At 73.2% G+C, this 56,367-nt stretch carries 51 protein-coding genes (1 of these 51 only partly in view); 28 read left to right on the top strand and 23 right to left on the bottom strand.

The features are described from left to right. Positions 1-180 precede the first annotated feature (180 nt). Together sigE and K8Z49_RS31705 are read left to right on the top strand one after the other, a co-directional pair. Positions 181-708, top strand: a complete 528-nt coding sequence (gene sigE, locus K8Z49_RS31710) for an RNA polymerase sigma factor SigE (protein ID WP_021597380.1) — start codon at positions 181-183, stop codon at positions 706-708. A gap of 48 nt (positions 709-756) precedes the next feature. Continuing rightward, positions 757-1,572 carry an alpha/beta fold hydrolase gene (locus K8Z49_RS31705; RefSeq protein WP_021597381.1) on the top strand — a complete coding sequence of 272 codons (816 nt, stop codon included), beginning with the start codon at positions 757-759 and terminating at the stop codon, positions 1,570-1,572. On the opposite strand, the gene K8Z49_RS31700 is transcribed toward K8Z49_RS31705, so the two are convergent. Further along, positions 1,569-2,375, bottom strand: coding sequence for a dienelactone hydrolase family protein (locus K8Z49_RS31700; protein ID WP_412515924.1), 807 nt, complete (start codon positions 2,373-2,375; stop codon positions 1,569-1,571). The genes K8Z49_RS31705 and K8Z49_RS31700 overlap by 4 nt on opposite strands. 98 nt (positions 2,376-2,473) lie before the next feature. On the opposite strand from K8Z49_RS31700, the gene K8Z49_RS31695 reads away from it, so the two are divergent. Beyond that, positions 2,474-3,469, top strand: coding sequence for a GlxA family transcriptional regulator (locus K8Z49_RS31695; RefSeq protein WP_412515923.1), 996 nt, complete (start codon positions 2,474-2,476; stop codon positions 3,467-3,469). Positions 3,470-3,648: 179 nt separating this feature from the next. On the opposite strand, the gene K8Z49_RS31690 is transcribed toward K8Z49_RS31695, so the two are convergent. After that, entirely contained in the window at positions 3,649-4,359 is a 711-nt protein-coding gene (locus tag K8Z49_RS31690) for a choice-of-anchor P family protein (RefSeq protein ID WP_152564048.1), read from the bottom strand. A gap of 65 nt (positions 4,360-4,424) precedes the next feature. After that, a complete protein-coding gene (locus K8Z49_RS31685; protein ID WP_021597385.1) occupies positions 4,425-5,210 on the bottom strand; it encodes a L,D-transpeptidase in 786 nt (261 codons plus the stop codon). A gap of 224 nt (positions 5,211-5,434) precedes the next feature. On the opposite strand from K8Z49_RS31685, the gene K8Z49_RS31680 reads away from it, so the two are divergent. Next, the gene (locus K8Z49_RS31680; RefSeq protein WP_021597386.1) at positions 5,435-5,983 is read left to right on the top strand and encodes a YceI family protein; all 549 of its coding nucleotides are present in this window, start codon (positions 5,435-5,437) and stop codon (positions 5,981-5,983) included. Positions 5,984-6,029: 46 nt separating this feature from the next. Here K8Z49_RS31680 and K8Z49_RS31675 read toward each other — a convergent pair whose 3' ends face one another. After that, on the bottom strand, positions 6,030-7,373 hold the full coding sequence (locus K8Z49_RS31675) for a sensor histidine kinase (protein ID WP_412515922.1): 1,344 nt from the start codon (positions 7,371-7,373) through the stop codon (positions 6,030-6,032). Between the two features lie 158 nt (positions 7,374-7,531). Between K8Z49_RS31675 and K8Z49_RS31670 the strand changes: the two genes are divergently transcribed. The 4 genes from K8Z49_RS31670 (at position 7,532) to K8Z49_RS31655 (ending at position 12,644) form a co-directional block, all read left to right on the top strand. Beyond that, the gene (locus tag K8Z49_RS31670; RefSeq protein WP_021597388.1) at positions 7,532-9,007 is read left to right on the top strand and encodes a glutamate--cysteine ligase; all 1,476 of its coding nucleotides are present in this window, start codon (positions 7,532-7,534) and stop codon (positions 9,005-9,007) included. A 72-nt stretch (positions 9,008-9,079) separates the two neighbouring features. After that, entirely contained in the window at positions 9,080-9,766 is a 687-nt protein-coding gene (locus K8Z49_RS31665; protein ID WP_412515921.1) for a response regulator transcription factor, read from the top strand. Continuing rightward, positions 9,763-10,812: a HAMP domain-containing sensor histidine kinase gene (locus K8Z49_RS31660; RefSeq protein WP_021597390.1), complete on the top strand. Its 1,050-nt coding sequence runs from the start codon at positions 9,763-9,765 to the stop codon at positions 10,810-10,812. The genes K8Z49_RS31665 and K8Z49_RS31660 overlap by 4 nt, the downstream gene beginning before the upstream one ends. Then, a complete protein-coding gene (locus K8Z49_RS31655) occupies positions 10,809-12,644 on the top strand; it encodes a DUF4153 domain-containing protein (protein ID WP_412515920.1) in 1,836 nt (611 codons plus the stop codon). Before K8Z49_RS31660 ends, K8Z49_RS31655 begins: the two co-directional genes overlap by 4 nt. Here K8Z49_RS31655 and K8Z49_RS31650 read toward each other — a convergent pair. Then, entirely contained in the window at positions 12,622-13,176 is a 555-nt protein-coding gene (locus K8Z49_RS31650; RefSeq protein ID WP_021598639.1) for an NUDIX domain-containing protein, read from the bottom strand. The two genes, K8Z49_RS31655 and K8Z49_RS31650, sit on opposite strands and share 23 nt — an antisense overlap. 7 nt (positions 13,177-13,183) lie before the next feature. Beyond that, the gene (locus tag K8Z49_RS31645; RefSeq protein ID WP_021598640.1) at positions 13,184-13,933 is read right to left on the bottom strand and encodes a GntR family transcriptional regulator; all 750 of its coding nucleotides are present in this window, start codon (positions 13,931-13,933) and stop codon (positions 13,184-13,186) included. A 154-nt stretch (positions 13,934-14,087) separates the two neighbouring features. Between K8Z49_RS31645 and K8Z49_RS31640 the strand changes: the two genes are divergently transcribed. Continuing rightward, positions 14,088-14,348, top strand: a complete 261-nt coding sequence (locus K8Z49_RS31640; RefSeq protein ID WP_250359556.1) for a hypothetical protein — start codon at positions 14,088-14,090, stop codon at positions 14,346-14,348. Here K8Z49_RS31640 and K8Z49_RS31635 read toward each other — a convergent pair. After that, entirely contained in the window at positions 14,329-15,537 is a 1,209-nt protein-coding gene (locus K8Z49_RS31635) for a helix-turn-helix domain-containing protein (protein WP_235206472.1), read from the bottom strand. The two genes, K8Z49_RS31640 and K8Z49_RS31635, sit on opposite strands and share 20 nt — an antisense overlap. A gap of 310 nt (positions 15,538-15,847) precedes the next feature. Here K8Z49_RS31635 and K8Z49_RS31630 point away from each other — a divergent pair, with 310 nt between their 5' ends. Next, on the top strand, positions 15,848-17,470 hold the full coding sequence (locus K8Z49_RS31630) for a cytochrome b (protein ID WP_021598643.1): 1,623 nt from the start codon (positions 15,848-15,850) through the stop codon (positions 17,468-17,470). On the opposite strand, the gene K8Z49_RS31625 is transcribed toward K8Z49_RS31630, so the two are convergent. Genes K8Z49_RS31625 through K8Z49_RS31615 form a run of 3 tightly spaced genes read right to left on the bottom strand, consistent with a single transcriptional unit; the run spans position 17,391 to position 18,797 of the window. Continuing rightward, entirely contained in the window at positions 17,391-17,672 is a 282-nt protein-coding gene (locus K8Z49_RS31625; RefSeq protein WP_146877543.1) for a zf-HC2 domain-containing protein, read from the bottom strand. The two genes, K8Z49_RS31630 and K8Z49_RS31625, sit on opposite strands and share 80 nt — an antisense overlap. After that, entirely contained in the window at positions 17,669-18,367 is a 699-nt protein-coding gene (locus K8Z49_RS31620; protein ID WP_412515919.1) for a cytochrome b/b6 domain-containing protein, read from the bottom strand. The genes K8Z49_RS31625 and K8Z49_RS31620 overlap by 4 nt, the downstream gene beginning before the upstream one ends. Continuing rightward, positions 18,357-18,797, bottom strand: a complete 441-nt coding sequence (locus tag K8Z49_RS31615; protein ID WP_412515918.1) for a hypothetical protein — start codon at positions 18,795-18,797, stop codon at positions 18,357-18,359. The genes K8Z49_RS31620 and K8Z49_RS31615 overlap by 11 nt, the downstream gene beginning before the upstream one ends. A gap of 106 nt (positions 18,798-18,903) precedes the next feature. Between K8Z49_RS31615 and K8Z49_RS31610 the strand changes: the two genes are divergently transcribed. Continuing rightward, positions 18,904-19,449, top strand: coding sequence for an RNA polymerase sigma factor (locus K8Z49_RS31610; RefSeq protein WP_412515917.1), 546 nt, complete (start codon positions 18,904-18,906; stop codon positions 19,447-19,449). Beyond that, the gene (locus tag K8Z49_RS31605) at positions 19,442-20,125 is read left to right on the top strand and encodes an anti-sigma factor family protein (protein WP_250359550.1); all 684 of its coding nucleotides are present in this window, start codon (positions 19,442-19,444) and stop codon (positions 20,123-20,125) included. Before K8Z49_RS31610 ends, K8Z49_RS31605 begins: the two co-directional genes overlap by 8 nt. A 13-nt stretch (positions 20,126-20,138) precedes the next feature. Here the strand turns inward: K8Z49_RS31605 and K8Z49_RS31600 are convergent, their stop codons facing one another. Both K8Z49_RS31600 and K8Z49_RS31595 read right to left on the bottom strand, forming a co-directional pair. Further along, a complete protein-coding gene (locus K8Z49_RS31600; protein ID WP_412521208.1) occupies positions 20,139-20,558 on the bottom strand; it encodes an SAM-dependent methyltransferase in 420 nt (139 codons plus the stop codon). Then, entirely contained in the window at positions 20,536-20,721 is a 186-nt protein-coding gene (locus K8Z49_RS31595; protein ID WP_412515916.1) for an SAM-dependent methyltransferase, read from the bottom strand. Before K8Z49_RS31595 ends, K8Z49_RS31600 begins: the two co-directional genes overlap by 23 nt. Positions 20,722-20,787: 66 nt before the next feature. Here K8Z49_RS31595 and K8Z49_RS31590 point away from each other — a divergent pair, with 66 nt between their 5' ends. After that, positions 20,788-21,843, top strand: a complete 1,056-nt coding sequence (locus K8Z49_RS31590; protein WP_075021286.1) for an MBL fold metallo-hydrolase — start codon at positions 20,788-20,790, stop codon at positions 21,841-21,843. A gap of 29 nt (positions 21,844-21,872) precedes the next feature. After that, the gene (locus tag K8Z49_RS31585; protein ID WP_021598646.1) at positions 21,873-22,397 is read left to right on the top strand and encodes a DUF488 family protein; all 525 of its coding nucleotides are present in this window, start codon (positions 21,873-21,875) and stop codon (positions 22,395-22,397) included. On the opposite strand, the gene K8Z49_RS31580 is transcribed toward K8Z49_RS31585, so the two are convergent. Beyond that, the gene (locus K8Z49_RS31580; protein ID WP_412515915.1) at positions 22,382-22,933 is read right to left on the bottom strand and encodes a YdeI/OmpD-associated family protein; all 552 of its coding nucleotides are present in this window, start codon (positions 22,931-22,933) and stop codon (positions 22,382-22,384) included. The genes K8Z49_RS31585 and K8Z49_RS31580 overlap by 16 nt on opposite strands. Positions 22,934-23,016: 83 nt before the next feature. On the opposite strand from K8Z49_RS31580, the gene K8Z49_RS31575 reads away from it, so the two are divergent. Beyond that, positions 23,017-23,967, top strand: coding sequence for a helix-turn-helix transcriptional regulator (locus K8Z49_RS31575; protein ID WP_021599948.1), 951 nt, complete (start codon positions 23,017-23,019; stop codon positions 23,965-23,967). 52 nt (positions 23,968-24,019) lie between these two features. Beyond that, positions 24,020-25,243 carry an ROK family transcriptional regulator gene (locus K8Z49_RS31570; protein ID WP_021599947.1) on the top strand — a complete coding sequence of 408 codons (1,224 nt, stop codon included), beginning with the start codon at positions 24,020-24,022 and terminating at the stop codon, positions 25,241-25,243. On the opposite strand, the gene K8Z49_RS31565 is transcribed toward K8Z49_RS31570, so the two are convergent. From K8Z49_RS31565 to K8Z49_RS31555, 3 genes are all read right to left on the bottom strand, one after another. After that, positions 25,223-25,888, bottom strand: coding sequence for a GNAT family N-acetyltransferase (locus K8Z49_RS31565; RefSeq protein WP_412515914.1), 666 nt, complete (start codon positions 25,886-25,888; stop codon positions 25,223-25,225). The genes K8Z49_RS31570 and K8Z49_RS31565 overlap by 21 nt on opposite strands. Positions 25,889-25,905: 17 nt before the next feature. Then, on the bottom strand, positions 25,906-27,699 hold the full coding sequence (locus K8Z49_RS31560) for a protein kinase domain-containing protein (protein WP_412515913.1): 1,794 nt from the start codon (positions 27,697-27,699) through the stop codon (positions 25,906-25,908). A gap of 68 nt (positions 27,700-27,767) precedes the next feature. Further along, positions 27,768-29,075 (bottom strand): GH1 family beta-glucosidase, encoded by a 1,308-nt coding sequence (locus K8Z49_RS31555; protein ID WP_075021291.1) that lies wholly within the window; start codon positions 29,073-29,075, stop codon positions 27,768-27,770. A gap of 153 nt (positions 29,076-29,228) precedes the next feature. Here K8Z49_RS31555 and K8Z49_RS31550 point away from each other — a divergent pair, with 153 nt between their 5' ends. From K8Z49_RS31550 to K8Z49_RS31530, 5 genes are all read left to right on the top strand, one after another. After that, entirely contained in the window at positions 29,229-29,852 is a 624-nt protein-coding gene (locus tag K8Z49_RS31550) for a TetR/AcrR family transcriptional regulator (protein WP_021598906.1), read from the top strand. Between the two features lie 120 nt (positions 29,853-29,972). Further along, a complete protein-coding gene (locus tag K8Z49_RS31545; RefSeq protein ID WP_021598905.1) occupies positions 29,973-30,581 on the top strand; it encodes a hypothetical protein in 609 nt (202 codons plus the stop codon). Between the two features lie 198 nt (positions 30,582-30,779). Then, positions 30,780-31,886 (top strand): ferritin-like domain-containing protein, encoded by a 1,107-nt coding sequence (locus K8Z49_RS31540; RefSeq protein ID WP_075021292.1) that lies wholly within the window; start codon positions 30,780-30,782, stop codon positions 31,884-31,886. A gap of 280 nt (positions 31,887-32,166) precedes the next feature. Next, positions 32,167-32,778 carry a hypothetical protein gene (locus tag K8Z49_RS31535; protein ID WP_412515911.1) on the top strand — a complete coding sequence of 204 codons (612 nt, stop codon included), beginning with the start codon at positions 32,167-32,169 and terminating at the stop codon, positions 32,776-32,778. Positions 32,779-33,291: 513 nt separating this feature from the next. Next, on the top strand, positions 33,292-33,921 hold the full coding sequence (locus tag K8Z49_RS31530) for a septal ring lytic transglycosylase RlpA family protein (protein WP_412515910.1): 630 nt from the start codon (positions 33,292-33,294) through the stop codon (positions 33,919-33,921). Positions 33,922-33,975: 54 nt separating this feature from the next. Here the strand turns inward: K8Z49_RS31530 and K8Z49_RS31525 are convergent, their stop codons facing one another. After that, complete coding sequence (locus K8Z49_RS31525; protein WP_412515909.1) at positions 33,976-34,974, bottom strand: hypothetical protein; 999 nt, start codon at positions 34,972-34,974, stop codon at positions 33,976-33,978. 343 nt (positions 34,975-35,317) lie between these two features. Here K8Z49_RS31525 and K8Z49_RS31520 point away from each other — a divergent pair, with 343 nt between their 5' ends. Then, positions 35,318-35,680: a YkvA family protein gene (locus K8Z49_RS31520; RefSeq protein ID WP_412515908.1), complete on the top strand. Its 363-nt coding sequence runs from the start codon at positions 35,318-35,320 to the stop codon at positions 35,678-35,680. Positions 35,681-35,689: 9 nt separating this feature from the next. On the opposite strand, the gene K8Z49_RS31515 is transcribed toward K8Z49_RS31520, so the two are convergent. Continuing rightward, entirely contained in the window at positions 35,690-36,436 is a 747-nt protein-coding gene (locus tag K8Z49_RS31515) for an IclR family transcriptional regulator (protein WP_021596846.1), read from the bottom strand. Positions 36,437-36,684: 248 nt separating this feature from the next. Between K8Z49_RS31515 and K8Z49_RS31510 the strand changes: the two genes are divergently transcribed. The 3 genes from K8Z49_RS31510 (at position 36,685) to K8Z49_RS31500 (ending at position 42,888) form a co-directional block, all read left to right on the top strand. Beyond that, a complete protein-coding gene (locus K8Z49_RS31510) occupies positions 36,685-38,115 on the top strand; it encodes a hypothetical protein (protein ID WP_412515907.1) in 1,431 nt (476 codons plus the stop codon). A gap of 224 nt (positions 38,116-38,339) precedes the next feature. Beyond that, a complete protein-coding gene (locus K8Z49_RS31505) occupies positions 38,340-40,139 on the top strand; it encodes a fatty acyl-AMP ligase (RefSeq protein ID WP_412515906.1) in 1,800 nt (599 codons plus the stop codon). A gap of 64 nt (positions 40,140-40,203) precedes the next feature. Continuing rightward, positions 40,204-42,888: an MMPL family transporter gene (locus K8Z49_RS31500; RefSeq protein ID WP_111832634.1), complete on the top strand. Its 2,685-nt coding sequence runs from the start codon at positions 40,204-40,206 to the stop codon at positions 42,886-42,888. A 52-nt stretch (positions 42,889-42,940) separates the two neighbouring features. Here K8Z49_RS31500 and K8Z49_RS31495 read toward each other — a convergent pair whose 3' ends face one another. Both K8Z49_RS31495 and K8Z49_RS31490 read right to left on the bottom strand, forming a co-directional pair. Next, positions 42,941-44,173, bottom strand: coding sequence for a glycosyltransferase (locus K8Z49_RS31495; protein ID WP_412515905.1), 1,233 nt, complete (start codon positions 44,171-44,173; stop codon positions 42,941-42,943). An 8-nt stretch (positions 44,174-44,181) separates the two neighbouring features. Beyond that, entirely contained in the window at positions 44,182-46,224 is a 2,043-nt protein-coding gene (locus K8Z49_RS31490) for an MFS transporter (RefSeq protein WP_177287701.1), read from the bottom strand. A gap of 296 nt (positions 46,225-46,520) precedes the next feature. Between K8Z49_RS31490 and K8Z49_RS31485 the strand changes: the two genes are divergently transcribed. Beyond that, on the top strand, positions 46,521-53,018 hold the full coding sequence (locus tag K8Z49_RS31485) for an SDR family NAD(P)-dependent oxidoreductase (RefSeq protein WP_412515904.1): 6,498 nt from the start codon (positions 46,521-46,523) through the stop codon (positions 53,016-53,018). 38 nt (positions 53,019-53,056) lie between these two features. Next, the gene (ccrA, locus tag K8Z49_RS31480) at positions 53,057-54,391 is read left to right on the top strand and encodes a crotonyl-CoA carboxylase/reductase (RefSeq protein WP_021593348.1); all 1,335 of its coding nucleotides are present in this window, start codon (positions 53,057-53,059) and stop codon (positions 54,389-54,391) included. Positions 54,392-54,439: 48 nt separating this feature from the next. Here the strand turns inward: ccrA and K8Z49_RS31475 are convergent, their stop codons facing one another. Beyond that, positions 54,440-54,892 carry an Lrp/AsnC family transcriptional regulator gene (locus tag K8Z49_RS31475; RefSeq protein ID WP_021593347.1) on the bottom strand — a complete coding sequence of 151 codons (453 nt, stop codon included), beginning with the start codon at positions 54,890-54,892 and terminating at the stop codon, positions 54,440-54,442. Between the two features lie 108 nt (positions 54,893-55,000). Between K8Z49_RS31475 and K8Z49_RS31470 the strand changes: the two genes are divergently transcribed. Continuing rightward, positions 55,001-55,609, top strand: a complete 609-nt coding sequence (locus K8Z49_RS31470; protein ID WP_075021300.1) for a LysE family translocator — start codon at positions 55,001-55,003, stop codon at positions 55,607-55,609. A 55-nt stretch (positions 55,610-55,664) separates the two neighbouring features. On the opposite strand, the gene K8Z49_RS31465 is transcribed toward K8Z49_RS31470, so the two are convergent. Both K8Z49_RS31465 and K8Z49_RS31460 read right to left on the bottom strand, forming a co-directional pair. Continuing rightward, positions 55,665-56,309 (bottom strand): class F sortase, encoded by a 645-nt coding sequence (locus K8Z49_RS31465; RefSeq protein ID WP_111832637.1) that lies wholly within the window; start codon positions 56,307-56,309, stop codon positions 55,665-55,667. A 2-nt stretch (positions 56,310-56,311) separates the two neighbouring features. Further along, positions 56,312-56,367 carry the 3' end of a hypothetical protein gene (locus K8Z49_RS31460; protein WP_075021302.1) on the bottom strand. Its footprint extends 649 nt past the window's final position, so only the last 56 of its 705 coding nucleotides appear in the window; its start codon lies beyond the right edge, outside the window — the gene reads right to left on this strand; its stop codon occupies positions 56,312-56,314.

Genomic DNA, 56,367 nt, shown 5'->3' with positions numbered 1-56,367 from the left:
CTCTCCGCGGACGGCCGGCGAACTCAATCCTTGTTGGCGTTCCGTCCAATGAGATGAATCACACACCGGATGCCCTCATCCGGCCACCCCGGCGGTCCTTACACGGCTCTTATCCGGGTACCGGCATGCTTGGCCGTAACGATTCAGTATCAGACGGGGGTAGTGGTGAGCGCAGGCGCGATGGCGTGGACCCCGCCGACGTGGGAGGAGATCGTCAGCGAGCACTCGACCCGGGTGTTCCGGCTGGCGTACCGGCTGACCGGCAACCGGCACGACGCCGAGGACCTGACGCAGGACGTCTTCATCCGGGTCTTCCGTTCGCTGTCCTCCTACAGCCCCGGCACGTTCGAAGGCTGGCTGCACCGCATCACGACCAACCTCTTCCTCGACCGAGCCCGCCGCAAGCAGCGGATCCGGTTCGACGCCCTCGGCGACGACGCCGCCGAGCGCCTCCAGGGCCGCGAGCCGTCCCCGGCGCAGGCCTACGACGACCGGCACCTCGACCACGACATCCAGAAGGCGCTGGACGGGCTCGCCCCCGAGTACCGCGCCGCGGTCGTGCTGTGCGACATCGAGGGCCTCTCGTACGAGGAGATCGCCGCGTCCCTGAACGTCAAGCTCGGCACCGTCCGCTCCCGGATCCACCGCGGCCGCGCCCAGCTCCGGACCGCCCTGGAGCACCGCAGGCCCGCCGAATGCACGCAGTGACGAGCATCACTAGTGACCGCTGAGTAACTTCCGGCCTACCCTGCGGCCGTGGACATCGTCTTCGAGCGCCGCGGCGAGGGGCCGCCCCTCGTCCTGCTGCACGGCATCGGCCACCGCCGCCAGGGCTGGGCGCCCGTCATGGACCTGCTCGCCGCCGAACGCGAGGTCATCGCCGTCGACCTGCCCGGTTTCGGCGACTCCCCGCCCCTCCCGCCGGGCACCCCCTACACGCTGGACGCCGCCGTCTCCGCCCTCGCGGAGTCCTTCGCCGGCCTCGGCCTGGACCGGCCGCACATCGCGGGCAACTCCCTGGGCGGCCTGTTCGCCCTCGAAGCCGCCGACCGCGGCCTCGCCAGCTCCGCGACCACCCTGTCCCCGGCGGGCTTCTTCAACGCCCTCGAACTCCGCTACGGCATGTCGGTGCTGCGCGCCTCGCGCCTCGGCGCCCGCGTCCCGGAGACGTTCCTCACCCGGCTGGCCCGCTCGCCGCGCCGCCGCGCCCTGATGTTCGGCATGATCTACGGCCGTCCGGACCTGATGGACGTCGAGGCCCTCACCGGCGACGCCCGCGCCCTGCGGAACGCCCCCGGCTTCGAGCCCACCCTCCGCGCCGGCCGCACCACCCGGTTCCTCGGCTCCTGCGCGGACGTCCCGGTCACGATCGCCTGGGGCACCAAGGACCGCCTGCTCCTGCGCAGCCAGGCCATCCGCGCCCAGCGCCGCCTGCCCCACGCCCGCTTCGTCTGGCTGGAGGGCTGCGGCCACGTCCCCATGGCCGACGACCCGCAGCTTGTGGCGAAGGTCCTCCTCGAAGGCAGCGCCCACCCCCTGCTCACCGCCCGCCCCGAGGCCGCCGCGTCCTAGGGCTTCAGGCGTTCGGTCAGGAAGGCGAGGATCTCGTCCCTGGCCCGCACCGTGGGATGCCCGTCCTCGTCGACGAGATGGGCGGTGACGACGCTGTGCGGCGTCCCGACCACGTCGCGGAAGAACGGCGGCGGATCGGTGTTGGCGGCGCCGCCCGGCAGGACCCGCCCGTCGAAGGCATCACCGAGCAGCGCCTGGTAGGCGGCGAACCGCTGCCCTGTGCACCAGCGGTCGTTGTCGAAGCGGTAGGCGAGCACCTTCACCCCGTCGCGTGCGACCCGGTCCCTGACCGCGCGGGCGTCCTCGTCACTGAGCTCCAGCCCGGCGGGATCGTCCAGCGGCAGCGACGGATGGTTCACGACCGGCGCGATGACGGCCGGTTCGAGCGCCATGGTGAGGGCGAAGTTCCCCGTGAAACACAGCCCGATCGCGCCGACCCCCGGCCCGCCGCACTCGGCGTGCGCCCGCCGCGCGAGCCCCCGCAACCACGCCGTGACCGGACTGGTGCCACCCCCCGCGAACGCCCGGAACTCGGCGCTGACACACGCCCGCCGCACGATCTTCTCGCCGCTCCCGGCCGTCGGATAGGCACCGTCGACGCCGAACAGCGAGGGCACATGGACGGTGAACCCCGCGTCCCGCACCCACCGCGCCAGCCGGAGGACGTCCGGGCTGATCCCCGGCATCTCCGGCATCACCACCACGGCAGGCCCCGCCCCCGCGCTGTAGACCGTCTTCACCACCCCGTCGACGTCCACGCCCCGGCGGCCGAAGTCCCCGATCGCATCGCTCTTCTCACTCATGGCGACAAGCGTGGTCCTACGCAGCGCACACCGGTGATGGGCCAGATCGCCATTTACAGGGGTAATCTCGCCACCTGCGACCATGACAGGGAGGACGTGTGAGTGCGCTTCGCGTCGGTGTGCTGGCCTATCCGGGCTGCTTCGCGTCCGAGGTGTTCGGCGTACCCGACCTGCTCACCATGGCGGCGCACGTGGCCGGCCCGGACCGCGCCGGATACGAGGTGTCGATCGTCTCGCACCGCCGCCGGGTCGTCGCGTCCGGTGGCGTCGCGCTGGCCGTCTCTCCCCCGCGCGAGGTCGACGTCCTCGTCGTGCCCGGGTTCGAGCTCCACCCGGGTCTGGACGTGGACGCCGTGCTCGCGTCCCTGTCCACCGAGATCGCGGCGATCCGCTCGCACGCCGCCCGGGGCGACGCCGTCGTCTCGATCTGCGTCGGCGCGTTCCTGCTCGCCGAGGCCGGGCTTCTCGACCGGCGCCGGGCCACGACCGCGTGGCTCTTCGCGGACGAGCTGGCCCGCCGGTGCCCGGACGCCGACGTCAGCCCCGACCACCTCGTGGTCACCGACACGGGGGTGACGACGACCGCCGCCTTCAGCGCGATGTACGACTTCGCACTGGAACTGATCCGCCGCCACAGCGGCGCCGGCGTGGCGCGGACGACCGCGAGGATGGCGCTCGTGGACGACGCGCGTTCGTCGCAGTCCCCGTACGTCGACGCCCGAGTCCTCCCGCAGCCCGGAGACGAGTTCTCCCGCCGGGTCATGCGGTGGCTCGACCAGAACCTCGCCTCCCGCTACGACCTCGCGGCGTTGTCGGCCGCGTTCAACGTCAGCCCGCGGACGCTGCTGCGGCGCTTCGCCCGCGAGACCGGCCGGAGCCCCCTCGACTACCTGCAGTCGTCGCGCGTCCGCCGAGCCCGCCGCCTCCTGGAGACCACGGACCGGTCGGTCGCCCACATATCCGCCACGGTCGGCTACCGGGATGCCGGGACCTTCGCCGCCCTCTTCGCGAAGCACACCGGCAAGCGTCCCAGGGATTACCGCACGACGTTCCGGCGCAACGCACGTCCCCTGGATCAGGAATCAGACATCTGACGCTGGGCAGAGGCCAGATCCTCGATGCGCCGGCGCAGCCCACCGGCGCTCGGAATCTCACCCGAGGACCGCGCCTGCGATGCCGGTCGGCCGCTCCGCAGGGCCTGATCAACGATCCAGGAGGCGGGGGTGGCGGGCAAGGGCCCGCGCCGCCGGGATGCGCGGGCCCTTGCGGACGGTCAGCCGGTGACGGGGAGGTCGCCGGGGATCGGGGTCGGGGTCGGGGCCTCGCCCGGCGGGGTGGCCGGGGAGGACGGGGTGCCCGGGTCGGACGGCTGGCCCGGCTGTCCGGGCTGGCCCGGCTGTCCGGCCTTGCCGCAGGTGGCGGACGCGATGCTGATCGTCTGGGTCTTGCCGGCGATGGTCGCGCTCACCTCGATGGCCGTGACCGTGAGGGTGCCGTCCTTGTCGCGGACGTGCCTGTTCAGCGTGACCGTGGCGTTGCCGAGCTGGGGCACGGTGACGTTGACGGTCGTGTTGGGCGTCGCGGCGGCCTTCAGCGTCCGGCCGTTCAGCTTCGCCTTGACCAGGTGGGAGATGCCGTTGCCGTTCTCGCACTTGGCGGTGACGGCGCTCGCGGAGAGGCCGAGCCGCGCGACCTTCACGTCGGCGACGGACGCCCGCGCGTGCCCGGACCAGGCGGCGGCGTTCAGCAGCCGGGCCTCGACCAGCGGGTTGGCGGGCAGCTCGGCGACGCTCTTGCGCTCCGGCTGCTGGGCGGTGGACGTCACCGACGGGGTCGCCGGGATGGCGACCGCGCCGGTAGCGGAGATCGCGAAGGCCGAGCCGGCGCCGCCGCTGGTGGCGGACGCGGCGGGGGCGCCCAGCGTGAACGGCAGGGCCAGCGCGCCGGCGACGGCCGCGCACTTGGCGAATGACTGCAAACGCACGATATTTCTCCTTCGGGGTTCCGTGTTTCGAGGGGTCGAGCGGGACCGGCCGGGCGGCCGGACGTCTATTCCGTGATGTGGACGGGCGTGCCGAGCGGCACCTTCGCGAGCTGCTTCAGCGCGTCCGCGGGCACGCGCACGCAGCCGTGCGTGACGGCCTTGCCGAAGACGGATTTCGATGGCCAGCCGTGGAACGCGACCGTCCCGGGGCCGCCGCCGAAGGTGTCGAGGGTGGCGGAGTGGGCGCCGACCGGCAGGATCAGCGGGCTGTAGGTCGGCTTCTCGGGAGCCAGGGAGGCGAGCAGGAACGTCCGCCCGGTGGGGGTGGGGGTCTTCGGCGCGCCGACGGCCACGGACCAGGCACCGGCCTTGCGGCCGCCGCGGGACAGGGTCAGCCGCCGGTCGCTCAGGTCGACCTTGATGGCGCCGGAGCTGCGCGCGGCCTTGAGCCCGGAGTCGGGGATCCAGCCCGTCACGCCGTTCGGGCGGCTCGGGAGCAGGACCCGCCGCCAGCCGGGCCGCGACTCGAGGACGGGCACCCAGGTGGGACCCTTCAGCTGGGTGCTGGGCAGTTCCGCCACGGCGGGGGCGCCGGGCTTGGCGGACACCGGGACGGTCGCGTCCGGGTGCACCACCGTGCCGTCCGTCGTGCCGGACGGCGCCGAGTCGCGCGGCAGGTCGTTCAGCGTCGTGTAGGTGGTCGCCTGCGGCAGCTTGTCCGAGGCGCCCGCGGGCGACGCGCCGCCGCCCGGCCCGGGGTGGTCACCTCCTCCGCATCCGGTCACGAGCAGGGCCGTCACCAGCAGTGCCGGGGCCGCCGTCCGGGCGGCGCGCGGTGGTTCGTCGCTCACGAAGACTCCAAGTGATCCGCCGGAGGGGGCTCCGGCTCGCCTCTGTGCCCGCTGTCTACGCACGAGGCCCCGGCGGGGTTGCACGGTGTGCGGGCCAAGTTGCAGGGTGTGATTCGCCGGTTTCGGTGGACCACCCGGAACAATCCGGGATTGACATGTGTTTGAACCCTCAACTAACCTTCGACAGTCGTTGAAGTTTCAAGCACCTTCCCTGAGGAGCCAGCATGAGCATCGCCGCCGTCGCCCCCGAGCTGACCGCCGGTACCTGGAACATCGACCCCGTCCACTCCGAGGTCACCTTCGTGATCCGGCACCTGATGACCAAGGTGCGGGGCGTGTTCACCGACTTCACCGGAACCGTGCAGATCGCGGAGGAACTCTCCGAGTCCACCGCCACGGCGGAGATCAAGGTCGCCTCGATCGACACCCGCAACCCCGACCGGGACGCGCACATGCGGACGGCCGAGGTCCTGGACGCGGAGAAGTACCCCGTCATGACGTTCGCGACCAAGGGCGTCCGGGCCGAGGGCGGCGAGTACTTCCTGGACGGCGAGCTGACGATCAAGGACGTGACCCGCCCGGTCGCGCTGTCCGTCGAGTTCAACGGCGTCGCCGAGGACCCCTGGGGCGGGACGCGCGCCGGGTTCTCCGCCGCGGTCTCGATCAGCCGCAAGGACTGGGGCATCGAGTTCAATGTGCCGCTGAAGGGCGAGAAGGCGCTGCTCAGCGACAAGGTCGACATCCAGCTGGAGGTCCAGGCCGTCCGCGCCTGAGCCTCCGCGCCGCGAGGGGCCGTCCGTTCACGGGCGGCCCCTCGCGCTATTCGAGGGGCAGCCGGAGGGCGAAGCGGGCCCCGGACGGGTGGTCCTCGACCCGCAGCGTCCCGCCGTGCGCCTGCGCGATCTCGCGGGCGATCGCGAGGCCGAGGCCGGTGCCGCCGGCGTCGCGGCTGCGTGCGGTGTCCAGCCGGGTGAAGCGCTCGAAGACGCGCTCCCGGTCGGCGGGCGCGATGCCCGCGCCGTCGTCGGTGACGGTCAGCAGCGCCAGGCCGTCCGCCGCGGACAGCTCCACCGTGATCCGCGTGTCGGCGTAGCGCTCGGCGTTGTCCAGCAGGTTCCCGAGCAGGCGGACGAGCTGCATGCGCACGCCGCGGACCGTGACGCCGCCGGCGATCTCCGTGACGATCTTCAGCGTGAAGGCGCGGCGGCCGATCTCGGCCTCCGCCAGCTCGGACAGGTCGACCGGGCGCTGCACCGCCGTCCCGCCGGTGCCGATGCGGGCGAGCAGCAGCAGGTCGGTGACGATCGACTCCAGCCGGTCGGTGTCGCGCAGCGCCGAGCTGACGACTGCCCGCAGGTCGTTGTCCTCCGGGTGCATGGACGCGTCCTCCAGGTTGGCCCGGAGCCCGGCGATCGGGGTGCGCAGCTCGTGCGAGGCGTCGGACGCGAACTGCCGCTGCCGCCCGACGGCGCGCTCCAGCCGGTCGAGCGTCTCGTTCGCGGTCCGGGCGAGCTGGGCGATCTCGTCCTCCCCGGCCGGCTCGGGCACCCGGCGGCTGAGGTCGGTGGCGCTGATCTCGGCGAGCTGCGCGCGGATCGCCTCGACCGGGCCGAGGGTGCGGCCGACGACCCGCCAGGTGACCCACGCGGCGAACCCGGCGAGCAGCAGCACGGCGAGCGCCAGGACCGCCTCCAGCAGACCGTTGACCAGGTAGGACGGCTGCCGGTTCGCCGCGTACACCACGACGGAGTCGGCCGCGGTGCTGACCCGGATGGCCTCGACGACGAAGCACTCGCGGCCCGGCCAGGAGCCGTGGCACGCGGTGAAGTCCCGGACCCGCAGGTTGCTCGACGGCCAGAGTCTGCTCACCGGCGGCCTGTCCGTTGCGGCGGGGGTGGCGTTGGTCACCCGCCCGCCGGGCTCGACGACCTGGACGAGGACGCGCCCCCGGCTGTCGTCGCGGATCGTGCCCTCCAGCGTCCCGTCGCGGACGGCGCCGCTCACCCGCCGGGCGTCGACCTGGGTCTCGCGGAGAAGATCGGCCTCGACCGCGCTGCGCACGGCGTAGTCGGCGCCGATCGCGGTGACGCCGAGGACGAGGGCGGCGATGACGGCGGCGACGAGCGTGTCCCTGGCCCGGATGGAACGGGGGCGCACGCGCATGGACCCTCCTGGCCGACGTCCCGGTCTCCCGGCACAAGGACACACGCTACCGGGCGGTCACGAAACGGGGAGCCCGAAATTCCGCGCCGGGTTTTCACCCTCGCTCACCGGGACATCCCGTTTTATGACGGTTCCTCCGGAGCACCAGGGACGGACACATGGGCAGGGACGTGGCCTCGGTCACCATCAGCGGCGAGGACCGGCGGCGGTATCGCGACAAGGTACGAAGGTGCCTGGACGTGCTGGCCCGCATGCTGGGCGAATCCCAGTTCGACTTCGAGCGGCCCCACATAGGCCTGGAGATCGAGCTCAACCTGATCGACTCGCTGGGCGACCCGCTGATGCGCAACGCGGACGTTCTGAAGGCCATCGCCGACCCCGCCTGGGCGACGGAGCTGGGCCAGTTCAACTTGGAGATCAACATTCCGCCCCGGATCCTCGGCGGCGAGGGCACCGGCGAGCTGGAGAGCGAGGTCCGCGAGCAGCTCGTGCACGCCGACGGCCGCGCCCGCGAGGTGGGCGGCCGGCTCGTCATGATCGGGATCCTGCCGACGCTGCGCAAGACCGACATCGGCGAGGAGTCGCTGTCGGCCAACGCCCGCTACAAGATGCTCAACGACCAGATCTTCGCGGCGCGCGGCGAGGAGATGCGGATCGCGATCGACGGACCCGAGCCGCTGCGCATGCACGCCGACACGATCATCCCCGAGGCCGCGTGCACCAGCGTCCAGTTCCACCTCCAGGTCAGCCCCGACCAGTTCGGCGCCTACTGGAACGCCGCCCAGGCCATCGCGGGCGCCCAGGTCGCCGTCGGCGCCAACTCCCCCTTCCTGTTCGGGCACCGGCTCTGGCACGAGACCCGCATCACCCTGTTCGAGCAGGCCACCGACACCCGCCCGGACGAGCTGAAGACCCAGGGCGTCCGGCCGCGCGTGTGGTTCGGCGAACGCTGGATCACCTCCGTCTTCGACCTGTTCGAGGAGAACACCCGCTACTTCCCGTCCCTGCTGCCCCTGTGCGACGAGGAGGAGCCGCGCGAGGTCCTGGACGAGGGCCGGATCCCCGAGCTCGGCGAGCTGACCCTCCACAACGGGACGATCTACCGCTGGAACCGTCCCATCTACGCCGTCGTGGAGGGCCGGCCGCACCTGCGCGTGGAGAACCGCGTCCTCCCGGCCGGGCCGTCCGTCGCCGACGTCGTCGCCAACGGCGCCTTCTACTACGGCCTCGTCCGGATGCTCGCCGAGGCGGACCGTCCCGTCTGGACGCGCATGTCGTTCGCCACCGCCGAGGAGAACCTGCACCGCGCCGCCCGCGACGGCCTCGAATCGACGCTCTACTGGCCCGGCATGGGCGAGGTGCCCGCACCCGAGCTCATCCTGCGCAAGCTGCTCCCCCTCGCCCACGAGGGCCTCGACCGCTGGGGCGTCGACCCCGTCCGCCGCGACCACCTGCTCGGTATCATCGAGCGGCGCTGCGTCACCGGGCGGACCGGCGCCGCCTGGCAGATCGGCACCGTCGGCCTCCTCGAAGAGCAGCACGGCCTGTCCCGCCACGACGCGCTGCGCATGATGACCCGCTCCTACGCCGAGCATCTGCGCGGCAACGACCCCGTCCACACGTGGGAGATCTGACCCGGAGATCTTCACAAGTCCTGCACACATCGCACCCGGCGCGTGCATACCGGGCTTCTAGAGTCGGGTTCCGTGACCGAGAACGAGACGCGCGTCCTCGTCGTGGAGGACGAGCCGACCATCGCGCGCGCGGTGGCCGACCGGCTCACGGCCGAGGGCTTCGCCGTCGAGGTGGCCGGTGACGGGCCCTCGGCGGTCGAGCGCGCCCGCGGGTACCGGCCGCACCTGATCGTCCTGGACGTCATGCTGCCCGGGTTCGACGGGCTGGAGGTCTGCCGCCGCGTCCAGGCGGAACGTCCCGTGCCGGTGCTGATGCTGACGGCCCGCGACGACGAGACGGACCTGCTCGTCGGCCTCGGCGTCGGCGCGGACGACTACGTGACCAAGCCGTTCAGCATGCGGGAGCTGGTCGCTCGCATCCGCGCCGTGCTGCGGCGCGTCGAGCGGCCCGCGATCGACGCCGCGGACGAGCCGGTGCGGCTCGGCGACCTGGAGGTCGACCAGCGGGCGCGGCGCGTCCGCCGGGACGGCCGCGAGGTGCACCTCACGCCCACCGAGTTCGACCTGCTCGCCTGCCTGCTGCGTAACCGCGGGACGGTGCTGACCCGCACCGTCCTGCTCGAACAGGTCTGGGACTGGGCGGACGCGTCCGGCACCCGCGTCGTGGACAGCCACGTCAAGGCGCTGCGCCGCAAGCTCGGCCAGGGGCTGATCCGGACCGTGCACGGCGTCGGCTACAGCATGGAGGCGGCCCCGTGAACGCCGCCATCCACAGGCTGTGGGCGAGGCTGCCCCGCCCGCTGGACCCGCTCCGCTCGATCAAGGTGAAGTTCGGCGTCGTGGTGGTCGTCACCGCCTGCGTCGCCGTGCTGATCGTGCTGTGGGGCTACCCGCTGGGGTTCCGGGCCCGGCAGACGCTGCCGGTCGGCGTCCTCATCTCCCTGGTCGTCATCCAGCTGCTCGCGCACGGCATGACCGCGCCGCTGCGCGAGATGACGGCGGCGGCGCGGGCCATGGCGCGCGGCGACTACAGCCGCCGGGTGCGGGCCACGTCCCGGGACGAGGTCGGCGAGCTGGCGCAGGCGTTCAACCGGATGGCCGCCGACCTCGCCGAGGTCGACCGGCAGCGCCGCGAGTTCGTCGCGAACGTCTCGCACGAGCTGCGCACCCCGATCAGCGCGCTGCGGGCCGTCCTGGAGAACGTCGCGGACGGCGTCACGCCCGCGACGCCGGACGTCCTGCAGACCGCCCTCGACCAGACCGAGCGGCTCGGCCGCCTCGTCACGCAGCTCCTCGACCTGTCGCGGGTCGAGGCCGGGGCGGCGGTCCTGGACGTCACCGACATCGACATCGCCGCGTTCGTCGCCGACGTCGTCGCGGAGGCGGGCGCGGGCCACCCGGACGCGGTCTTCGAACCCGACGTCACGCCGGGCCTGCGCGCCGCCGCCGACCGCGACCGCCTCCACCAGGTCGTCGCGAACCTGCTCGACAACGCCGCCCGGCACGGCGCGGGCAAGCCCGTCACCGTCACGGCCCGGCCACCCGGGAACGGGCAGGGCGGTCTCGTCATCGAAGTCACCGATGAGGGCCCTGGCATCCCGCCCGAAGAGCGCGACCGCGTCTTCGAGCGCTTCTCCCGCGGCGCGGCGTCCGGCACGGGCACGCCCGGCGGCGGCACGGGCCTCGGCCTCACCATCGCGAGCTGGGCCACCGACCTGCACGGCGGCGACATCACCGTCCTCGACACCCCGACCGGCTGCCGCATCCGCGTCGTGATCCCCCCGATCTTTGGAGAACCCGCATGACGAACCCACCGCAGGACCCGCCCGAGAAGTCGCCCGAGAAGTCGCCCGACCCCGGCGAACCCCCGGCGAACGCCCCCGCCGGCAGCCCCGGCAAGGTCGTGGCGGGCGCCTCCGCGGGGGAGGCCGGCACCGCCGCGAAGGCGCCCGGCGCGGCCGCGGCGCCGCCGGGTACCAGGCAGGCGGGGTGGGCCGCGCCTCAGCAGGCGGCGGGCGGCCCCCCGGTGGCGGCGCCGCACGGGGTGAATCCGTTCGCGCAGCGGCCCGGGTATCCGCCGCCGCAGCCGTTCGTCTACACGCCGACCAAGCTGGAGAAGGCGCTCACCTCGTGGAAGCAGCCCTCGCGGGCGATGTCGCCGGCGCTCGTCGCGGGCGCCGTCGTCACCGCGGTCATCGGGGCGGCCACGCTCGGCCCGGCCCTGATGAACGGCCTCGGCGTCGGCGTCCTCATCGCCGCGGCCGCCGTCGCCTACCTGGCGGGCGCGTCGATGTGGTCGGCGGGACGGATCGCGCGCCCGGCCTCCGCGAAGTACGGGCGGCTCGCGCGGCTGAACCGGACCGGCATCGCGTTCGTGCTGCTGGCGGTCGCGCTGTCCGCGACCGCCGCCGTCCGGGACGCGCCGTGGGTCGTCGCCCCGGCGCTCCTGCTCGCGATCGCCGTCGGCTCGTACGGGACGGCCGGCGGGCGGTCCTGGGCGGAGGTGCTGTGCGGCGGGCTCGCCGTCCTGCCGGCGGGCGCCCTGATGATGCCGTGGACGGCGCGCGGCGCCTACGGGGCGGCGACGTCCGGGCGGCGCAACACCTGGCCGGTCATCCGGACCGGGCTGATCGCGGCCGGGCTGATCGCGGTCTTCGGCGCGCTGTTCGTCGGCGCGGACGCGGCGTTCGGGAGCCTCGCCGAGGGGCTCGTCCCGGAGGTCTCGCCGGGCACCGTCTTCGTCCACGGGTTCGCGGGCGGCATCACGCTGGTGCTCGCGTGCGCCGGCGCGTTCCTCGGGCAGGCGCCGCCGCCGCTGCACATGCTGATCCCCGAGCGGGCCAAGCCGGCGGGCCGCTGGTCCTGGGCCGTGCCGATCGCCGCGCTCGACCTGCTGTTCCTGGTGTTCTGCGCGATCCAGGCGGGCGTCTTCCTGGCCGACGACAAGGACGAGCTGCTCCGCTCCACCGGCCTCACCTACGCCGAGTACGCGCGGCAGGGGTTCTTCCAGCTCGTCGTCGTCACCGTGCTCGTCCTCGTGGTCGTCGCCGTGGCGAAGCGGTACGCGCCGGCCGCGAGCCGCGCCGACCGCGTCACCGTCCAGGCCCTGCTGGGGCTGCTCTGCGCGCTGACGCTGGTCGTCGTCGCCGTCGCCCTGCGCCGCCTGTACCTGTACGAGGAGACCTACGGCTGGACGAGGCTGCGCCTGTGGGTGCACGCCTTCGAGTTCTGGCTCGGCTTCGTCGTGGTGCTGGTGGCCGTCGCCGGAATCATGAAGGGCCGCGTCGCCTGGCTGCCGCGCGCGGTCGCCGCGAGCGGCGCCGTCGCGATGATCGCGCTGGCGGGGATCAACCCGGACGGGTTCATCGCCGAGCACAACGTCTCCCGGTACTCCGACACCGGGAAGATCGACATCGTGTACCTGCGGAACCTGTCCGCCGACGCCGTTCCCGCCCTGGACCGGCTGCCCGAGCCTCTGCGGTCGTGCACGCTGCGCGGGGTCGCCTTCGATCTGCGGGAGGGCGACGCGGCGATGAGCACGAACCTCGCCCGGGAGCGGGCCCGCGAGATCCTGAAGGAGCGTCCTGCCGGCACCGCGACGAACTGCGCCGACTCTAGCCTGTCGACTCGATCGTGAGGAGGGCGTACGCGGCGACCGTCGAGTCGTCGGTGATGCGGCCGTCCCGGATCAGCGCCTTGAACTCCTCCCGGGACACCCACTTCTGCCGCATGTCCTGCTCCTCGGGCTCGCGGTCGGTCTCCCCCGCCTCCAGGTCGGACGCGACGAAGATGTTGAAGCCCTGCCCGCTCGTCCCGTGCGAGCAGTTCAGGTAGCCGAGATGCGTCAGCGTCCCGGCGCGCAGGCCGGTCTCCTGCGCCAGCTCCAGCCGGGCGAGCTCCTCCGGATCGGCGTCCCGCCGGCCGGGGAGCGAGCCCTGCGGGAAGCTCCACGTCCGCTTGCCGATCGGGTACCGGTACTCCTCGACGAGGTGGAACCCGTCGCCCTCGATCGGGATGACCAGCACGAAGTCGGGCTTGTCGATGACGCCGTAGATGCCGCGCGAGCCGTCCAGCCGCTCGACCTCGTCCTCCCGGACGACCATCCACGGGTTCTCGTACACCACCCGCGTGCCGACCTGGCGGACCGCGGGCCCGTTCCCTTCGCTCATCTGGTGCTCACGCTCCCGACCCGTAGCGGTACACGAGTTCGTGCCGGTCGCCGACCACCACCCGGTGGGTGACCTCGACGACACGGCCATCCTGGTCGTAGGCGCGGCGCCACAGCGTCAGGACGGGCTGGTCGGGACCGATCTCCAGCCGCTCCTGCTCGTCCGCGCGGGGGAGCCGGCACGTCACCGACTCCTCGAAGGTGATGCGGTGCCCCGCCTCCTCAAGTCGGGAGTAGATGCCGCCCGGCCCGGTGTTGACCTCCCGCAGCACCGGGATCCGCTCGACGACGTCCAGGATCACCCAGGTCGTCGCCGTCTGGACGGGCGGCCCGCCCTCGACGCCCTGGAGGCGGTCGCGTTCCAGCACGCGGGTGCCGGGCGGGACGTCCAGCCGGGGCGCGAGCCGCTCGCCGGCCTCGACCTCCCGGACGGTCGTGCGGGTGAACGGCCGGTGCCCGCCCTTCCGCGCCGACACGTGGAACCCGCGCCACTCGCCGACCTGCCGGGTGATGTCGGCCGCCGCGCGCCGCACCTTCGGCGCCGTCCGCACCTGCGCGCCCGCGCCGTGCCGCAGCTCGACCAGGCCCTGGTCGGCCAGCATCCGCAGCGCCCGCCGGACGGTCGAGCGGTCGGCCCCGTAGGCGCGCGCCAGCTCCCGCTCGGACGGCAGCCAGGCCCCCGGGTCCAGCTCGCCCTCGACGATGCGGGCGGCGAGCGCGTTGCCGATCGCCTGTGCCTTCGTGGGGGGTCGCGGCATATCAGATCCTGCTCCGGGGTCACTGCGTTGACCTCACACCGTACAGATCCCCGCCGCGCCGGGGCCCTCTTGGGGTTCTGCCGAACGCGTTGTGGGCGGTGGTTGGTCGTCCTATGGTAGACCTACCATAGGCCGACCGAGGGAGTCCCGCGTGATGTCGGTGTCCATGTGCATGCCCGGCTGGCACAGCGAACGCTCGAGCAGGGGCCTGCGGGCCACCCGCGTCACGCCGCTGTCGGACTACCAGCTGCTCAACGGCTGCCTTGAGGAGATCGTCGCCGCGGACGAGGGCGAGCTGTGGCTGCTGTGCGACGCGCAGACCCGGCTGGCCGAGCGCGTCGCCACCGCCGAGCGGCTGCGGTCGTCCCGGCGGACCCGGTCCGAGCGGGGGCCGGTCAGCTCCGCCGGAGGCTGACCACCTCGCCGGAGTCGCCGACGGCCTCCCGGGCGGGCGGGATGATCCGCTCGCCCGCGTTGTCGGCCAGCAGCGCGCGGGCGCGCAGCACGATCTCCAGGTCGAAGCGCAGGTCCGGGTCGAGCAACTGGTCGCCGAACAGCTCCTCCAGCTGGCGCAGCCGGTACCGGACGGTCTGCGGGTGGACGTGCAGCCGCATCGCGACCTCGTTGGCGTTGCGGCCCGACTGGAGCCAGGCCAGCAGCGTCTCGGCGAGCCGGTCCTGCTGGCTGGCCCGCAGGTGCGCGAGCGGCGCGAGCCGCAGGTCGGCGAGCGAGGTGATGAGCCCCTCGTCCTGGAACAGGATCAGCGTGGACATGTGCTCCACGCTCCGGATCACGCCGCTCTCCGCCTCGATCACGCCGCGCTGGACGAGGCACAGCGTCTTGCGCGCCCACTGGATCGAGCGCGCCGCCTCCATCAGCGGGACGGTCGGGCCGACGACCGCGAGCGTCCCGGCCAGGGCCCGGTCGACGAGCTTGGCGCGGCCGGGGCCGTCCGGGTCGGGAATGATCAGGCTGGGCGTGCGGCGGGTCAGGTCGGCGAGCACGTCGGGCGGGAACGCGGGCTGCCGGGTGTCCTGGTGGTGCCGGCCGAGCGCGACCGCGGCGATCGTCCGCGGGACGGGCCAGTGCGCGGCGGCGGCGAGGTCGGCGATGGCCTCCTGGGCGGCGGGCGGGTCGGCGAACAGCAGGTCGAGCAGGCGCTTGCGGCGGCGCTGCATCTCGCCCGCGACGGCCGCCTTGGCCTGGGAGAAGCCCTCGGCGGCGGCGTGCGCCAGCTCGTCCTGGAACTGCATGAGGACCTCGCCGACGGCGCCGAGCGTGCGCGGCGAGACCTTCAGGGCCTCGGCGCCCTCGGTCATCCGGCGCCAGGCCACCACGCCGCCGACCCGCATCGCGGTCTGCATGGCGTCGAGGCTGCGCCCCTCGCCCGCCTCGCCGCGGCCGATGGCGCGGAAGAAGTCGGTCACCGGGGCCGGATCATGGCCGGGATCGGCCACCCGGTCGACGAAGTAGTGGAGCACGCGCTCGACGGCGAGGCGGAGGGTCCCCGAGTAGGAGCCGTCGCCCGGCCGGTCGTACTCCCTGACGCGCGTCTGGATTTCCTGGATCATGTCGTCCGCCACCTCGTCGAGGTGGGGTCGCATGTGATCCGCCAGTTCTCTCGGCAGATCCGCCCACGGGCGCCCGCTGGTGGTCGAACCGTCGTCCGCCACAGAACCTCCCAGCTCAGTCCCCCTGCGTTGCGCGCCGGACACACGGGGTAATTACTTACTTATGCGACCTATGTGGGGCAAATCATGACCCGTTGCGTGCTCGGGCGCAAAGTCTAGGTCGATATACGACCGGCTCCGGCCGGGTGGTTGAACGGTCCTCCACATTCCCCGGACGCACTGGCCTGACCGCCCGTCCGGTGCGACAGTGAAGGGACGGACGAGTACTCCGTGAGGTGGTCACGTGCCTGCCAACCCCGCCGACCGCGTACCTCCCGAATCCCTGGCCGCCGCGGGCCGGGCCGTCGACGAGCGGTTCGGCGCCGCCGCGTTCGCGCGCAAGTCGCTGCGCAAGGCGTTCCCCGACCACTGGAGCTTCCTGCTCGGCGAGATCGCCATGTACGCGTTCGTCATCGTCCTGCTGACGGGCGTCTACCTGACGCTGTTCTTCGTCCCGAGCCAGAACGAGGTCGTCTACAACGGCTCGTACGGGCCGCTCAAGGGCGTCCGGATGAGCGAGGCGTACGCGTCGACGCTGCACATCAGCTTCGACGTCCGCGGCGGGCTGCTCATGCGGCAGATCCACCACTGGGCGACGAACGTGTTCATGGCCGCGATCGCCATCCACCTGCTGCGCAACTTCTTCACCGGCGCGTTCCGCAAGCCCCGCGAGCTGAACTGGCTCATCGGGATCGTGCTGTTCATGCTCGTCATGGTGAACGGCCTGTTCGGCTACTCGCTGCCGGACGACCTGCTGTCGGGCACCGGCATCCGCATCCTCGAAGGCGTCATCGCCTCGATCCCGCTCGTCGGCTCGTACGCGGTGATGTTCCTGTTCGGCGGCGAGTTCCCGGGGACGGAGATCATCCCGCGGCTCTACGTCATCCACATCCTGCTGATCCCGGGCATCCTCGCGGCGCTGATCCCGCTGCACGCGATCGTCCTCACGTGGCGGCAGACGCACACCCAGTTCCCGGGGAAGGGCAGCTCGAACACGACCGTCCGCGGCTACCCGTTCTTCCCCGTCTTCATCGCCAAGACGACCGCGTTCTTCCTGTGGGTGTTCGCGGCGACCGCGCTGCTGGCGACGTTCTTCCAGATCAACCCGATCTGGCTGTTCGGCCCGTACGACCCGGGCGCGATCAGCTCCGGCTCGCAGCCCGACTGGTACATGGGCTGGCTGGAGGGCGCGCTGCGGATGATGCCCGCCTGGGAGATCAGCGCCTGGGGCCACACGCTGCCGCTGAGCGTCCTCGTCCCCGCGCTCGTCGTGCCGGGCGTGCTGTTCACCGGCCTCGCCGTGTACCCGTTCGCCGAGCGGTGGGTCACGGGCGACCACCGCGTCCACCACCTGCTCGACCGTCCCCGCGACGTCCCCGCCCGGACGGGCATCGGCAGCGCCGGCGTCGTCTTCTACGGGGTCCTCTGGGCGGCCGGCGGCAACGACGTGATCGCCGACCGCTTCGACATCCCGCTGTTCTGGACGACCTGGTTCTTCCGCTGCGCCATCATCCTCGGGCCCGTGCTCGCCTACATCGTCGCGTACCGGATCTGCCTCGGCCTCCAGCACCGCGACGCCGCGCTCGCCCACCACGGCCTGGAGACCGGCATCATCCGGCGTCTCCCGAGCGGCGAGTACATCGAGGTCGAGCGGCCCGCGAGCGAGGAGGGCCTGGCCCCCGTGACCGACCCCCGCCCGCCCGCCGCGGTGGCCCTCGGCCGTCCCGAGACGGAGGGCGTGAGCCCGCCGGAGGCCCGCACCCGCCTCGGCCGCGTGCGCATCGCCCTCAACACCCGCTTCCGCCGCGACCTGGCCTCCCCGCCGGCCCGGGCCGAGGACGACGAGCACAAGGCCCTCCGCCCCTGACCGCCCCGCCGACGGCGCGTCCGGCCGGCCGGCTCCCCCGGAGGACCAGGCTCCGGAGCAGGCCGGCGACCGGGGCGAGATCCGCGATCTCGGCCCGGCACGGCGCGCAGCCCTCCAGGTGGGCGCGCATGCGCGACCGGTCGCCGGGCGGCAGGACGCCGAGGACGTAGGCCCCGGCGTCCGTCCGCGACGGGCAGCTCACGGCCGGTCCCGCCGGCGGCCCCGCGTGCGTTCGAGCCAGCCCGGCCAGAGCCGCCCGGCCACCCGCGCGTCCAGCCGGCCCCCGAGGTGCATCGACCGCCACACGCCGCGGTACCCGGGGAGGACGCCGGAGGCGACGAGGACGTGGCCCGCGATGAGCACCGTGCAGGCGTACGTCGCCCATCTGTGGACGCGGACCAGCACGGCGAACACGGGACCGCCGTGCAGCGTCGCCATCCCCGCACCGGTCCCGATCAGGACGAGCAGGCCGGCCACGAGGAGGACGTTGGCGATTCGCTGACCCGGGTCGAAGTGGCCGTCATGCCGGGCGAACCGTCCGGTCCAGGCCGCCGCGGGCCATCTGAGAAGCCATCGCGCGTCCTCCCGGCGGAACCGCAGCGACTCCACCGCGAACGTGCGCACCGCACGGATCCCCAGGACGAGACCGGCGGCGATGAAGCCCGCCAGCGCCCATCCCGCGTCCTTGTGGAGGGTGGTGTCCGGCGTGTGGAACAGCCTGGCCGCCGGGCTCGGCCGGCCCTCATGCCCGAGGAGCAGCCACCAGCCGGTCGCCAGCAGCAGGAAGACCCCGAGGTAGACGCCCGCGTGGAACCACCGCACGGGCCGGGTGTACCGCTCCACCGTTGCACGCCGGCGCGTCCCCAGTGCGCGCGTGTCCTGCGGCCTAGTAGTCATAGACGCCGCCGCCGCCCGAGCCTCCTCCGCCGGAACCGCCGCTCGTGACGTTCACCTCGACCTCGGCGCTCGCCCCCACCGAGGAGTGGTCGGCGTGCTGGAGCGTCACGCCGATGGTGTGGCGTCCGGCGGGCAGGTCCTCGATCTGGTACGGCGAGGACGTCACGACCGTGTAGTCGTCGGTCTCGCCGTCGATGATGACGTGGACGTGGTCCTTGCCGGACTCCTCGGGGCCGATCTCCTCGCTGCTGCTGAACTCCAGCGTCACCGGCGCCCGCACGTCCGCGCCCGCCGCCGGCGCCTCGATCTTCGCCGACGGACCGCCGCCGCCCCCGCCCGCGGCCTCCAGGCCCGTCTCCGGACTCCCGCCGCACGCGCTCAGCCCGAGCACCGCGGCGGCGACGCCGGCCATCAGGATCTTCGTTCTCACGAGTCGCTCCTCGCCTCCGGATTCCATATCGGCGGTAATACGGCGAGGCGCGCGGAAGAGATTCGCCGTTTTGTGAACCCTTTTGGCCCTCGCGCCCGTATTGCACATGTGGGATCTTTCCGATGAGTCGCTGCTCACCGGCATGGCCGCGGGCGATGCCGAGACGGCGGCCGTCTTCGTCCGGCGGTACCAGGCCCGCGTCTACGGACTGGCGTACGCGCTGGTCGGATCCTCGGCGATAGCGGAGGAGGTGGCGCAGGAGGCGTTCCTGCGCGCCTGGCGGCACGCGGGCGCCTACGACCCCCGCAAGGGCCGTGCCGTCACCTGGCTGCTGACCATCACCCGGAACCTTGCCGTGGACGCGATGCGCCTGCGCGGCGACCGGCCCGTCGACCCGCACATCCTGCTCAACACGCTCACCGGCGGCGAGCGGGCGGTCGCCACCACGAGCTATGAGGACGCCGAGGAGCTGCGCGAGGCCCTGCGGGCCCTCCCGCCCGAGCAGAGCGTGCCCATCGTGCTGTCGGTGTACTACGGGCTGACGGCCGGCGAGATCGCCGAGCGCGAGCACATACCCTTGGGGACGGCGAAGACCCGGCTCCGCCGGGGGCTCGCCAGACTCCGCGAGGCGCTGGGGGTGACCCATGACTGACAGTCCCGCCTGCGCCGAGACGAGGCGCCTCCTGCCCGAGCTCGCGGCGGGCGTCGCGCCGGCCGAGGAACGCGCGCGGGCGCTGCGCCACATCGCCGGATGCGGCCGGTGCCACCGCGAGCTGGAGGCCCAGACGGCGCTCGTCGACGAGCTGCTCCGGCTCGTCCCGGAGCGGCAGCCGCCCGCCGGGTTCGAGGCCGCCGCGCTCGCGCCCATGCTGCGCCGACGGCGGCCCCGGCGCCTGCGCAACGCCCTCGTGCTGGCCGCGTCCGCCCTGGTCATCGCCGGGGCGTCCGGCGGTGCGGTCTGGCAGCGGACCGAGAGCGACCGGAACCTCGCCGACAGCTACCGCCAGACGCTCTCCGTCGCCCACGGCCGGTACCTGCGGACGGTTCCCGTCGACGCGGGCGGCGCCGGCGGCGCGGAGCCCGCGGGCTACGTGTTCGCCTACCAGGGCTCGCCCGCCTGGCTGTTCGTCACGATGACCGCCGCGCGCTCGCCGGGCGCCTACCAGGTCTCCCTGACCACCCGCGAGGGCCGCAACGTCGCGCTGGGCAGCATGAACGTCGAGGACGCGCAGGGTTCGTTCGGACGGACGGTGCCGGTCTCCGTCCACGACATCCTCGTGATGCGCTTCCAGGGGCCGTCCGGCGAACTCCTCGCCCGCTTCGGCTGAGCCGGGCCGTCCGTCAGCCGGGCTTGCGGGCCACGGCCGTCCAGCCGGCGTCGCTGATGTACTCGCCGCCGTGCGGGCGCCATTCGTGGAGGCGGACGACGCCCGGCTCGACGATGGTGAGGCCGTCCAGGAGGGCGGTCACCTGGTCGCGGGTGCGGGCCACCAGGGGAGCGCTCGCCGACTCCGAGCGGTAGGTCTCGCCGACCTGCTCGTTGCGCCGCTCCTCCGCCGCCGCGTGGGAGAGGATGACGTGGCCGCCGGCCGGCAGCGGGTCGGCGAAGCGCCGGACGAGCGCCCCCGGGTCGCCCTCGTCCGGCAGGAAGTGCAGGACGGCGACGAACAGCACGCACACCGGGCGCTCGAAATCGATCAGCCGGTCGACCTCCGGGTGCCCCAGCACCGTTTCCGGATCACGCGCGTCGGCCTGGACGATGGCGGTGCGCTCGTCGGTGGCGACCAGCGCCCGCGGTGCGGTCGGAGGCGTAGTTGTCCTTGCCGCCGAGGAAGTAGTCGTACATCCGGGCCGCGCTCGGCGTGCCGGTGTCCACGCCGGGAACCGGCTCGGCGTCCCGCGGACCCGTCATCGCGTCACCCACGGCCGGTCTCCTCACCGGTGCAAATCATGATCATCCAGTCTACGGCGGCCGGGTTAGGCTGCCACCATGTGCGAGACAACGGGTGGAGCGGGGGAGGCGCGGGCGTCGATGCCGCGTCCGGTGCGCGGGGCGGCGGTCGATCCCGTCGCGCTGGAGCCGGTGGACGAGGTCGAGATCCTCACCCTGGTGGACAACGTCTACGACGCGCTGCTCGGCAGCGACGAGCGGACCCGCCGGGCCGGGTTCGGCGCCGGGATGGTGACGGCGCCGCAGTTCGAGGAGGGCCGCACCCCCACCGGGATGATCGCCGAGCACGGGTTCTCCGCGCTGGTCACGGTGCGCCGGGCCGGCCGCTCCACCAGGCTGCTGTTCGACACCGGCCTGTCGCCGGACGCGATGGTCACCAACGCCGCCCGGCTCGGCGTCGACCTCGGCGACGTCCAGGCCGTCGTGCTCAGCCACGGCCACTTCGACCACGCCGGGGGGCTGGCCGGCCTGGCGGGACGGCGCGGCGTCCGGTCGCTGCCGATGGTGCTGCACCCGCGGGTGTGGACGAAGCGCCGGCTCGCCGTCCCCGGCGAGCCCGTGGAGGAGCTGCCGACGCTCAGCAGGAAGGCCTTGGACGGCGAGGGCTTCGAGGTCATCGAGCGCCGCGAGCCGTCCCTCCTCCTGGACGGCGGCGTCCTGATCACCGGCGAGGTGGACCGCACGACCGAGTTCGAGCACGGCATGCCGCCCCCGCACCAGGCCTGGACCGGCTCCGGCTGGGAGCACGACCCGCTGGTGATCGACGACCAGGCCCTCGTCGTGCACGTCCGCGGCCGGGGACTCGTCGTGCTGACGGGGTGCGGGCACGCGGGAGCGGTCAACATCGTCCGGCACGCGCGGCGGCTGACGGGCGTCGACCGGCTGCACGCGCTCGTCGGCGGGCTCCACCTGGGCGGTCCGGCCTTCGAGCCGGTCATCCCGCCCACGGTCGCCGCGCTGACCGAGCTGGCGCCGGGCCTCGTCGTCCCGGGCCACTGCACCGGCTGGCGGGCCCAGCACGCCCTGGCCGCCGCGCTCCCGGACGCCTGGGTGCAGGGCAGCAGCGGCACCACCTACCGCCTCGCCGCCGCATAACCCCGGCGCCGAGCGGGAAGCGTGGCCGGGTGGAGGCGCTGCTGACGTTCGGCCACGGCAGGGCCGGGCGCGAGGACCTCGCCCGGCTCCTGCGCGACGCGGAGGTCCGGTCGGTGGTGGACGTGCGCACCGCGCCCGGCAGCCGGCGCAACCCGGACGTCCACCGCGACGCCCTTCGGGCGTGGCTGCCCGCCGAAGGAGTCGGCTACCGGTGGGAGAGGCGGCTCGGCGGCTTCCGGCGGCCTGAGCCGGACGCGCCCGACACCTTCTGGCGCAACGACTCCTTCCGCGGCTACGCCGGGCACACCCGCAGCCGCGAGTTCCTGGCCGCCATGGACGACCTCCTCCAGGAAGCCGAAGGCCGCCGCACGGCGGTGATGTGCAGCGAGTCGGTGTGGTGGCGCTGCCACCGCCGCCTCATCGCCGACTTCGCGGTGCTGGCCCGCGGCCGGGCGGTGCTGCATCTCGCCCACGACGGCCGCCTCACCGAGCATCCGCCCACGCCGGGGGCGCGGCTGCGGGAGGACGGCCTGCTCGTCTACGACGGGGAGTGAGCGGCCAGGCGGGCGAGCGTCCTGGCCAGCCTCGCCGCGCGTCCGGCCGGGGTCCGGGCCTTGAGCAGCGGGAGGATCGCCAGGTAGCGGCCGGTCTTGCCGAGCGCCGCGAAGCCGGCCGCCGCCCGGGGGTCGGCGTCGAGCGCGGCGGCCAGGTCTGGCGGCACGGTGACGTCGCGCTGCGCGGCGTAGGCGGCGTCCCAGCGGCCGTCGGCGCGGGCGGCCTCGATCTCCGCCATGCCGGCCGGGCGCATCCGCCCGGCGGCGACCAGCGCCTCCGCCCGCTCCACGTTGATCCGCGACCACGGGCTGCCGGCGCGGCGGCGCGAGTACCGCTGGAGGTAGAAGTGCTCGTCGAGGGCCCTGCGGTGGCTGTCGATCCACCCGTGGCACAGCGCGACCTCCAGCGCCTCACCGATTCTCAGGGCCGTGACGGGCGCGCCCTTCTTCGCGATCTTGAGCCAGACGCCGTCCGCCGACGCGTGGTGCGCGGCGAGCCACGCCTCCCATGCCGCCGCGTCCTGGAAGTGCATCATCGCTGGTCCCCCTCGGTGTCGATACCTCCATGCTCTCCCTCAAAGTGCTCGCCTTCTGAGCACTTTGAGGGAGAATGTGGACCATGCGCGCCGACCGCCTCGTGGCCGCCCTGCTGCTGATGCAGAGCCGGGGCCGGGTGACGGCGGCCGAGCTGGCCGCCGAGCTGGAGGTGTCCGTCGCCACCGCCCGCCGCGATCTGGAGGCGTTGTCGGCCGCGGGCGTCCCCGTCTACCCGCGGCCCGGACGCGGCGGGGGCTGGTCGCTCGTCGGCGGCGCCCGCACCGATCTCAGCGGGCTCACGGCGGTGGAGGCGCAGGCGCTGTTCCTGCTCGCCGGTCCCGCGGCGGGCGTGTCGGCCGAGGCGAAGGCGGCGCTGCGCAAGCTCGTCCGGGCCCTGCCCAGCACGTTCCGGGCGGACGCCGAGGCCGCGACCGCCGCGACGATGGTCGACCCCACCCGGTGGGGCGGGCACGACCGGCCCCGCCCCGCCCTGGTCGGCGTGCTCCAGGACGCCGTGGTCCGCCGCCGCAAGGTCCGCCTGACCTACGCCGGCCGCACCCGCGAGCGGACGGAGCGGCTGGTCGACCCGTGGGGCCTGATCGACAAGGACGACGTCTGGTACCTCCTCGCCGGGACCGCGCACGGGCGCCGCACCTTCCGCGTCGACCGCATCGAGCGGGCCGAGCCGACGGACGCGCGCGCCGCACGCCCGGACGGCTTCACGCTCGCCGCCGCCTGGGAGGAGACCGTCGAGGAGATCGAACGGCGCCGCTCCCGCACCTGGGCGACCGTGCTCATCGAGGAGCGGTTCGTGTTCGTGCTGCGCGAGCGGTTCGGACGGCACTGCCGCACCGAGGGCACCGCCGGGCAGGGACGCGTGCGGGTCCGGGTGGGCGCGCCGACCCCGCTGGACATCGCCCGCGACCTCGCGGGCTGGGGCGGGCGCATCGACGTCCTGGAACCGCCCTCCGTCCGCGACGAGCTGGCGCGCATCGGCACGGAACTGGCCGCCCGCTACGCCGGGGAGGACTGACGCACCACGAGGGCTTCGGTAATTTGGCGGCAGCGCATCGTGAGGAGGAGCCATGTCGTCCTCGCTCCTGCCGGGCACCGGCGGCACCGGGCGGGTCTCCCCCGCGACGCGGCGGCGCACCATGGGCATCCTCCTGCGCGAGGTGCATCGGGACGGGGCGGTGTCGCGCACCGAGCTCGCCGCCCGGATGGGCGTGAACCGGAGCACGATCCTGACGCTGATCGCGAAGCTCGCGGACGCGGGCCTGGTGCGGGAGGAGCCGTCCGCGGCGACGGGGCGGTCCGGGCGGCCGTCGCTCGTCGTCCGCCCCGAGCCCGGCCGGGCGTACGTCCTCGCCTTCGACGTCGCGATGGACCGGCTGGTCGCCGCCAGGGTCGGGCTCGGCGGGACGGTCCTGGAGCGCAGGGAGGCGTTCCGGCGCCGCGGTCGGGACGACCTGGAGGACGTGGTCGCCGTCCTCGCCGGGTTCGGGCGCGCGCTCGTGGCCGCCGCCCCGCCGGACGCGGCGTGCGCGGGGGTCGGCGCGTCGTTCTGCGGCCTGATCAGGGCGGCCGACGGGAAGGTCCGGCTGGTGCCCACCCGGGGGTGGACGGATCTCGACTTCGGCCCGGCCCTCGGCGAGCGGCTGGGCCTGGACCTGCCCGTGCAGGTCGGCAACGAGGCGCATCTGGGCGCGTTCGCCGAGCTCGAACGCGGCGCGGGCGCGGGCGGCAGGAACCTCGTCTACCTGCATGGGGACATCGGCGTCGGCGGCGGCATCATCGTCGGCGGCAAGCCGCTGCACGGCGACGACGGCTACGCCGCCGAGCTCGGCCACATGATCGTCAATCCGTACGGCGGGCGCCCCTGCAACTGCGGCTCGCGCGGCTGCCTGGAGGCGGAGGTGGGCGAGGCGGCGCTGCTGGAGGCGGCCGGGCGCGCCGGCGGCCCGGTCGGCCGGGAGGGGGTGCGGGCCGTGGTGGACGCGGCGGAGGCCGGGGACGAGGCCGCCCGGCGGGCCCTGGAGCGGGTCGGCGACTGGCTCGGCATCGGCGTCACCAACCTGATCAACCTGTTCAACCCGGGCGTCGTCGTCTTCGGCGGCATGCTGCAGGAGATCTACCGGGGCGCGGCGTCCCAGGTCCGCGCCCGCGTGGCGGCGAGCGGCCTGCCCGTCTCCCGGGAGCACGTCGAGCTCCGCACCGCCGCGCTCGGCTACGAGTCCACCCTGGTCGGCGCCGCCGAGCTGGGCTTCGCCGCGCTGCTGGCCGACCCTCTAGGCGTCCTCGGCGCCTGATTCCGGGAGCCCGAACATCGGGAGGCACGGGGCGAGCCCCTCCACGGTGACGGGGACGGTGCGGTGTCGTTCCCAGTCCTCCCGGGTGAGCCGCATGCGGTGATCGATCCTCAGTTCGCCGCGGACGACGCGGCGGTCGATCCCGTTGGCCTGGTAACCGAGCTTGCGCGACACGGCCTGCGACGCGTGGCTGGTGTCGAACGCGGACGACAGCGCCTCGTCGGCGCCCAGCCCGGAGAACGCCAGGTGCAGGACGGCGGCCCTCATCTCCGTGCCGATCCCCTGCCCCTGGTGGCGGCGACCGAGCCACGAACCCGTCTCGACCTGGCGGAGGACGGCCAGGTCACGTCCCCGGAGCGTCTGCTGCCCGGCGACCTCGCCCGCGTGGAAGACGGTGAGGTCGAGCTCCCACGACTCCGGCGTCCACTCCGCGAGCATCTGCCAGTGGTGCTGGACGACGCCGCGCGCCACCTCGGCGGGCGGGCGATCCGTCCACGGCACCGCGAACGGCATCGTCTCGGGCGGATGGACCCCCTCGGCCGCGACGTCGGCCAGGGCCCCGAGTTCTTCAGGAGACGGGAGCCGCAGCTCCAGCCGGGGCGTCCTCAGCCGTAGTCCGACGAGCGGGAAGTGATCGACCAGCATTCCTTCTCCCGGCCGGGCTAGGTCGTGCGGAGTTCGGTGATGGTGAGCCGCTGCTTCGGTTCGCCGTCCGTGGTGCCGTTCTCCACGCCCTCCTTGGCCACCTTGTCGATGACGTCCATGCCGGAGGTGACCCGCCCGAAGACCGTGTAGCTGGCCGGCAGCCTCTCGGCGTCCGCGTAGAGGATGAAGAACTGGCTGCCGTTGGTGCCCGGCCCCGCGTTGGCCATGGCCACGGTCCCCCGCGTGTACCTCGCGGAGGACAGGCTCTCGTCGCCGAACCGGTAGGACGGGCCGCCCGTTCCCGACCCGCTCGGATCGCCGCACTGGAGGATCTTGAGGGACGAGTCCGTCGTGAGCCGGTGGCATCGGGAGCCGTCGAAGAACTTCCGGCCCGCGAGGTAGGCGAGGGAGTTGACCGTGCACGGCGCCTTCCCGGGGTCCAGCTCCACCGCGATCGTGCCGAGGTCGGTGCGGATGTCGGCGCGGGACGGGCTCTGCGCGGGCGGGGTGGCGGGCGGGGTCCCGGACTGCTTGATCTTCTCGGTGGTCGCCGGGAGGTACCGGCACGGGCCGGACGACCCCGATCCCGCCACCGGCGTCCGGGTGCCGGTCCCGCCCTCCGCCCTCTCCTCGTCGCCGTCCGAGAGCAGGACGGCGGTGACGAGCGCGCCGGCCAGGACCACGACGGTGGCGGCGGCCGCCCCGGCGATCAGCAGCGGGCGGGCGGCGCCGCCCCGGCCCGGCGGCGGGCCGCCCGGCTGCGGGAAGCCCGGTGGCGGCGGGGGCGGTCCGGGCGGGAACCCCGGCGCGGGGAACGGCGGCGAGGGTGCGGACGTCGAGGCGGCGGACGGCGCGGCGGCGGACGGCGCGGCGGCGGACGGCGCGGCGGGCGCCGTGGCCGAGGGCGCGCCGGGCGCCGTGGCCGAGGGCGCGCCGGGCACCGTGGCGTCCGGTGCCGGGCGCGCGGCGGCCGACGTGCCCTCCGCGAGCAGGTTCGCGTCCGCGCCGAGGCCGAGCAGCCGCTGCAGCACCTGGACCGCGGTCGGGCGTCCCGCCGGGTCCTTGGCCAGGCAGGACGCGACGAGCGCGCGCAGGTCCCCGGTCAGCGCGCCGAGGTCCGGTTCCCCGTACAGGACCTGCTGCATGATGACCGGCACCGAGGCGCCGCCGAAGGGCGGGACGCCGTTGGCGGCGAACGCCATCGTGCAGCCCCAGGCGAACATGTCCAGGGGCGCCCCGCCGGTGGACCCCGCCACCTGCTCCGGCGCCATGTAGGCGGGCGTGCCGACGGCGCCGGTCAGGGTGGCGGACGTGGCCTCCAGCGGCCGGGCGATGCCGAAGTCGATGACCTTCGGGCCGTCCGGCCCGAGCAGCACGTTGGCGGGCTTGAGGTCGCGGTGCACGACGCCCGCCTCGTGGATCGCGGCCAGCGCGGTGGCGGTGCCGACGGCGAGCCGCACCAGTTCGTCCGGGGGCGCCGGGCCGCCGGCCGCGATCCGGTCGCGCAGCGACGGCCCGTCGATGTACTCGCTGACGATGTAGGGGATGTCGCCGTCCGCCTCGGCCGCGAGGACGCGGGCCGTGCAGAACGGGGCGACGCGCCGGGCGGCGGCCAGCTCGCGCTCGAAGAGGGTGCGGGCCCGCTCGTCCCGTCCGACGTCGGCGTGCAGGATCTTCACCGCGACCCGCTCCCCCGCGTCCGACTCGCCGAGGAAGACGACCCCCTGCGCGCCCTCCCCGATCCGGGCCGTCAGCCGGTATCCGCCGAGTTCGCGGGGATCGGTCGCGCGCAGCGGACGGGTCTCCGGCATTCACCACCTCCACGACGATCCGGAAAGGGCAGACTATCCACGCCGCGTCCCGGACGGTCGCGCGGTGGTCACCCCGGGTTCCGGGACGAGGCGATGAGGTCGCGGTACCAGCCGTAGGACTTCTTCGGCGTGCGCTTCTGCGTCTCGTAGTCGACGTGGACGAGCCCGAAGCGCGGGTGGTAGCCCTCCGCCCATTCGAAGTTGTCCAGGAGCGACCAGGCGAAGTAGCCGCGGATGTCGACGCCCTCATCGATGGCGGTGCGCATGGCGGTGATGTGGGCATCCAGGAACTCGATGCGGGACGTGTCGTCCACGGCGCCGTCCGGGCCGGGCTCGTCGGGGAACGAGCAGCCGTTCTCGGTGATGTAGAGCGGCGGCAGGTCGTAGCGCGAGTCGAGCGTGCGGAGCAGTTCCAGGAACGCGTCCGGGACGATCGGCCAGCCCATCCCGGTCACCGGGTACTCGGTGATGTCGGCCAGGTCGAAGGGCAGCGGCCCCTCCGCGGGCGTCCTCACCCGTGTCGGGTGGTAGTAGTTCACGCCCAGGAAGTCGATGGGCGCGGAGATGAGCGCCATGTCCTCGGGACGGACGAACGGCGCGTCCGCCATCGGGTCCGGGTAGCGGCCCAGCAGGACGGGGTCGGTGAACAGCCGGTTCATGAACCCGTCGAAGGCGTCCGCGGCGGGCCGGTCTTCGGGGGTCGCCGCCCAGGCCGGGGAGTAGTGGTTCGTCAGCCCGATCTTGCGGGCGCCGCGGCTGCGCAGGGTCTGGATGGCGAGGCCGTGGCCGAGGAGCTGGTGGTGCGCGGTGGGGAGCGCGTCCAGCATGAGCGTCCGGCCCGGAGCGTAGACGCCGAACGCGTACCCGTAGGCCGTGACGACCACGGGCTCGTTCAGGGTTATCCACATGTCCACGCGGTCCGCGAGCCGCGTCGCCGCCAGGTAGGAGAATTCGGCGAACCGGTAGGCGGTGTCGCGTTCCATCCAGCCGCCGGCGTCTTCGAGCGGCTGCGGGAGGTCCCAGTGGTAGAGGGTGGCGACGGGGGAGATGCCCGCGGCGAGCAGCCCGTCCACCAGGCGGTCGTAGAAGTCGAGGCCCTTCGGGTTGACCGGTCCCCTCCCGGCGGGCTGCACGCGGGGCCACGCGATCGAGAACCGGTACGCGTCGACGCCGAGCCCCGCCATCAGCGCGATGTCCTCGGGCCAGCGGTGGTAGTGGTCGCAGGCGACGTCGCCGGTGTGGCCGTCCCTGACGCGTCCGGGGGTGTGGGAGAAGACGTCCCAGGTGGACGGTCCCCGCCCGTCCTCGCCGGCCGCGCCCTCGATCTGGTAGGCGGCGGTGGCGACGCCCCAGCGGAAGCGTTCCGGAAGCCCCATCGCGTTTCCCTCCCCTGCATGCCTCGGCGAAATGCGAATAGCCTTCGGATATTAGTGCGGGGGTGGTGCGCGCGGAAGACTCCCGTGACCCGCGGGTGGTGAAGGGCGGGCCGAGCATGCCGGGCACCGGTGCGTTCGGGGGACAATGGCAACGTGACCGAGATCCGCACCCCGCTCCGCCGCCGTCCCGCCCAGCGCCGCAGCGCCGAACGCGTCCAGCGGATGCTCGACGCCTGCGCGGCCATCCTGGACGAGGACGGCTACGACGGCCTCACCACGACGCGCATCGCGCAGCGGGCCGAGGTGGCGATCGGGTCGGTCTACCAGTTCTTCCCCGACAAGCGCGCCGTCGCGCAGGCGCTCGCCCTGCGCAACCTGGAGGAGTTCGGCGACCGGGTCGCCGCGCGGCTGGCCGCCGGCGAGTTCGGCGACTGGTCCGACACGGTCGGCGCGATCATCGAGATCTTCGTGGAGATGCACCGGACCGTGCCCGGCTTCCGGGTGCTGCGCTTCGGCGACGTCGCGGACGTCAACCTGCTCGACTCCGAGGCCGACAACAACGCGGTGGTCGCCGACCGGCTCCGCAGGCTGGTGGTGGACACCTTCGGCGTTCAGGACACCCCCGGTCTCGCCACCGCGCTCGCCATCGCGGTCGAGGCCGGCGACGCCGTGCTGAAGATGGCGTTCCGCCGCAGCCCGGACGGCGATCCCGAGATCGTCGCCGAGGCGGAACGGCTGATCCACGGGTACCTGGCCGCGCACATCCAGGAGTCCTGAGCGACCCCCGCGGCGGCGGGCGTGCCCCGGGCGCCGCGGCCCGGCCCGGCGCGCCCGCGCAAACGCCGCATGAAGCTGGGTCGCTGTGGCAGACTCCCTCGGCAAAACGCAATAGAACGGGTGAGTTCGCTGGACGAAGAGAGACTGCAGGCGCAGCGCAAGCTGCTGATCCGGCAGCGGGTGCGCCTGATGGTGAACCAGTACGAGGTGCACGCCGAGGGCAGCGGCGGCCAGGAGGGCGAGCTGCTCGCCTTCGCGCAGCAGAAGCGGCTGGCGTTCAAGGAACAGGTCACCCTGTACTCCGACGACACCAAGACGCGCCCGATCCTCGGGTTCAAGGCGCGCAAGCGCATCGACCTCGCGTCGGCGTACGACGTCACCGACGCGCACGGGCAGGCGATCGGCGTCTTCCGCAAGGACTTCAAGAAGTCGCTGCTCGCCTCGACCTGGCACCTGGAGCAGCCGGGCCTCGGCGTGACGACCGGCAGCGAGCGCAACAAGGTCGTCGCGGTGCTGCGGCGCGTCTGGCAGATCATCCCGTACGTGGAGAGCCTTCCGTTCGCCTGGCCGTACCACTTCGACTTCTACGCCGGTGACCAGGTGGTCTTCTCCGTCGACAAGAAGTTCGGGTTCCGCGACCGCTACGTCGTCGAGATCAACGACCCGCGGCTCGACCGCCGCCTGGTCATCGCGCAGGCGGTCGGCCTGGACGCCCTCCAGTCGCGCTGACGCCCTCCCGGTCGCCCTGACGCCCTCCCGGCCGCGCCGGCGCCCTCCCGGCCGCGCCGGCGCCCGCCTCCGGGCGATGCGCGTTCCCGCGACGCCCTGGCCTCCGCGCGCTTTACATGTTACGAAGGTATGTAAAGCCGTGGGCGGAGCACACCCGCGTCGCGATCGCGCGGCGTCCTGCCCGGAGGAGGATCCCCCGTGAGTTCCTACGACCTCTACACCACGCCGGTGCCGACCGAGACGTGGAACGTACCGATGGCGGGCGACACCCGCTTCACCTGGGAGTACGACGAGGGGCGCGACCGGCTGCTGAACCTGTACCAGAAGGGCAAGGACAAGCAGTGGGACGCGCAGAAGCGCATCGACTGGGACCTTGAGGTCGATCCGGTGAACGTCGCCGGGCTGCCGGAGAACTTCAACCCGCTGTTCGGCTCCGACATCTGGGAGAAGATGTCGCAGAAGGAGCGGGACGAGTTCGGCCGGCACCAGGGTTCATGGCTGTTCAGCCAGTTCCTGCACGGCGAGCAGGGCGCGCTGAACGTGTCGGCCCGCATCGTGCAGTCCGTCCCCGACCTGGACTCGAAGTTCTACGCCGCCACGCAGACCATGGACGAGGCGCGGCACGTCGAGCTGTACACGAGGTTCGTGCACGAGAAGATCGGCATGTACTACCCGATCAACCAGGACCTGGCGAAGCTGCTCGCCGAGTCGCTGGAGGACAGCCGCTGGGACCTGCCCTACCTCGGCATGCAGGTGCTCATCGAGGGCCTCGCGCTCGCCGCGTTCGGGCTCTACCGCGACATGTCGACGAACCCGCTGGTGAAGCAGCTGCTCGCCTATGTCATGCAGGACGAGGCGCGGCACGTGGCGTTCGGGCGGCTCGCGCTCAAGGACTACTACGCCGAGCTGACCGACAAGGAGCGAGCCGAGCGCGAGGAGTTCGTCGTCGAGGGCTGCTATCTGATGCGCGACCGTTTCAAGGGCCGCGAGATCTTCGAGCAGCTCGACATGCCGGTGGACCGGTGCATGGAATATGTCGACAACTCCGACATGTACACCCTCTACCAGTCGCTGCTGTTCAGCCGGATCGTGCCCTGCGTCCGGGACGTCGGCCTGTGGGGCGACAAGGTGCAGGCCGCGTACCAGGACATGGGCGTCCTCGACAACGCCAAGGCGGACCTCGAGGTGCTGATGAGGCAGGACGAGGAGATCGCGGAGAAGGTCGACGAGGAGCGCTACGCGGCCGAGGTCGCGGCCCGCAAGGACGAGGTCGACCAGGCCATCAGCCTCGGCTCCGCCGAGTAGCCGGGAGCATCGGGCGGCCCGGGAACCGGGCCTTCGGCGGGGGCGTCCCACGGGGCGCCCCCGCTTTATGCCTTTTCGTAGCTTAATGCCATTCGGCGGCTCCGGACTTTCCTTCCCCTTCGCGTAGATCTTTGTTCCGGCCGGTCAATTCACCTCCGAAATCGCCGCGTGGGACATCGGCGTGTACTAGCGTCCCCGCTCGACGGCGCGCCGGATTCGCATATCGCGCGGGCGCGCACTACACGTGCAGGGTCAATCCCACATCCCTCGGGGGGAAGAAATGAACCGGTCCACCATCAAACTGCTGAGCGCCTGCGCCCTCGCTCCCGTCGTCGCCGCGTTCGCCGTGGCGGCCGCCCCGGCGAACGCCGCCAAGGGCCCGGCCACGACGCTCCTCTACGACACCGCGACCGGAGCCGCCCCCGTCACCGGGACGCTCCCCGCCCCCGTCGTCAACCGCGCGGGCCGGGCCGCCGAGACGGGCACCGGCGCGGTCGACGGCATCCTCCGCGCGGCGCCGGTCGCCGCCCCCCTCCCGCACGGGCGCAGCGCCGAGACGCCGCTGAGCATGCCCGTTCCGGGGCTGACGTCCGGGCTGCCGGACGTCCCGTCCATGCTCGGCCTCGGCGGGCTGCCGGCCGGGTCCAAGCTCCTCCGCGAGACCGGACGGCACGCCGGGCACCCGTCGGGCGACGCGCCGGGCTCCGCCGTGAACAAGGCGGGCAAGGCCGTGGGCAAGGCCGGCGGGCTCGTCGGGTCCAAGGGCGGCGCCGGCAAGGTGGTCGACGTGCTGACGGCGAAGGAGCGCTCGGTCTCCCGGGTGGCGGACGGCCCGCTGTCCATGCCCGGCGCCTCCGTCCTCGGCCTGGCGGACCCGGTAGGCCTCGGCTGACCCGCCGTACCACGGCACCGGGACACCACGACAACACGGCATCACGGACCTCCTCACGGGGCGTTCCGGCGGAAGCGACATTCCACCGGAACGCCCCGTTCCGTTAGCATGCAAGCGATTGTTATATGCCCGAGATCTCGTGGTCTATGGCGAGTAAAGTCGATCTTCAAAGGCGGTCACCGTGCGAAGTTGATCAGCTTCACCTGGTCAAGACTGAGGTGACAAAGCCCACAAAGCAGGGCCCTACGGCTTGATTCACGCGGGACACACCGTACGGTCAAGAACTTGTGCGGCACTTGAGAGATCAAAAATGAAGATGCCTTTCCGGCCGCACTCACCGGACGCTTGACCGCGACGGAGCGGACGCGCCTGAGAGAGATCGGCGCGGCGGGCCATGAAGCCCGCGGGGCGGCGGGGGATTCGGGGACGATCGAGGTCGCCTGACCACGCCGCGAGAACGGCGGCACGAACGCCGGGCGTCCGGGGTCCTGTCCCCAACCAAAGGACTCCTCTGTGGGTAGCCCTGTCAGGCGTCTTCTTCGAGCACGCCTACGCACCATCCTGATCGTCTCCGGCGCCGCCGTCGCCGTCCTGGCCGTGGGGGCGTTCGCCCTGGCGGACACCGGCGGCGCGGCGGGTTCCGCCAGTGCGGCGCGGTCCGCGCCGCGGGCCACCGACGATCCGCTGGCCGGCCGGCCGCACGAAGAGCCGACCCGGGCGAGCCGGGGCGGGACCCGGTCGCCGGAGCCGTCCCCGTCGGCGACTCCCGAGAAGGAGTCGCCGAAGACCGACGGCCAGGCCGCTCAGGCGGCCAAGCCCAAGAAGAAGAAGAAAAAGAAGAAGTACAAGGTCGTGGACTCGGGGTCCTGCGAAGCCTCCTACTACTGGGAGGGGCAGATGACCGCGAGCGGCGAGCGCTTCGACCCGAGCGATCTGACGGCCGCGCACAAGACGCTGCCGATGGGCTCGAAGGTCCGCGTGACGAACAAGAACAACGGCCGGTCCGTCATCGTCCGCATCAACGACCGCGGCCCGTACGCGGGCGGGCGCTGCCTGGACCTGTCCAGGGCCGCCATGAAGAAGGTCGGCGGCACGGGCGCGGGTGTCATCCCCGTCCGGTACGAGGTCCTCTCCCGCGGCTGACCACCGCACACCCCGCACCCGCCCGGCGGGCGCCTCACGGTGCCCGCCGGGCGGTCAGGACCCGTGCCCCACACCGGCGCCGGTCCGCGCACCGGCGGCGTCCTGGCCGCCGGGCGCCCAGGACCCGTGCCGCGGGTCGACGGGCTGCGTGTCGCCCAGCGCGGCGTTCGCCTGCGGTGCCTCCGCCTGCGGGACGTCCTCCAGGGTCTCGGACGGCGAGGCCGGACCGCGGGCGAGGTGGTCGCGGAACCAGTCGGTGAGGACGCCGTCCACCCGGACGGCCTCGGTGATCGGCGGGCGGGGCTCGGTGCCGGGCTCCGCGGCCAGCGCGTGCCCCATCCGGAACGTGGCGGACTCCACCGCCGCGGCGCCGTGCCGGCGCAGCTCGTCGCGGAGCGCGGTGACCTCGCGCGGGGGGACGACGCGGTCCTTCGCCCCGCTGATGAGCAGTGTCGGGACGTCCCGGCCGGCGATGGCGGGGGCGAGCGAGCCGAGGTCGAGCTCATCGGCGAGCGCGGCGGCGCGGTCGGACCAGGCGCGGTCGCGCCCGGACCGCTTCTCCACCGCCCGCGCTGCCCGCGACGGCGCGACGACGGGCGCCACGAGCGCGGCGGCGCTGACCGCGACGCCGCCGCTCGCCACGGCCAGCAGCGCCGCGGCGGCGCCCGCGCTGAAGCCCGTGAGCGCGACCGGTCCGTCCGGGAGGCCGAGGTCGCCGCGGATCGCGGCGAGCGCGGCCGGCAGCCGCTCGGCGGCGGTCCGCACGGCCGCGCAGTAGGCCTCGATGTTCTCGCTCTCCAGGATCGCGCCCGACCCGAGCCCGCCGGGCGAGCGTCCCGGCAGGTCGAGGTAGACGCGCCACACCGGCACGCCCGTCATCGGGATCGCCGCCGCCAGCGCCGCCGCCGTGCGGGGCGGGTCGAACCCGGGCCAGGCCACGACCATCCGGGTCGGGCCGGACATGACCGCGTCGACCGCCGTCGGCGGCAGCGCGACGTAGGCGTCCCCCGACGCGGTGCCATGGACAGGACGGTTCGTATCCTCGCCGCTCATCTCGCTACGTCAGCTCCCCATGCTCGACGGCCATGCCGATCGTGCCGGCGGGAGGCGGCGCCCCTCCCAGCGTCGCCCCATGCTTCCAGTAGACGCCGGGCAACACACCGTGAATCGCCGCACGTCGCCCATCGGAGTGACGAAGAACTCACTTCCGGTGACGCCTCCCGGGGCGCATCCGGGAGGCGTCACCGGCGATCATTCCGGCGCCGCCCGGAGTGGTCCGGCTGTGACACGCGCCTCACGATCGTTTCAGGGGAACAAATACGGCACCCCTCGCGTCCTAGTCATACGTGGGCGCCGCGGGGGCGCGCCCTCACGAACATCTGAACGAGGAGTGCTGGTGGACAGGAAGCGCAGTGCGGCCGCCGCCGGGCAGGCCTGGCAGATCTACCGCGAGACGCTGGAGCCCGACGCCCCAAGGTTCTGGGAGCGCGTCCGCGCCGTCCCGAGGATGCTGAAGTCCGTGCTGAGCGGGAAGTACAGGGGCATGTCCTTCGGGACGGTCGGGCTGCTCGCCCTGGGCCTCGTCTACATCATCTCCCCGATCGACGCCGTTCCCGACGTGATCCCCGTCGCGGGCATCGTGGACGACACCGGACTGGCCCTGTGGCTGGCCACCGTGCTCGTCCGCTCCGCCGGCGACTTCGTCAAGTGGGAGCGCGGCGGGCGCCCCACGGTGATCGTCGGCGAACCCGTCGACTGACCGCGCCTCCTACGCCGTCGGCCCGAGTTCCTTCGCGAACCGGTCGGCGGCGTCGCGCATGATGGGGACGACGTCCGGGACGGTCTCCCGCGTCATGCGCCCGGACGGCCCCGAGACCGAGATGGCCGTCAGCGTCGGCGCCCCGCGCAGCGGCACCGCGACACAGCGCACGCCGATCTCCTGCTCTTCGTCGTCCAGGGCGTAGCCCTGCCGGCGGATCCGCTCCAGCTCCGCCAGGAGCGCGTCCGGGTCGGTGAAGGTGTTGGGGGTGTGCTCGGCCATGCCCGTCCGGGCGAGGATCTCCCTCACCCGCTGGTCGGGCAGCTGCGACAGGAGCGCCTTCCCCACGCCCGTGCAGTGCGGCTGGACGCGCCGTCCCACCTCGGTGAACATCCGCATCGAGTGCTTGGACGGCACCTGCGCGACGTACACGGCCTCGTCGCCCTCCAGGACGGCCATGTTGGCGGTCTCCCCGACCGCGTCCACCAGCCCGGCCAGAACCGGGCGCGCCCACGTCCCCAGCAGGCGGCTCGCGCCCTCGCCGAGCCGGATGAGCCGCGGCCCCAGGGCGTAGCGCTTGGACGGCTCCTGGCGCACGTAGCCCTGGTTCACCAGCGTCCGCATCAGCCGGTAGATCGTCGGCATCGGCAGGCCGGAGACCTCCGTCAGCTCCGACAGCGCCATCTCGCCCCCGGCGTCCGCCAGATGCTCCAGCAGGTCGAACGCGCGCTCCAGCGACCGAACGGCCTCCGCCACCCCGTGTCTCCTCCCCGTCGCGACCCCCCGATTCTACGGAGAACCGATTCCGCTGTGCGAAAGCAGGTGGGTCGCCAGAGTGATGCACGTTACTCCCGTGGATGATCTGGCAATAACTGTCTGTGCCCGGCGCCACGTCGCCGCCCCCCGGCAGCCGTAGAGACCGTTTGGGGGATCGAGTGCGAGAGGGGCGCGGGAGACCACGCTATGGCGCCGTCGCGGCGAGCGGGGCGCTGGCCGTTCCGCTGATGCTGATGAGCCCGGCCGCCGAGGCCGTGCCGGGCGGGCGCCCATCGGGCGTCCGGCTGCTCATGGACATCACGGCCACCGGCGACGCGGCGCGCGGTCCGGGCTACACGCTCACCTACACGGTCCGGGTCCGCGCTCGCGGCGGCGTCGCGCGCCACGCCGCCGTCCGCCTCGTGGCCGAGCGCCCCCTCGTCTGGACGAGCCACTCGCGGACCTGCTCGAAGGCCGATTCCGGCCGCGAGCTGCGCTGCGAGCTGGGCGACGTGGGGGCGAAGCCACAGGAACGCAAGGGCACCGTCCGGATTCCGGCGGCCAAGGTCTCGGGGCCCGCCGCGAAACCGCTGAGCATCCTCGCGCTGGCGGACGCCTCCAACGCCACCCGCCGATCCGCGCTCGCGATGTTCGACTTCTCCGGCGCCGCTCCGAGCCCGTCCACCAAGGCCTCGCCGAAGCCCGAGCCCTGCGCGGGCAAGAAGCCGTGCCCCACGTCCGGCGGCAAGCCGAGCCCGCGCGGCAAGCCCCGGCACTGCGCGACCGGCAAGGCGAAGACAGGCGCGAAGCCCTGCACGAAGACCAAGCCGCCCGCCGGCAAATCGAGCGCGTCCAGTCCCAGGCCGCACAAGAGCATTCGACCGTCCGGCGTCAAGCCGACCCCGCACAAGACACCGCACAAGACACCGAAGGCGCACCCCAAGGCAGGCGGCAAAGCCACGGGCCGGCCGTCCACCGGCAGGCCGACCGCGACCAGCCCCCGGCCGCACAAGACACCGAAAGCGGGCGCACTGCCCCATGGGGGCGGCAAAGCCACCACGAGCCGACCGCGCGTGTCCGGCCCCAGGGCGCCTGAGAGCACTCGGCCACCCGGCGGCAACGCGACCCCGCGCAAGACACCGCACGAGACACCGAGAGTGCAGTCGGGTGCGGGTGACGGGGAGCACCCGTCCCGGCCCGCGGGCGGCCAGACGAATGCGGGCGATCCGCCTGCCATGCCGGAGGCGCCCGGGCCGTCTGTCTCGGTGCCCGTCTGCCGCGGCGCGGACTGCCCGGACGAGGGCCCGGTGGACGTCGAGGCCGGCGTTCCCGACGTGCCGGATCCGGAGGCCGCGGAACCACCGGAGCCGGAGGCGGGCGTCGCGGCGCCGCCGGCACCCGGGTCGGCGGTGCCGCCGGTGCCGCGGCCGGACGCGAACGTCCTCCCGCAGATGACCCCGCCTGCGGACCCGAACGTGGCCCCGGGCAGGACCCGGATGACGCTGATGGCGCCCGTCGGGGCGGAGGAGGGCGACGACACGGACTGGGCCGTGGTGGTCGGCGCTGCGCTCGTGGCCGAGATCGGGTTACTGTGGGGCGCCGCGTGCATCGCCCTCTGGCGGCGGAGGATCAGGCTGAGCCGCGCGACGTCCGGGTCCGCGGACGACGGGCCGATGTGACGGGGAATTTCCTCTTGTCACGGCGGTGACAAACCGCGGTTCGGCGAATGTGACCGCGAGCTAATATCGCGCACTGGCTACCATCCGGTAGCTTGACGATCATCGCCGGTCGCCAGGGGCGTCCAAGGAGGGGCGTCCGGCAGGCGCGGCGCACGCCCGCCTGCGGCGCCCGACCCCGCACGGCACCGCACACGGCCCCCCGGCCCCTCCTCGGGAGATGATCAATGGCACTGGGCTCGCTGCTTCCCGACCTTCTGCCCGGCGGCTCCGGCCGCACCCCGCTGATCGAGCGGATCACGCGGTGGGCGAAGGAGAAGCCGGACGCCCCGGCCTACACCTTCGTCGACTACTCGGCGGACCCGTCCGGCGCGCACACCACGCTGAGCTGGGCCGAGACCGACCGGCACGCGCGCGCCACGGCGGTGACGCTGCGCCGGGTCACCGGGCCCGGCGAGCGCGCCGCGCTGCTGCTCCCGCAGACGCTCGACTACATGATGACCATGCTCGGCGCCATGTACGCGCACGTCATCGCGGTGCCGCTGTTCTCCCCCGACCTGCCGGGGCACGCCGACCGGCTGCTCGGCGCCTACACCGACGCCGAGCCCGCGGTGATCGTCACGACGCGGAACGCGCTGCCGCACGTGGAGAAGTTCCTCGCCGACCACGACGTCCCGCGGCCCAAGGAGATCGTGTTCGCCGAGGAGATCGACCTCGCCCTGGCCGGGCAGTGGGAGGACGAGCCCGTCGCGTTCGACGACCTCGCCTACCTCCAGTACACGTCGGGGTCCACGCGCCGCCCCGCCGGCGTGGAGATCACCCACGGGAACGTGACGGCGAACGCCGCGCAGCTCTGGGCCGGCTGGGCGCCCGACAAGCCGAACCCGGAGCTGGTGAGCTGGCTGCCGCTGTTCCACGACATGGGGCTGATCGCCACGATGGCGCTGCCGCTGGTGCGCGGCGACCACGCCATCTACACCGACCCCGTGTCGTTCATCATGAACCCGATGCGGTGGCTGCAGCTGATCGCGTCGCGTCCCGGCAGGAACGTCTACACCGCCGGGCCCAATTTCGCCTACGAGTACGTCGCGTCGACGGCCTCGCCGGAGAAGATCGCCGGCCTGGACCTGTCCGGGCTGACGACGTGCCTGAACGGCGCGGAGCCGATCCGCACGTCGACGCTGGCGACGTTCGCCGAGGCGCTCGCGCCGGCCGGCCTGCGTCCGGGCGCGCAGGCGCCCGGCTACGGGCTGGCCGAGGCGACCGTGTTCGTCACCGCGGCGGCCGAGGACGTCCCGCCGAAGGTGATCTCCGTGGACCGGGACGCGCTCACCCACGGCGAGCTGCGGCTCCGCGCCGGCGAGGAGGACGAGGGGACGAGCGCGCTGGTGTCGTGCGGGCGCCCGTCCGGCCAGATCGTCGCGATCGTCGACCCCGAGACGCGCGCCGAGCAGCCGGACGGCAGGGTCGGCGAGATCTGGGTGCACGGCCCCAACACCGCGCCCGGCTACTGGCGCAACTCCGAGCGGAGCCAGGACACGTTCGGCGGCGAGCTGGCCGAGCCCGGCGGGCTGCCGTCCGGGCCGTGGATGAGGACCGGCGACTACGGCGTCGTCCACGAAGGCGAGCTGTACGTCACGGGCCGCATCAAGGACCTCATCATCGTCGACGGCCGCAACCACTATCCGCAGGACATCGAGGTCACCGCGCACGAGGCCCACCCGGCGGTCCGTCCCGACCACGTCGCCGCCTTCGCGCTCACCGGGGAGGAGACGGAGCGGCTCGTCGTCGTCGCCGAGCGCAACCGCCGCGTCCCTCTCGGTCGCCTGGACGTGGACGAGGTGGAGTCCGCGGTGCGCAGCGCCGTCAACATCGAGCACGAGATGAGCGTCCACGACTTCGTGTTGATAGAACCGGGTGGCGTGTCGCGTACGTCCAGCGGAAAGATCGCACGCGCGGCGACGCGGCGGCGCTACCTGGACGGCGCGCTGCCGACGACGGCGGCCCGCCTCGCTGCGCGCAGGTGACCACTCGTGACCGGCCGCCGGGAGCAAGGGCGCTCCGCGGCGGCCGTGGCGGAACAGGAGGATCATGCTTTCGGGGCTGGGGCGTCTCATCCACCGGCGGCGCTGGCCCAGCCTTGTCCTGATCCTGGTCACCACCGTGATCGCCGGGGCCTGGGGCCTCGGCGTGTTCGCCAAGTTCAAGGAGGGCGGCTTCGAGGACCCGGACGCGTCCTCGACGCTCGTCGCCAAGCTCGGCGCGACCTACTTCGGCAGCACCAACCCCGACATGCTCGTCCTCTACACGAGCGACACCATGACGGTGGACGACCCGCGCTACCAGGCGGCCGTCGTCACCACCATCGCGCGGCTGCCCAAGGCCCAGGTCGAGGAGATCATCTCCTACTGGTCGTTCGACGGTAAGGCCGCGGCCTCGTTCGCGTCCCACGACCGGCGCTCGACGTTCGTCGCCGTCAAGCTGAAGGGCGAGGACGGCGCGACCCAGATCGAGAACTACCACGCCGTCAAGGAGCGGCTGGTCGCGCCGGGGCTCCGCGTCCAGTACGGCGGCGCCGTCCCCCTCGGCGAGGAGTTCGGCGCGCAGGTCGTGAACGACATCATCCGCGCCGAGATGATCACCGCGCTGCCGCTGCTGATCCTGCTGGTCATCCTGTTCGGCGCCCTGGTCGCGTCGTTCCTGCCGATGGCCGTGGCCGTGTTCTCGATGATCGGCGGGCTGGCCGTCCTGCACCTGGTGACGTACGCCGCCGACGTGACGTCGTTCGCTCTGGAAGTCGTCACGATGATGGGCGTCGGCCTGGCGATCGACTACTCGCTGTTCATCATCAGCCGTTTCCGGGAGGAACTGCAGCGCGGGATGGCCGCGCAAGGGCTGCCACAGGGCAAACCCTGGAAACGGGAGCGCGACAAGGCCGCGCGCAAGGCGGCGAAGGCGGCGTACAAGGAGTCGCTCAAGCCCGTCCGGGAGACCGCCCTCGCCGCCACCATGGCGACCGCGGGGCGCACCATCATGGTCAGCGGCATCACCGTCTCCGCCGCTCTCGCGGGGCTCCTGCTGTTCCCGCAGATGTTCCTCCGGACGATCGGGCTCGCCGGCATCGCCACGGTCATGGTCGCCGTGTTCGGAGCGACGGTCCTGCTGCCGACGCTCCTGGCGCTCCTCGGGCCGCGCGTCGAGATCGGGCGGATGCCGTGGCGGCGCCCCACGTCCAAGCGCGCCCGGCGGGACCCGCACAGCGGCTTCTGGTACCGGCTCGGCACCAGCGTGATGAAGCACCCGCTGCCGTACTTCGCGGTCGTGCTCGTGATCCTCGGCGTGATGTTCGGGCCGTTCCTGAACGTCCAGTTCGGCAGCGTGGACGCCCGCGTCCTGCCCCCGGACAGCCCCACCCGAGCCGTGGTCGAGACGGTCAAGAAGAACTTCCCCAACGGGTCCGCCGAGCCCATCGACGTCGTCGTGTCCGGAGACCTCATCCCGCGCGACTGGACGCCGACCGGCAAGGGCGACCCGATCCCGCCCTACCTGGAGGAGTTCAGGAAGCGCCTCGCCGCCCTCCCCGGCGTCTCCGACGCGCAGTACACGGGCTACTCGGGCACCTACGGGGGCGTGCGCATCTCCGTGACGCACAAGTACGAGCCGATGGACCGGCACGCCCAGGACCTCGTCACCCGGATCCGCGGGATGAGCCTGTCCAAGGACGGCTACCCGATGCACATCGACGTCGGCGGCAGCACGGCCGCGCAGATGGACCTGATGTCGAGCCTGATGGAGTCCCTGCCCAAGATGGCGGTCGTCGTGGGGATCGCCACGTTCTTCCTGCTGTTCATGTTCTTCGGGTCGATCGTCCTGCCGCTGAAGGCGATCGTCATGAACGTGCTGTCGATCGGCGCCTCGTTCGGCGCGATCGTGTGGGGCTTCCAGTACGGCCACCTGGCCGGGCTGCTGGACTTCACCCCCACGGGCGGCGTCGAGGCCACCAGCATGATCCTCATCCTCGCGGTCGTGTTCGGGCTGTCCATGGACTACGAGGTGTTCCTGCTCAGCCGCATCCGGGAGGAGTGGGACCTCACCCACGACAACCGCCTCGCCGTCGCGTCGGGCATGCAGCACACCGGCGGCATCATCACCAGCGCGGCACTGCTGTTCCTGCTGGTCATCGGCGCGTTCAGCATGGCCGGCATCACGGTCGTGAAGCTGATCGGCGTCGGCATGTTCGTCGCCGTCGTGGTGGACGCCGCCCTCGTCCGGTCGCTGCTCGTCCCGGCCACGATGCGCTTCATGGGCTCGGCGAACTGGTGGCTGCCCGGGTTCCTCTCCGGCCTCCACGCCCGCATGGACCTGCGGGAGCGCACCGCGTTCGCACCCGCCGGCGCCACCGCCGTCCCGCCCCCTCTCCCGGACGAGCAGCCCTTCCCGTACGCGATCCAGTGGGAGAAGGCGACTCCGCCCGGGAAGGCCCCGGCCCCGGCTCCCGAGCCTGCCCCTCCCGCACCGGCGGCGCCCGAGCGCCCGCAGGTGGACGCGCGCGACGCGTTCCGCCCCGCACCGCAGCCGAGCGAGCCGCCGCAGATCGTCTTCCGGACGCCTCCGGGGGCGGAACCCGACGGGAACGGCGAAGGCCCGTGGACCCCGTGGGCGGACGGCCCGCCGCAGCCGAGGCCCGCGCACCCGCCGCGCACCAGGCGGGTGATCGTCCCCAACCCGGACGGCTCCGGCTGGCGCTGGGGCGAGGAGCCCGACGACTCCGCCTGAGCCCGGCGAGGGAGCGACCCCGCGCACGAGCCGACCTCGCGAACGAGCGGCCTCAGCACAGGAGCGAGTCGATGATCCGCGCCGCCCGGCCGACGCCGTCCTCGTCCCGGATGCGCCGGCCCAGCTCGCCCGCCCGGTCCGCCATCCCCGGGTCGCCGGTGGCGCGCCGGATCCTCGCGGCGAGCCGCGGCACCGTCATCGCGCGGAACGGCAGCGGGGCGGGCCCCGCCCCCAGGGCCGCCACGCGCTCACCCCAGTAGGGCTGGTCGCCGAAGAACGGGCACACCACGGTCGGCACCCCCGCCCTCAGCCCCGCCGCGGTCGTCCCGGCGCCGCCGTGGTGCACCACGGCCGCCATCCGCGGGAACAGCCACGAGTGCGGGACGTCCCGGACGGCGAAGACCCGCTCGTCCGAACTCGCCGGGTCGCCCTGCACGACGCCCCGCACCCCGGCGAGTTCGAGGGCCGTCCGCACCACCAGCCCGGTCATCTCCGCGTCCTTCGGCACCATGCTCCCGAACCCGACGTACACCGGCGGCGGCCCCGCGGCCAGGAACTCCGCCAGATCCGCGGGAGGCTCCCACGCGGGTTCGTCCAGGAACCAGTAGCCGGTGAGGTTCACGTTCGGCGCCCAGTCCTCGGGTCTCGGGACGACGACCGGGCTGAAGCACGCCAGGACCGTCCCGCCCTCGGTCCGCCGGCCTCGCAGCGGCAGCCGCGGCAACCCCAGCGCCTCCTCGCGCCACGGATTGATGAACGGACGCGACAACTGCCAGGCGATCTGATCGACCGCGAGGAAACTGAGCCGATTCGACCACGGACCGAATACGCGCGCTTGCGGAACGAAAGGATGCGGAAACGCGCCGGTCGGCTCGCTCGGCTGGAAATGAATCAGCGCCCATGGAATGCCGAGATGTTCACCAATGTGCCGCGGGAGGAAACCCAGTGTCGGGCCGAGGATCAGATCCGCGTCCTTACAGGCGTCCGAACACTCGGCCAGCAATCGCTCCGCCATCGGCCCGAGGATGCGCCGGAACCCGTCGAGGAACTTCACCGGGTTGCGGCCTCCGGCCAGCAACTCCTGGCCCGCGTCCGATTCCAGGATCTCCGCCGGATCGGCCGTCAGCGGCGCGAGGTCCAGTCCCGCCGCGGCGGCCATCGGCGCGTACCGCGCGCTCGCCACCAGCCGCACGTCGTCCCCCCGGGCCCGCAGCGCCCTCCCGAGCGCCGCGCAGGGCTGGATGTCCCCCCGCGACCCGGCCGCGAAGATCACGATTCGGCTCACGCTGTCTCCTACCAGGCGTCGTCGCGCGGAGCGTTCTGCGGCTCCTCGACGGGCTCGTCGTCGGGCACGTACGGCTCGTACCAGCCCTCGGGCGGCGTGGGCCGTCCGTCCGCGTCCAGCCTCACCTCACCGCCGCCGGTCTCCGCCTCGGCGGCGCCCGGCCGCGCGACGACCCGCCAGACCCGCTCGCCGGGCTCCTCCTCCACAACCCGGCCCGCATCCGGGACGTCCGGCTCGACGGTGTCCTTGGCCGCGCCCGGCGAGGGCGGGGACGGTGGCGGGGGTGGCCACGGGGCCGCCGGGGAGTCGTCGGTCCAGGTGAAGGTGTCGTCGGCGGGCTTGGGTTCGGCGTCGGTCCACCAGTGCGGGCCCGGGGTGGGAGCGGGGGCGGGGTCGTCCGGCATGGGCTCGTTCTCCCAGGTGAGAGCGAGGGGGACGGGCTCGGCAGGAGGGGCGGACGCGGTCAGGGCGACCGGCGCGGGCACAGGGTCGGGCACGGGCTCGGGCCGGGGCTCCGGCCGGGGCTCGGGCACGGGGCCGGGCAGCGGGTCGGGCACAGGCTCGGGCGCGGTGAGGACCGGGACGGGGTCGCGGGGCGTCGCGGCCGGATCGGGCGCCGCGCGAGGGGGCGGGGCGGTGACGAGGGGGGCCGTCTTGCCGTGTTTGGGGCCCAGCCAGCCGCGCCGGCTCGGCAGGGTGACCCCGCTGATCAGGCCGCCGATGAGGACCACGGCGGCGCCGAGGATGAGGCCGGAGGCGGTGCCGTGCCGGAACGCCTCCAGGTCGGCGGCGCTCGCGCCCTCGTCCGGGACGGCGTGCACGAGCAGCCCGACGATCGCGATGCCGAACGCGCCGGACGCCTCGCGGATGACGTTGATGACCCCGCTCGCCACCCCGGCGCGCTGCTCCGGGACGGCCTTGAGGACGTACATCACCAGCGGCATGCCCATGGCGGCGCCGACGCCGATGAGCAGGACGCCGGGCATCAGGTCGGCGTAGCCGTCGCCGGTCCGGAGGGCGGAGAACAGGAACATGCCGACGCCCATCAGGCCCATCCCGGCGCCGATCGTGGGGCGCGGGCCGATCCGGGCGGCCACCAGGAAGGCCACCGGGGTGAGCAGCATGATCGTGATGGCGGGGGGCAGCATGACCAGCCCGGCCTCGGTCGGCGAGAAGCCGAGGAAGCGCTGCAGGAACGGCTGCGAGTAGAACATCATGCCGTTGAAGCCGATGCCGTAGAGCATCTGCGACACCAGCCCGCCGGTGAAGACCCGGTTCCGGAAGAACCGCAGGTCGATCATGGGGTCGGGGGCCCAGCTCTCCACCAGGACGAAGCAGCCGAGGGCGACCGCGCCGAGGACGAAGACGCTGAGCACCGACGGGTCGGCCCAGCCGTGCTTGTTGCCGGACTCCAGCCCGTAGATGAGCGCGAACAGCAGCGTCGCGGAGATCAGCACGCCCGGCAGGTCGATGCGGGCGTGCCGGTTCTCGCCGTGCGGGGTGAGGACGAACAGCCCGAGCAGGATCACCAGCACGCCGGGGACGATGTTGATGAGGAAGATCCAGCCCCAGTGCCAGTGCTGGACGATGAACCCGCCGATCGCGGGGCCGAACGCGGTCGCGGTGGACGCGGCGCCGATGAACACGATGTTGCCGATCGAGCGCTGCCTGTCGTTGCGACCGACGGTGACCATCACCTGCGTGGCGGGCAGCACGAGCGCGGCGCCGGCGCCCTGCACGATGCGGGCGAGGATGAGCACGTCGGAGCTCTGCGCGAGCCCGCAGACCGCCGACGCCCCGGTGAACACGACCATTCCCGTGGTGAAGGTGAGCCGGCAGCCGAAGACGTCGCTGAGCCGCCCGCCGGTGATCATCAGGCAGGAGAACATCAGGATGTACCCGGCGGCGACCCAGTCCTTCGCCGAGGACGACATGCCGAGGTCGTCCATGATCGTGGGCAGCGCGGTGAAGACCACCGTGTTGTCCATGGTGGTCATGAACGCGCTGACGGCCACCACCGCCAGCGCCCACCGGTACCGTCCCCGGGTCACCCTTCCGTGCGGCGGCAACTTCCGCACCGTCCGCGGAAATCCGCCGCTTCCCCCTAAATAGAGTCGTCGCTATTGTTACTATTGGTTCGCATCTCGTTACACAGCCCTGACTCCGGGCCGAGGCTCCACAACTATCCCATCAGGCCACATTGGTTACTGCCGAGTCTTGTCATCACCGTGACAAGACGTGTCCGAGAAAAGTGGTCTGGGTGCGCATCGTGAGCGCGCGGGCGTAAGACAAAGTTGGTCCCTCCGCTTCGATGAACGATCCCGGTTTCATGGGGGGAACCCAGCGCATGCAGAGCAATGATCGTTCCGGAGCCGCGCCACACCCCACGCGGGACGAGACTCGGATCAGCGAGGATTCGGTCCGCCGGCACCTGATCGAGCAGATCGCGCGCCGCTCCGGGACCACCGCCGCCGAGATCGACCCGGACCGGCCCCTTGAGGAGTTCGGGCTTGCCTCCCGGGACGCCGTCGCGATCGCCGGCGAGCTGGAGCAGATGCTCGGCCGCGCCCTGCCGGCCACGCTTGTGTGGGAGCACCCGACGATCAACAAGCTCTCGGTGGCGCTGACGGGCGGGACCACGACCGTGCGGCGGGACGAGGCGGAGCCGCCCGCGACGCGAGCCGCGTACGACGAGCCGGACGAGCCGATCGCCGTCGTCGGGGTCGGCCTCCGCTTCCCCGGCGGGGACCGCGACCTGACCGGCCCCGCCGACTACTGGCGCTTCCTGACCGGGCGCGGCGACGCGATCCGCGAGGTGCCGGACGGGCGCTGGGACCCGTTCGACGACGGCTCCCCCGAGGTCGGAGACCTCCTCGAAAGGACGACGCGGCTCGGCGGCTTCCTCGACGACGTCGCCGGGTTCGACGCGCAGTTCTTCGGCATCACGCCGCGGGAGGCCGCGGTGATGGACCCGCAGCAGCGGCTCGTCCTCGAAGTGGCGTGGGAGGCGTTCGAGCACGCGGGCATCGGCCCGGCGTCGCTGCGCGGCAGCCGCACCGGCGTGTTCGTCGGGGTGTCGGCGCCGGAGTACGCCGCGTTCACCGCGTCCGACCTGGCGTCCCTGGAGCCGTTCACGGCGACGGGCGCGTCGCTCGGCATCATCGCGAACCGGCTGTCGTACCTGCTCGACCTGCGCGGCCCCAGCATGATCGTCGACACCGCGTGCTCGTCGTCGCTGGTCTCCACCCATCTCGCCGTCCAGGCGCTGCGCCGCGGCGAGGCCGACGCGGCGCTCGCCGGCGGGGTGAACCTGCTCCTGTCGCCGACCGTGACGATGACCTTCGACCTCGCCGGCGGGACGGCGGCCGACGGGCGCTGCAAGGCGTTCGACGCGTCCGCCGACGGCATGGTGCGCGCGGAGGGCTGCGGCGCCGTCGTGCTGAAGCGCCTCTCGGACGCGACGCGCGACGGCGACCGGATCCTGGCGGTCATCCGGGGGTCCGGCGTCAACTCCGACGGGCGCTCCAACGGCCTCGTCGCCCCCAACTCCGACGCGCAGCGCGCCCTGCTGCGGGACGTGTACGCGACCGCGGGCGTCGACCCGCGCGAGGTCGACTACGTCGAGGCCCACGGGACGGGGACGTTCCTGGGCGACCCGATCGAGGCGAAGGCGGTCGGCGAGGTGCTCGGCGCGGGCCGCGATCCCGGGAGACCGCTGCTGCTGGGGTCCGCGAAGTCCAATCTCGGGCACATGGAGTCCGCCGCGGGCATGGCCGGGCTGATCAAGACCGTCCTCGCACTGCATCACAAGGTCATACCGCCGAGCGCGCACTACAAGGAACCGAATCCGCACATTCCGTTCGACGAGTTGCGCCTCGCGGTCGTCGCGGAGGAGACGCCGTGGCCCGAGCGGGGCCGCGCCGCACGGGCCGGTGTGTCCGGGTTCGGCTTCGGCGGGACGAACGCGCACGTCCTTCTGGAAGAGGCGCCCGAGCAGGAGGCGACCGTTCAGCCGGCCGTCGTGCGGACGTTCCCGCTGTCCGACACCGGCGACGACCGTGTCCGCGACCATGCGGCCCTGCTCGCCGAGTGGGTGCGGGACCAGGACGTGAAGCTCGCGGATGTCGCCCGCACCCTGCACCGGCGCGGTGGCCGCGGACGGGCCCGCGCCGCCGTCGCCGCCCGGGGCCGCGCGGACCTCGTCGACGGCCTGACCGCTCTCGCCGAGGGGCGTCCCCATCCGGGTGTGGTGACCGGCACGGCGCTCGGCGCTCCGGGCCGTCCCGTGTGGGTCTTCTCCGGGTACGGGGCGCAGCGGCCGGGCATGGCGCAGCGGCTCCTGGAGGAGGAGCCCGCGTTCGCCGAGGCCATCGACGACCTGGACGGCCTCTTCGCCGAGGAGGGCGGCCCAGGCCTGTGGGAGCTGCTCGAAGAGGGCGGCCCCTCCGGCGGCCCCGCCGACACGATGCCGGTGCTGTTCGCGATCCAGATCGGCCTCGCCCGCATGTGGCAGGCGTACGGCGTCACGCCCGGCGCGGTGGTCGGCCATTCGATGGGCGAGGTCGCGGCGGCCGTGGTCGCCGGCGCGCTCACCCTGGAGGACGGCGTCCGCGTCATCTGCCGCCGGTCCCGCCTGCTGACGCGGCTCGTCGGCGGCGGCGCGATGGCGGTGCTCGGCGCGTCCGCCGGCGAGGTGGCGCGCCTCGCGGACGGGCTGCCCGAGGTGTACGCGGCCGTCCACTCCTCGCCGAAGCAGACCGTGGTCACCGGCGACGCCGGCCAGGTCGCCGAGATCGTCGGGCGGGCGGAGGCCGAGGGGCGGCTCGCGCGGATGGTCCAGGCCGAGGGCGCCGGGCACTCCCCCCAGGTCGACCCGCTGCTGCCCGACCTGCGGGAACAGCTCGCGGAGGTCGGCGCCGAACGCGGCGCGCCCTTCGCCGACGACATCAGGTTCTACACCACCGCCCTCGACGATCCCCGCGCCTACCTCGGGTCCGACGCGGCGCTCGGCGTCGACCACTGGGCCGCGAACCTGCGGAACGCGGTGCGGCTCACCGACGCCGTGGCCGCCGCCGCGGAGGACGGGCACCGGACGTTCGTCGAGATCAACGCGCACCCGATCCTGGCGCACGCCGTCGGCGAGACCCTCGACGGGACGGGCGCGCTCGTCACCCACACGCTCAAGCGGGCGCGCAAGGGCCAGAGGACCGACGACACGCTGACCTTCCATGCGCAGCTCGCCACCCTGGCCGCGCACGGGCACACCGTCGCCGGGCCCGCGGACGGACGGATCGTCGACGTCCCGCGGTCCCCGTGGCGACACGAGCGGCACTGGGTCGACCTGCCGGCGCGCCCGGCGGGCGGGCACGGCGAGCATCCGCTGCTCGGCGCCCATGTGGAGATCCCCGGCGAGGACCGGCACGCCTGGCGCGCGGACGTCGGCGTGGCCGCGCAGCCGTGGCTGGACGGGCTGCGGGTCCACGGGCTGGCCGCGCTGCCGGTCGCGGCGTTCGCGGAGATGGCGCTCGCGGCGGGCGCGACCGCGCTCGGCACCGAGGACGTCCGCGTCAACAGCCTGTGGATCGAGCGGCCGCTCGCCCTGGCCGGCCACACGACGGTGACGACGACGTTCGCCGAGGCGGACCAGCGGGTGGAGATCCACGCGCTGACCCCGGCGGGCGGCTGGGCCCGGCTGGCCAGCGCGGACGTCGGCGAGGACCGCCGCGGCCCCGCCGCGGCCGGGGCCGGCGCCGCCACCGAGGTCGCGGCGGCCGAGCGCGGCAGCCGCCACTACCGCCTGCACCCGGAGGTGTTCGACCGCTGCCTTTCCGTGCTCTCGGACGAGGCGGACTCCGGCGGCGGTGGCGTCTGGCTGGCCGACACCATCGGAAGCCTTCGCGTGTACGGGCCGACGCATCGCGGCGGGCACGTCCAGGCGAAGGTGACGCGCGACGACGAGGGAGTGACGGGCTCCGTCACCCTCCTGGCCGCGGACGGCCAGGTCCTTGCCGAGGCGACCGGCATCACTCTTCGCCAGGTCGAACGGCATGACGTCCCGGTCCCGGTAGCCGACAAGCTGATCGAGCTCGTCTGGGATGAGGCGCCCCTGCCCGGCGACCAGGACACCCCCGACGAGGCCGCGGGCGGTGCGACGTGGCTGCTGCTGGGCGAGGACGACGACGCCCTGGCCACGGCCACGGCGGCCGGGCTCGAAGACCGCGGGAAGAGGGTCGTCCGGCATCGGGTGACGAACCGACCGCCGGACGACCATCCGGCCGCGGACGAACCGGTCGAGGGCGTCGTGCTCGTCCCCCCGGCCGATCTCGTCGACGAGGACCTGGTCCTCGCCGTCGCCGGCGTCAGCCGTTCCCTCCCCGACGGGCCCCGCCTCTATGTCGCGACCCGCGGCGCCCTGCCCCTCACGGGGGAAGGGCTGCCCGGCCATGGCTTCGTCAGCGCGCTCACGCGCGTGCTGGCCTTCGAGCGGACCGTCCAGCGCGCCACGCACGTGGACGTCGACCGGCCGGCGGATCTCGTCGCGGAACTCCTCGCCGGCGACGAGGCGCGCGAGGTCGCCTGGCGCGCCGGCACGCGCCGCGTCGCCCGTCTCGCGCAGGCCGTCCTGCCGGAGACGCCGGCGCGGAGGAAGCGCATCGTCCGGCGCGGCGGCGCCTACGTGATCACCGGCGGCTACGGCGGCATCGGCCTCGTCACCGCCCGGCTGCTGGCCGAGCGCGGCGCGGGACGCATCGTGCTGTCCGGCCGCGGCGGCCCCGGCGCCGACGCCGAGAAGGTGATCGCGCATCTCCGCGAGAGCGGCGTGGACGTCGGCGTCGTGCTCGGCGACATCGCCCGGCCCGGCATCGCCGAGCGTCTCGTCCGGGTGGCGCGGGAGGGCGGCACCCGGCTGTGCGGCGTGCTGCACGGCGCCGGCGCGATCGACGACCGGCTGATCGCCGACCTCGGCCCGGACGATCTCCACAGGGTGTGGACGGCGAAGGTCGAGGGCGGCCGCCGCCTCAGCGAGGCCACCTGGGACCTCGACCTCGACTGGTTCGTCGCGCACTCCTCGGCCGCCGCGCTGCTCGGCTCGCCCGGCCAGGCCGCCTACGCCGCCGCGAACGCCGCGCTCGACGCGCTGGCGGCCTACCGGCGCGCCAACGGGCGGCCCGGGACCACCGTCAACTGGGGCACCTGGTCGCGGATCGGCGGGGCGGCCGGCGCGTCGGTCACCGTCATCGACCCGATCAGCCCGGACGAGGGCGCCGAGGCGCTGGAGACGCTGCTCGTCCACGACCTCCCGGCCACCGGCGTGCTGCGCTTCGACCCGGCCACCGCGGTCGGGCTGTTCCCGGAGATCCGGACCATGCCGTACTTCGCCGCGCTCACCGCGGCGGCCGACGAGCAGGGCGGCGACCAGGGCGACTGGCCCGGTGTGGAGGCGCTGCGGGACCTCGACCCCGGCACCGCCCGCGCGATGATCGCCGCGCGGGTCAGGCACCGGATCGCGGCCGTCCTCGGCTTCGATCCGCAGCGCCTCGACCCGGCCGTCCCGCTCACCGACCTCGGCCTGGACTCCCTCGTCGCGGTCCGGATCAAGAGCGGCGTCGAGCACGACCTCGGGCTGACCGTCCCGGCGTCGGTCCTGCTCCAGGGCGCCAGCGTGAACGTGTTCGAGGAGTGGGCGGCGGGCGAGCTCGGCCTGTCCGGCGCCCCGGCCCCCGCTCCCGCGGCGGTCTCGAACGCCGAGTCCGGATACGTCATGCCGCGCGACGCCGCCGAGCGCCTCGCCGTCCGGATCTTCGAGGACGTTCTCGGCCTCGACCGCGTCGGCGTCACCGCGGACTTCTTCCGCGACCTCGGCGGCCAGGACCACCAGGCCGACCGGATCGTCGCGCTCGTCGCGAAGGAGCTCGGCGGGGACGTCACCCGTGGCGAGCTGTTCGCGGTGCCAACGGCGGAGAACGTCGCCGAGTACATCCGCGCGGCGGACGAGGAGGCGGCGCGGCAGACCGTCCGGCCGCTTCACCCCCGTGGTGACCGCCGGCCGCTCTTCATCGCGCATCCGGCGGGCGGCACCACCGCCTGCTACCGGCAGCTCGTCGACCTGCTCGGCGACGACCAGCCGGTGTACGGGCTGGAACGGTTCGAGGACGCGCCGCCCGTCGAGGAGCGCGCCGCCCGCTACGTCCGGCACCTGGTGGAGGCGCAGCCCGAGGGCGCGTTCCGGCTCGGCGGCTGGTCGTTCGGCGGCGTGCTGGCCTACGAGACCGCCCGGCAGCTGACGGCGGCCGGACGCGAGGTCGAGCTCGTCGCGCTGTTCGACGCGGGCCTGCCGCTGCGGGTGGACGACGAGTCCGACACCCTCGCCCGCCGGTTCTCGGCGTTCGCCGACTACATCAACGAGACGTACGGCCTGGACGTCACCCTCACCTACGAGGAGCTGTCCGGGCTGGACGAGGAATCGCAGTTCGCGCTGGTGATGGAACGTGCGGCGCCGCTCGTGGACTACATCCCCCCGGCGGCCCTCACCCACCAGCTCACGTCCCACCAGGACACCCGTTCCCTGGAGGCGTACCGGCCCGAGCCCTACAACGGGCACGTCGTCCTCTACCACGCGCCCGAGGAAACCCCCTGGGCCGTCCGGGATGCCCGCTATGTGCTCGACGGGACCAACGGTTTCGGCGGGCTCTGCTCCGACCTGGAGATCGTCACGATCCCCGGGGCGCACCACCTCAACCTGCTCGATCCGCCGGGTGTGGACGTTCTCGCCGCGCACCTGGAGGCACGGCTGGCGGGACGGCGGGAGCGCGACGCCGTCCCCGCGCTCGACACGGCCCGCTGAGGGCCGCCCCCCGAAACCCCGTTCCACGGAGGACACCCATGGCCCACCCCGGCTCGTCCAACGACCTGCTCGACGCCGCACGCTCCGGCGCGAGCGGCCAGGAGCTGCAGGAGATCGACCTGCCGACCCGATTCCGCGCCGCGTTCACCCGCAAGGACGAGGTCGGCATCTTCGAGGGCCAGGCGGACAAGGACGTGCGCCGCTCCATGCACGTCGGCGAGGTCGAGATGCCCGAGCTCGCGCCCGACGAGTGCGTCGTCGCGGTGATGTCGGCGGCGATCAACTTCAACACCGTCTGGTCGGCGATCTTCGAGCCGGTCCCGACCTTCGCGTTCCTGGAGAAGTTCGGCCGCCAGGGCTGGTACGGCGCCCGGCACGACCTGCCGTACCACATCCTCGGCTCGGACGGCTCGGGCGTCGTCGTCCGCACCGGCAGCGGAGTGAAGAGCTGGAAGGTCGGCGACAAGGTCGTGCTGTCCCCGTCCTACGTGGACGAGGAGGACCACGGCTCCTACGACGACGGCATGATGTCGGAGACGCAGCTCGCCTGGGGCTTCGAGACCAACTTCGGGTCGCTCGGCGAGTTCTGCGTCGTCAAGGCGAACCAGCTGATCCGCAAGCCCGCCCACCTGACGTGGGAGGAGGCCGGCTCCACCACCCTGTGCGCGGCGACCGCCTACCGGATGCTCGTCGGCTCGCACGGCGCCCGCATGAAGCAGGGCGACGTCGTGCTGATCTGGGGCGCGACCGGCGGGCTCGGCTCGTTCGCGACGCAGCTCGTCAAGAACGGCGGCGGCATCCCCGTCGGCGTCGTCTCCTCGGACGAGAAGGCGGAGATCGTCCGCTCCCAGGGCTGCGAGCACGTCGTCAACCGCAACGACCTGGAGCTCGGCGAGCAGGGCCTGCGCCACCCGAAGGCCGGGCGGATGCTGGGGGAGGCGATCCGCCGGCTCGTCGGCGAGGACCCCGGCATCGTGTTCGAGTACCTCGGCCGCGAGACGTTCGGCGCGTCGGTCTACGTCGCCAAGCGCGGCGGCAAGGTCGTCACCTGCGGCTCGTCGACCGGCTACAAGCACGAGTACGACAACCGGTTCCTGTGGATGCGGCTGAAGAGCATCATCGGCTCGCACGGCTTCAACTACCACGAGGCCGTCGAGGTCAACCGGCTGATCGGCCTCGGCATGATCCACCCGACGCTGTCGGCGGTGTTCCCGCTGGAGGGGGCGGGCGAGGCGACCCGCGCCGTCCAGACGAACCAGCACATCGGCAAGGTCGCCGTCCTCTGCGGCGCCACCGCCGAGGGCCAGGGCGTGGACGATCCCGCCTTCCGCGAGAAGATCGGTGAGGAGAGCCTGAACCTCTTCCGCCGCTGAGGTCTCCGCTTCGAGGACGGGCCCGGCGCCGCCGGGCCCGTCCCCGCCTCATGTCGGCAGCGGCCTCTCGTTGACGACGTGCTTCATCACGAGCGTGGAGTTCAGCCGCTGCACGCCGGGCAGGGCGGACAGGACGTCGTCCTCCAGCTCCTGGTAGGCGGTCAGATCGGCGGTGACGATGCGCAGCAGGTAGTCCGGGTCGCCGAAGAGCCGCTGCGCCTGGACGACCTCGGGCACCCGCGCGACCGCCGCCTCGAAGCCGAGCAGGGTGTCGCGGTCCTCCTGCCGCATGGTGACGAACACGAGCGCCTGGAACGTCAGGCCGAGCGCGGCGGCGTCCACGATCGCCCGGTAGCCCTTGATGGTCCCGCTGCGTTCCAGCTCGCGCAGCCGCCGGTGGCACGGCGAGACGCTGAGCCCCACCCGCGCCGCCAGTTCGGTGACCGTCAGGCGGCCGTCCTCCTGGAGGACGGCAAGGATCTTCCGGTCGATCGCGTCCATGCAGAAGATGCTTCCACAGAACCCGGGTGACCGAGGGAAAGTTGGAACCATCTTCGGCCGGATCGAACGTACTCTCCCCTTAATGGTCGCCATCGAGGGAGAATCGCCATGGCCGTCGGCTCGGTACTCGCCTTCTGGGCGGTCGCGCTCCTGCTCATCGCCGTCCCGGGCGCGGACTGGGCCTTCACCATCGGCGCCGGCCTCCGCGGCCCCGTCCTCCCCGCGGTGGGCGGCCTGGTCGCCGGGTACGCCGCCGTCACCGTCGTGGTCGCGGCCGGGGTCGGCGCCCTCGTCGCCGGCTCCCCGGCCATGCTGGGCGGCCTCACCCTCGCCGGCGGCCTCTACCTCATGTGGCACGGCGTGGCGACGTTCGCCCGCCCCGCCGAGCCCTCCGTCCGGGACGAGCCGGGCACCGGCTGGACCACCTTCCTGCGCGGCGTCGGCGTCAGCGGCCTGAACCCGAAGGGGCTGCTGATCTTCCTCGCGCTGCTGCCCCAGTTCACCGACCCCGGGGACGGGTGGCCCGTCGCCGCGCAGATCGGCGTCCTCGGCCTGGCCTTCATGGCCACGTGCGGGGTCTTCTACTTCTGCCTGGGCACGCTCACCCGCACCGTCCTGGACGCCCGCCCGGGCGCCGCCCGCCTCACCGGCCGCCTCTCGGGAGCCGCCATGACCGCCCTCGGCGCCTGGCTTCTCGTTGACCACGTCCTGCACTGAACGGACCGCCCGCCCGTCCGCGGATGCGCGGGCGGGCGGGCGGTCCGCGTACGGGTCAGGAGCCGGTCAGCTCGGCGTAGACGATCAGGTTGTCGGTGTAGTGGCCCGCCTTCGGGTCGAAGGCGCCCCCGCACGTCACGAGGCGGAGGGACGCGTGGTCCAGCGTCTCTCCGAAGACCTTCTCGTGCGGGAAGGCGTCCTTGTCCACGCGCTGCGCACGCTCCACGGCGAACGTCGCGGTGGTCCCGTCCTTGCGGCTGATCCGGATCTCGTCGCCGGGCTTCAGCTCCTTCAGCCGGTAGAAGACGGCCGGCTTCTTGTGGGCGTCGACATGGCCGAGGAGGACCGACGGGCCGACCTCGCCCGGCGTGACGCCCTCCTTGTACCAGCCGGCCAGGTTGGGCCTGCTCAGCGGCGGCTCCTCGATCCGCCCGCTGGGCAGCAGCCCGATCTGGCCGACCGGCGCCGACACCCCGATCCTCGGAATGGCGATCTTGGTCGGCGGCGAATGGGACAGGGGCGAGGTGTTCGACGCGGCCGTCGTCCCGCCGGGCGTCCCGCTCGCCACGGGCTCCGGCGTGTCCGAGGAGGCGGACGTGCCGCCGCCTCCACAGCCGCTGAACAGCAGTCCGGTGAGCAGCGCGCCGGCCGCCGCGGTCAGGACGCGGCGACCGGCCGCCGATGCCGATGAGGCGGACAACGTTACGACCGCTCCCGCACCGTCCTGCGGCGCAGCGCGACGGCGCCGAGCCCGGCGG

Origin of the sequence: Actinomadura madurae (assembly GCF_047130825.1) — a bacterium.
Taxonomy (GTDB): Bacteria; Actinomycetota; Actinomycetes; order Streptosporangiales; family Streptosporangiaceae; genus Spirillospora; species Spirillospora madurae.
This window is presented reverse-complemented; position numbering and strand designations above follow the sequence as displayed.

Coding starts and splice junctions, on each gene's coding strand:
- K8Z49_RS31680 (WP_021597386.1), top strand. CDS start 5,435: ATGAGCATCGCCGCCGTCGCCCCCGAGCTGACCGCCGGTACCTGGAAC.
- ccrA (WP_021593348.1), top strand. CDS start 53,057: ATGGCCCACCCCGGCTCGTCCAACGACCTGCTCGACGCCGCACGCTCC.
- K8Z49_RS31635 (WP_235206472.1), bottom strand. CDS start 15,537: ATGCGACCCCACCTCGACGAGGTGGCGGACGACATGATCCAGGAAATC.
- K8Z49_RS31700 (WP_412515924.1), bottom strand. CDS start 2,375: ATGAGTGAGAAGAGCGATGCGATCGGGGACTTCGGCCGCCGGGGCGTG.
- K8Z49_RS31525 (WP_412515909.1), bottom strand. CDS start 34,974: ATGAGCGGCGAGGATACGAACCGTCCTGTCCATGGCACCGCGTCGGGG.
- K8Z49_RS31645 (WP_021598640.1), bottom strand. CDS start 13,933: ATGCCGCGACCCCCCACGAAGGCACAGGCGATCGGCAACGCGCTCGCC.
- K8Z49_RS31565 (WP_412515914.1), bottom strand. CDS start 25,888: ATGCTGGTCGATCACTTCCCGCTCGTCGGACTACGGCTGAGGACGCCC.
- K8Z49_RS31675 (WP_412515922.1), bottom strand. CDS start 7,373: ATGCGCGTGCGCCCCCGTTCCATCCGGGCCAGGGACACGCTCGTCGCC.
- K8Z49_RS31485 (WP_412515904.1), top strand. CDS start 46,521: ATGCAGAGCAATGATCGTTCCGGAGCCGCGCCACACCCCACGCGGGAC.
- K8Z49_RS31580 (WP_412515915.1), bottom strand. CDS start 22,933: ATGATGCACTTCCAGGACGCGGCGGCATGGGAGGCGTGGCTCGCCGCG.
- K8Z49_RS31670 (WP_021597388.1), top strand. CDS start 7,532: ATGGGCAGGGACGTGGCCTCGGTCACCATCAGCGGCGAGGACCGGCGG.
- K8Z49_RS31475 (WP_021593347.1), bottom strand. CDS start 54,892: ATGGACGCGATCGACCGGAAGATCCTTGCCGTCCTCCAGGAGGACGGC.
- K8Z49_RS31655 (WP_412515920.1), top strand. CDS start 10,809: ATGACGAACCCACCGCAGGACCCGCCCGAGAAGTCGCCCGAGAAGTCG.
- K8Z49_RS31570 (WP_021599947.1), top strand. CDS start 24,020: ATGTCGTCCTCGCTCCTGCCGGGCACCGGCGGCACCGGGCGGGTCTCC.
- sigE (WP_021597380.1), top strand. CDS start 181: ATGGCGTGGACCCCGCCGACGTGGGAGGAGATCGTCAGCGAGCACTCG.
- K8Z49_RS31470 (WP_075021300.1), top strand. CDS start 55,001: ATGGCCGTCGGCTCGGTACTCGCCTTCTGGGCGGTCGCGCTCCTGCTC.
- K8Z49_RS31640 (WP_250359556.1), top strand. CDS start 14,088: ATGTCGGTGTCCATGTGCATGCCCGGCTGGCACAGCGAACGCTCGAGC.
- K8Z49_RS31605 (WP_250359550.1), top strand. CDS start 19,442: ATGACTGACAGTCCCGCCTGCGCCGAGACGAGGCGCCTCCTGCCCGAG.
- K8Z49_RS31610 (WP_412515917.1), top strand. CDS start 18,904: ATGTGGGATCTTTCCGATGAGTCGCTGCTCACCGGCATGGCCGCGGGC.
- K8Z49_RS31505 (WP_412515906.1), top strand. CDS start 38,340: ATGGCACTGGGCTCGCTGCTTCCCGACCTTCTGCCCGGCGGCTCCGGC.
- K8Z49_RS31650 (WP_021598639.1), bottom strand. CDS start 13,176: ATGAGCGAAGGGAACGGGCCCGCGGTCCGCCAGGTCGGCACGCGGGTG.
- K8Z49_RS31575 (WP_021599948.1), top strand. CDS start 23,017: ATGCGCGCCGACCGCCTCGTGGCCGCCCTGCTGCTGATGCAGAGCCGG.
- K8Z49_RS31535 (WP_412515911.1), top strand. CDS start 32,167: ATGAACCGGTCCACCATCAAACTGCTGAGCGCCTGCGCCCTCGCTCCC.
- K8Z49_RS31555 (WP_075021291.1), bottom strand. CDS start 29,075: ATGGGGCTTCCGGAACGCTTCCGCTGGGGCGTCGCCACCGCCGCCTAC.
- K8Z49_RS31620 (WP_412515919.1), bottom strand. CDS start 18,367: ATGACTACTAGGCCGCAGGACACGCGCGCACTGGGGACGCGCCGGCGT.
- K8Z49_RS31560 (WP_412515913.1), bottom strand. CDS start 27,699: ATGCCGGAGACCCGTCCGCTGCGCGCGACCGATCCCCGCGAACTCGGC.
- K8Z49_RS31510 (WP_412515907.1), top strand. CDS start 36,685: ATGCTGATGAGCCCGGCCGCCGAGGCCGTGCCGGGCGGGCGCCCATCG.
- K8Z49_RS31590 (WP_075021286.1), top strand. CDS start 20,788: ATGTGCGAGACAACGGGTGGAGCGGGGGAGGCGCGGGCGTCGATGCCG.
- K8Z49_RS31500 (WP_111832634.1), top strand. CDS start 40,204: ATGCTTTCGGGGCTGGGGCGTCTCATCCACCGGCGGCGCTGGCCCAGC.